This window comes from Stenotrophomonas sp. GD03654 (assembly GCF_029845105.1).
Classification (GTDB): Bacteria; Pseudomonadota; Gammaproteobacteria; order Xanthomonadales; family Xanthomonadaceae; genus Stenotrophomonas; species Stenotrophomonas africana.
In genome coordinates, this window is the sequence record NZ_JAOCLC010000021.1 from 1 (window position 1) to 57,671 (window position 57,671).

The following is a 57,671-nucleotide window of genomic DNA, read 5'->3' on the forward strand; positions in this document are numbered from 1 at the left end:
GCCGAGGCATGCCTCGGGCCCATGCCGCGGACGGTCCCGCAGCGCCTGCCCCTGCAGCCAGCCCCCAGCAGACAGGAACGCGCCGCTCTTCAATCCACCTACCCCGCTAGAATGTGCGCATGAAAGCCCTGCACTCCCTGTTCCTCGCCGCCGCCCTCGCGCCGGCCCTGCTGACCCTGTCCGCCCCCGCCCATGCCTGGGGTGCGCAAGGCCACCGCCTTGTCGCCGAAGTCGCCGACGCCCGCCTCACCCCCACCGCCCGCGCCGAAGTGGACCGCCTGTTGGCCACCGAACCGGACGCCACCCTGGCCAGCATCGCGCCGTGGGCCGACCAGCTGCGCGCCAAGGACCCGGGCCTGGGCCGTCGCTCGGCCGGCTGGCACTACGTCAACATCGCCGAAGACAACTGCCATTACGAAGCACCGAAGCACTGCAGGAACGGCAACTGCATCGTCGAGGCATTGAAGGCGCAGAGTGCCATCCTCGGCGACCGCAACCTGACCGACGGCGAGCGCTTGCAGGCGCTGAAGTTCGTCGTGCACCTGGTCGGCGACATCCATCAGCCGATGCACGCCGGCTACGCCCACGACAAGGGCGGCAACGATTTCCAGCTGCAGTTCGGCAACCGCGGCACCAACCTGCACTCGCTGTGGGACAGCGGCATGCTCAACACCCGCAAGCTGGACGATGCGGGCTATCTGCCGCTGCTGCAGAGCCAGCGCGCGCCGAAGCTGGCGCGCCAGTCCAACCCGCAGCGCGACCCGCAGACGTGGGCCGAGGCCAGCTGCCGCATCCCCATGCAAGCTGGCGTTTATCCGGCCACGCGTAAAATCGGTGACGAATACACCGAGCGCTACCGGCCGCTGGCCGAAGCGCAGCTGCGACTGGCCGGTGAAAACCTGGCGCAGTTGCTGAACCGCGTGCTCGGCGCGCGCTGAGGAGAGCTCCGATGTCGGTCCAGGTGCAGTCGTTCTTCCACCGTGACAGCAACACCTTCAGCTACCTGGTCAGCGACCCGGCCAGTAGCGAGGCAGCGCTGATCGACCCGGTCCTGGACTACGACCCGGATACCGACGCCAGCAGTGAAGCGCCGCTGCATGGCGCGTTGCAGGCCATCGAGCAACAAGGCCTGCAGTTGCGCTGGCTGCTGGAAACCCATGCCCACGCTGACCATGTGTCGGCCGGGCGCCGCCTGAAGCGTCGCTTCCCGCAGGCCACGCTGGCCATCGGCGAAGGCATCCGCGCGGTACAGGCAACGTTTGCACCACGCTATGGCCTGCAGCTTCCTGCCGCAGATGAAATCTTCGATCACCTGTTCAGCGACGGCGAAACCTTCGCTCTGGGCGAACTACGCTGTCAGGTGATCGCCGTACCCGGCCATACCAGCGACAGCATTGCCTATCTGATCGACGATGCGTTGTTCACCGGTGACTCGCTGTTCATGCCCGACGGTGGCACTGCCCGCTGCGATTTCCCGGGCGGCGATGCCGCGCAGCTGTACCGCTCGATCCAGCGCCTGCTGGCCCTGCCCGATGCAACGCGCGTGTTTGTCTGCCACGACTATGGCCCGGGTGGCCGCGGCTTCGCCAACGAAACCACCGTCGGCGAACAGCGCGCGCACAACATCCACGTGCACGACGGTGTGGCCGAGGCGGAATTCGTCAGCGTGCGACAGGCCCGCGATGCCACGCTGGAAGAACCGAAACTGATGCAGCCGGCGGTGAAGGCCAACATCCAGGGCGGGGCCTGAGGCGCCGCGCGGTACCCGCCGGGCAAGGCCCGGCGCTACCGTTCCGTCGGGAATCAGCCCTGTTCACTTCCCCTGCGTGCGCACCACATGCTGGCCCTTCACGACCTCGAAGGTGAAAGCGTACTGCAGGGTGACAGCCACCGGTTCGACCCGCTCGGCACTGCGGCAGTCGCCGCGATCAGCCGGCACCTTGCCCGGTGCGAAGTGGCAGACCGCGGCAGACGAGTACTTCCACATGGCAACCGCCTCCTGCGCTGCCTGCAGCAAGGGCGCATTCTCCGGTGCCTCACCCGCACTGCATTCGCTGCGGTCGGTCAGCGGGATGCTGCGCTCAACGCTGCCCTGCGCATCCACCACCACCTGCAGGCAGACCGTAGTCGGCGGCAGCGAGGTGCGTGGATCACGCTCGCCCACTACCGGATCCGGTGCCGTATGCAGCTGCGGCATGCGGTAGCCTTCGCTGGCGGCCAGCGTGTAGCGCTGGATCTGGCCGGTCCCTCCCCCCGCATCGGGCCGCAGGCGCTGGTGACCGACATTTTCGCTGCGGGTATCGACCGTGGTCAGGCGATCCTGGGTTGCACACCCCACCAGCAGCGCCGCCATCATCAACAGCGGCGCGGACTTCACTTCGCGTCCTCGGTGTCATCCATGGCGAAGGTGATCGGAATCTTCACCGCCCCTGCAACCGGCTGGCCATGCTTCACCGCCGGCCGATAGGTCCAGCTGCGTGCGGCGGCGATCGACACCGCATCGAACACGCCCGGGTTGGTGGCACTGAGCACCTGGACATCAGTGGGATGCCCTTGGGCGTCCACTTCCACGCGCAGGTTCACTACGCCCACCTGGCGCTGCTCGACCGCGGACTTCGGGTAGGACGGTGGCGGCATCTTGTCGACCTGGATCTCCCGATCCATGACGGGCCCTGCCGGGCCTCCCGCCGTACCGCCCTGGCTGGCCCACGCCACCGCTCCCATTCCCAGACACAACCCGACCACCAGTACCTGCCCCGACACCCACGGCAATGCCTTCCGCTTGGACTGCTTCAACATGGCGATACGCTCCTTCAACACGGGTTGGCCGCGCCAATGGCAGACCGCGGGCGCAACCGGGTGGACCAGCTGCGCCTTCAGCAGCGTGCTGGCGTAGAGGCCGCGCAGCGCAGGCTGCGGGGCCATGGTGCGGGCATCACAGGCCAGCTCCTGATCGCGCAGGAAGCGGCGTGCAGCCCACGGCACCAGCGGGTGGAACCAGAACGCCGCGCGCATCAGCAGCAGCGCGCCGTTGGCCCAGTGATCGCCGTTGCGACGGTGGTTGCGCTCATGCTGCAGGATCAGGCCCTGCTCCTGTGCACTGAACTGCTGATCGAATTCCGGGCCGACCACGATGCGCGGCCGCCACAGGCCCACCAGCGCGGGCAGGCCTGGATCGCCGCTGGCCTGCCAGCTTCCATCGGTGCGCAGCTTCAGTGGCCCCATGCGCCGTTCGAAACGACGCTGCGCGCGCAAGTCGCGCAGCAGGCAGATACCCGCGCCCAGTGCCCACAGCGTGAACAACAGCCCGGCCCATGAAAGCCAATGCCCGGCCACGCTATCAAGGGCACCGGGCATCACTTTCAGCGGCAGCGTGGGCACCTGCTGCAACAGCGCAGCCTGCGGCAATGGCAGCAGCAAGGCCACCAGCAGCATCGGCAACAACCACCAGCTGCGATAGGCCAGTCCCGCGCCGCCCAATCGCACCAGCAATGGCCGCATCACCGCCAGCAGGACCACGCCCACCGCCAGCCACAGGCTGGCCCGCCACAGTCCGTCGAGCAGCTCAGTCATGGTCCAGCTCCTGGATGAGCTTCTTCAGTTCGGCGATGTCCTGCGCGCTCAACTGGCCACGTTCGCTGAAGTGCGCGACCAGCGGCGCCACGCGCCCTTCAAAGACTCGCCCGATGAAATCCTGGCTCTGCGCCTCCACCCAGGCCTGGCGCTGCAGCAGCGGCCGGTACAGGTAGCGCCGTCCATCACGTTCGGCGGCGATCGCGCCCTTGGTCAGCAGGCGGTTGAGCAAGGTCTTGATGGTCGGCTCGGCCCAGTCGCGGTGGGCCAGCGCGGCGACCACTTCGTCGGCGCTACGCGGTGCCTGCTGCCACAGCACCTCCATCACAACGGCTTCGGCTTCGCTGATCGGGGTCATGGTTTACATCCGTAATCGACGATTCGATTACGCGCGTAATCGAATCGCCTGTCAAGCCTCTCGACTCCAGGTTCATCGAATCTGCGCCAGCATCGGTTCCTCCCGCCCCAGGCCCCGGATGAAAGCGCTGCGCAAGAAGGATTTCCCGGTCGAGCAGGCCCGCCGCTTCCTCGAACCCGGCCCGATCGTGCTGGTTAGCACGGCTTGGGGCGGCCAGCGCAACCTGATGACGATGGGCTGGCATATGGTGATGGGCTTCTCGCCTTCGCTGGTCGCCACCTACCTGTGGAACGAAAACCACAGCCATGCGCTGGCCCGTGGCAGCGGCGAGTGCGTGATCAACGTGCCCGGCGTGGAGCTGCTCGATACCGTGGTGGACATCGGCAACTGCAGCGGCCGCGAGGTCGACAAGTTCGCCCGTTTCGGTCTCGACGCATTGCCCGCGCGCGAGGTCGGCGCGCCGCTGGTCGGCCAATGTCATTCGTGCTTCGAATGCCGCTTGTACGACGACAGCCAGGTGGCGTCGAGCAACCTGTTCATCTGGGAAATCGTGCGCGCCCACGTCGCGCCCCGGCCAAAGCTGCCGCGCACGGTGCATTACCGGGGCGATGGGCAGTTCATGGTGTCAGGCGCGGAAGTCTCGCGTCGACGGCGGTTCAAGCCCGACATGCTGTAATGCCAGCACTCCCCCACACGCAGGACCGCCGCGCATGACCGAACACCTCACCGACCTGGACGCCGCTGTCGACTGGTTGTTTGCGCGCGTGGACGGGCCGCTGCGGATCGGGGCACCGCTGGCACTGGGCAAGCCACACCGGCTGCTCAATGCCCTCTACGCACGCGTCGAGCACGACCATTCGCGGCCGCTGCAGCTGTATACCGCGCTGTCGCTGAATCCGCCGAAGGCGCGGGGCAACGGCCTGGAAGCGCGCTTCCTGGCGCCGTTCGCGCAGCGCCATTTCGGCGACGACTTCCCGCGCCTGGCTTATGCCGATGCGATCGCGCGCGACGCGTTGCCGGCACATGTGCAGGTGGAAGAGTTCTACATGCAATCCGGCGCCCTGCTCGGGTCGCGGCAGGCGCAATCCAGCTATACCAGCCTGAACTACACCCACGCCGCCGATGCGGTGGCGCAGCGCGCGCCGCAGGTGATCGTGCAGAAGGTGGCGATGCGGCCCGATGACCGCCGGCTCTCGTTGTCTTGCAACAACGACATCACCCAGGACACGCTGGATGCGATGACCGCGCGCGGGCTGCCGCGCCCGTTGCTGATCGCCGAGATCGACCCGCAGCTGCCCTATCTGGGCGGCTCGGCGACGGTCGATGTGTCGTTCTTCGATCTGGTGATCACCCCGCCACCGCCGTACCCGGCGTTGTTCGGCCTGCCGCGGCAACCAGTTGGCGATGCTGACTACGCCATTGGCCTGTACGCCAGCACGCTGGTGCGCGATGGCGGCACCCTGCAGATTGGCATCGGCACGCTGGCCGATGCGCTCAGCCATGCGCTGGTGCTGCGCCACACCGACAACGCCCGCTACCGCCGCGTACTGCACGCGCTGGACCCGCAGCTGGCCAGCCACCCGCTGGTGCAGGAAATCGGCGGACTGGATCCGTTCGAGGTGGGCCTGTACGGCTGCAGCGAGATGCTCAACGAGGGCTTCCGCCGGCTGGTGCAGACCGGGGTGATCAAGCGCAAGGTGCACGACGACCTGGCGCTGATGCAGCGCATTGAAAATGGCAGCACGCTGTCCATCGATCACGCCACCCTGGCCGCCGAGGGCGAGTACCTGCATGGCGCGTTCTACCTGGGCTCGCCGGAATTCTACGAGTGGCTGCGCACATTGCCGGAAGACGAGTGCCGCGCGATCGGCATGCGCCGGATCAGCGAGATCAACCAGCTGTACGGCGGCAACGAAACGTTGGAACGCCTGCAGCGCCGGCACGCGCGCTTCTTCAACTCCTGCATGATGGCCACCGCGCTGGGTGCGGCGGTGTCGGATGCGCTGGACGACGGACGCGTAGTGTCCGGCGTAGGCGGCCAGTACAACTTCGTGGCGATGGCACATGCGCTGCCGGAAGCGCGCAGCGTGCTGATGTTCCGCGCCGCGCGCGATGACAAGGGCCAGCGCGAATCCAACGTTCGCTGGAACTACGGGCATACCACCATCCCGCGCCACCTGCGCGACATCTACCTCAACGAATACGGCATCGCCGATCTGCGTGGGCTGACCGACGAGGACTGCGTGCATGCGATGACCGCGATCACCGAAGCCCCGTTCCAGGGCGGCCTGCTGCAGCAGGCACATGCCTCGCGCAAGCTGCTGGCCGCCGCGCAACCAGATCCGGAACAGCAGCAGCGCAACACGCCGCAGGCATTGGCCGCCGCACTGGCACCCTTCCGCGCCGATGGCAGCCTGCCCGACTATCCGCTGGGCAGCGACTTCAACGAGATCGAGCAGGTGCTGGTGAAGGCGCTGGGTTGGCTGAAGGCCAACACGCAGACCCGCGCCGACAAGCTGCGCACCGTCTGGGCAGCGCTGCGCCAACCCGCTGGCGACGGCGATGCGGTGTACCTGCAGCGCATGGGCCTGCAGGCCCCGAAGGATTTCGCCGAACGCCTGGACGCGCGCCTCCTGCGGCTGGCACTGGCGCGCACCGCCTGAGAAAAGGGGACGGAGGGGATTAAGTCGTATGTGCACATACGACTTAATCCCCTCCGTCCCCTTTTTCCTGCGGCAAAGAAAAGGCCGGCGTGCGCCGGCCTTTCCTTCATCACGCTGCGATGCTGCTTACAGCGACTTGGCGGCTTCCACCACGTGGGCGGCGGTGATGCCGAAGTGCTTGTACAGCTGGTCGGCCGGAGCCGAGGCACCGAAGGTGTCGATACCGATCACGGCACCGTCCAGGCCGACGAACTGGCGCCAGAAACCGGTGACGCCGGCTTCCACGGCCACGCGCTTGCGCACGGCATTCGGCAGCACCGATTCACGGTAGGCCGCATCCTGGCGCAGGAACACGTCGGTGGACGGCATCGAGACCACGCGGGTCTTGAGGCCGGCCGCGTCCAGCTGGGCCTTGGCTTCGGTGGCCAGCGAGACTTCCGAACCGGTGGCGATCAGGATCACGTCCGGGGTGCCGGCCGCATCGGCCAGCACGTAGCCACCGCGCTCGATCTGGGCGATCTGCTCGGCGTTGCGTGGCTGGTGCGGCAGGTTCTGGCGGCTGAACACCAGGCAGCTCGGGCCATCCTGGCGGGTGATCGCGGCCTTCCAGCTCACCGCCGACTCGACCGCATCGCACGGACGCCACACGTCGTTGTTCGGGATGTAGCGCAGCGAGGCCAGGTGCTCCACCGGCTGGTGGGTCGGGCCGTCTTCGCCCAGGCCGATCGAGTCGTGGGTGTAGACGTGGATGGCGTGGGCCGGGATCAGCGCGCTCATGCGCACGCCGTTGCGGGCGTAGTCGCTGAACACCAGGAAGGTGGCGTCGAACGGAATGAAGCCACCGTGCAGGGCCAGGCCATTGGCAATGGCGGTCATGCCGAACTCGCGCACGCCGTAGTACACGTAGTTGGCGTTGGCGTCGTCGCTGGCAACCGATTTGCTGCCCTTCCACAGGGTCAGGTTGGAGTGCGCCAGGTCGGCCGAGCCGCCGACGATTTCCGGCAGCAGCGGGGCGAAGGCTTCAATGGCCAGCTGCGAGGCCTTGCGCGACGCGATCGTCGGGCCTTCAGCGGCCACCTGGGCGATGTAGGCATCGGCCTTGGCAACGAAGTCGGCCGGCAGCTCGCCGTGCGAGCGACGGGTCAGTTCAGCGGCTTCGCCCGGGTACTGGCTGGCGTACTTGTCGAACAGCTGTTCCCACTCGGCCTGGCGCAGGGTGCCGGCGCCATTGGCGCGCCAGCCGTCGTAGATCGCCTGCGGGATCTCGAACGGACCGTACTCCCAGCCCAGCTGCTTGCGGGTGGCTTCCAGCTCGTCCTTGCCCAGCGGGGCGCCGTGGCTGGATTCCTTACCCGCCTTGTTCGGCGAACCAAAACCAATGGTGGTGCGGCAGCAGATCAGGGTCGGCTTGTCGCTCTGCGACAGCGCGGCCTCGATGCCGGCCTTGATGCTCTCCGGGTCGTGGCCATCAACATCGCGCACCACGTTCCAGCCATAGGCCTCGAAACGCTCCGGGGTGTTGTCGGTGAACCAGCCCTCGACGTTGCCGTCGATGGAGATGTGGTTGTTGTCCCAGAAGCAGACCAGCTTGTGCAGGCCCCAGGTGCCAGCCAGCGACGCCGCTTCATGCGACACGCCTTCCATCAGGCAGCCATCGCCCATGAACACCCAGGTGCGGTGGTCGACCACTTCCAGCTCCGGGCGGTTGAAGCGCTGAGCCAGCAGCTTCTCGGCCAGGGCGAAGCCCACGGCGTTGGCAAAACCCTGGCCCAGCGGGCCGGTGGTGGTTTCCACGCCCGGGGTCTCGTGGCGTTCCGGGTGACCGGCGGTGTGGCTGCCCAGCTGGCGGAACAGCTTCAGCTGCTCGATCGGCAGGTCGTAACCGCTCAGGTGCAGCAGCGCGTACTGCAGCATCGAACCGTGGCCGTTGGACAGCACGAAACGGTCGCGGTTGAACCAGTGCGGATTGCTCGGGTTATGGCGGAGGTAGTCGTTCCAGAGGACTTCGGCGATGTCGGCCATGCCCATGGGCATGCCGGGGTGGCCGGACTTTGCGGTTTCAACCGCATCGGCGGCAAGGAAGCGGATGGCGTTGGCCAACTGGCGACGGGTAGGCTGCGTCATGGTTCTGTCGGAATCGGGAGGCGGCCGCGGACGTGCGGGCGGCCTATTGTCCCATAGTCGTCGGGCCGGGGGTCGGTTCACCGTGCCCGGTCGTGGCGGCCGCTGGCCGACACTTCATGATCTCCGCCGGATTCCGCATGTGAAAAGGGGTCGAATCCCTTTCTTTGCGGAAAGGAATCCGACCCCGATCAGGTCGCCAGCAGTGGCTCCGGACTCAGTCCTGCTGCGGGCCCAGCGCCGGGCCATCGTGGCCTTCGCCCTTGGCCACCAGCGTGGTCAGGGCCAGGTCGCCAGTCACGTTCAGCGCGGTACGGCACATGTCCAGGAAGTGGTTCACGCCCAGGATCAGGCCGATACCGAGCGGATTCACGCCCACCATCGCGCAGATCATCGCCACCACCGGCAGCGAGCCCGACGGCACGCCGGCAGTGCCGATGCCACCGAGGATGCAGACCGCCATCACCATGATCTGCTGGCCGATGCTCAGGTCCACGCCGAAGAACTGGGCCAGGAAGATCACCGTCACGCCCTCGAACAGCGCGGTGCCGTTCTGGTTGGCGGTGGCGCCCACGGTCAGCACGAAGCGCGACACGCGCTGCGGCAGGCCCATCTGGTCGGCCACGCGCAGCGCGGTCGGCAGGGTGGCGTTGCTGGAGGCCGTGGAGAACGCCATCACCGTCGCCTCCTGGGTATCGCGGAAGAACGACAGCGGCGAGCGACCGGACAGCCATACGGCCGTACCGTAGGTCACCACCATGTGCAGGCCGAGGGCCAGCACCACCACGCCCACGTAGGCGCCCAGGCGGATGATCAGCTCGAAGCCGAACAGCGCGGCCAGGTTGAACATGAAGCAGGCCACCGCATACGGGGCCAGGCGGATGACCAGGTTGATCAGGGTCATCGAGATTTCGAACACGCCTTCGATGGCGCGGCGCAGCGGGGCGACCTTCTCGTTGTCGGTTAGCACCATGCCGATGCCGAACATCAGCGCGAAGAACATCAGCGACAGGATCGCACCGTTGTCAGACGCAGCCTGCAGCACGTTGCTCGGCACGATCGACAGCAGCATGTCCATGCCCTTCGGCGTGCCATGGATGCCAGCAACGATTTCCTTGCTGCGCTCGGCGTTCTCCGACAACATCATCGCGGCGACCTGCGGGTCGACGCCGGCACCCGGCTTGAGCAGGTTGACCAGCACCAGGCCGATGCCCACGGCAATGCCGGACAGCAACACGGTGTAGGCCAGCGTTTTCCAGCCGATGCGGCCGAGGGCGCGGATGTCGCCCATCTCCGACACACCCATGATCAGCGCCGAGAAGATCAGCGGCACGATCAGCATGAAGATCAGGTTGAGGAACAGGCCCGATGCCGGGGTAGTGACGTAGTCCATTACCCACTTGGCACCGGCCTGCAGACCATCGACGCTGCCGCCCAGGGCGTGCACGATCAGTCCCAGGACCAGGCCGATCGCAAAGCCGATGCCCATCTTCCAATGCAGGGGCAACTTCTTCTTGTCGGCAGCAGCTGCTGTCATACGCGGGTTTCCTCGAAAAATGAATGCACTCTAACAAAGCGCGCAAGCGGCGCCGGTTCAGGTTCGCCGTGGCGGATACAGCGGCGCCAGCCCAGTGTCGACGGCACCCGCGGCCGTCGACCAGTGCGGTCCGTCACGGAAGACTTCGCGCAGGCGCGCACGCAGCGGCGCCAGATCACCCTGTCCGCCCCAGCGCGCCTGCTGCAGGTCCTGCAGTACCTGGCGCTGGGCTGCATCCTCAAGCCGCGCGATGACCTGTTCGATGTGTGCAACGCCGGCCATCGCACACAGCTGTGCTTCAACCTGGTCGAACCCCTCGCCATCGAGCGCGCGGCGCAGTTCGGCCAGGCCGGCACGTCCGCTCGCCACAGTCGGCACAGAGGGCTTGCCAGCGACAGGCGTCACTGCACGCGGGCGCCGGCCTCGCTGCCAGCCCCACAACAGGGTCAACAGCCACAGCAGCGCCAGACCGATGGCCGCCGCCATCCACGGCCACGGACGCTCGGCCAGGCCGCTGGCGCGCGGATCGGTGGCCGCGATACGGCTGTCCTGGCCATCGGTGCCCGGCAATGCGGCGTCGGTGTCGATCGGCGGCAACGTTGCCGGTGAGGCAGTGCCCGTGCCGGTGCCGGCCGCAACCGTCAGTGTCAGGTCCGGCAGCTTCGCCTCCTGCGCCTTGCCGTTGCGCACGTCCCACCAGGGCAGGCGCGGCCCTGGCACCGCCAGCGCGCCCGGCTGGCGCGGCACGATCGAATAACGGCGGGTGATCTTCAGCCGCGGCGTGCTGCCGTTGAAGGTCTCTTCGTACTGCGCGGGTTCGGCAAACACCTGCGCATTGGCGCCGACATCCGGCACCGGCAGGTCGGTGAACTGCGCGCGGGTCGCGCCTTCAGCAATCGCCTCGACCACCACGTTGGCCGCTTCGCCGGTACGGGCACTGGTCGGCGCACTGGTGTAGCGCAGCTGGAGACTCTGCAGTGGCAGCCATGGCTGCGGCGCCTGTGCCGGCTGTGCCTGCACCTGCAACGTGCGGTCAGCGCCGGTGGCATTCATGCGCCCGTCGCCACCACCGAAGAAGTCATCGAAGAAGCCGCCCGCGCTGCGCCCGCTGAAACGGGCACCGGCGAGGCGCAACGCGCCGCTGCGCTCCGGGATCAGCAGGAAGCGCCGCTCGACCACGTTGTAGCGGCGGCCATTGACCTGTCGCACATCGGTGCGATCATCGCCCACCCGCTGCAATGACGCGCCTGCCGGGGTATCCAGCACCAGTTCGCCGGAGGCCAGCTGCGAAGCGAAATACAGCCGCACCACCACGCCTACGCTCTGCTGCACATACGGTGTCTGGTCATCGACAACGGTTTCGATGAACGCCACCGCATTGCTGTCAGGGCCGGCCACGGCAGCGGCATCCACCTGCAGGGTCAGCGGCGCGGTACGTACGCTGCCCACCTGCAGGCCCGGCACCACCAGTGCACCGCTGCGCCGTGGCGTCAGCGCCACGCCGTACAGGTTGCGCTGCTGCATGCTGCCGTTGCTCCACTCCACCTGGCGGCTGCTGGTCTGCCCGCTGAGGTCGAAGTCGGTACGCAATGGCGTGAAGTCCGGCGCGCCCTGGTCGCTCTCGACATTGAGCGTGACCGTGTCGCCCATCGCGATGCGGTCGCGGTCCAGCCACGCGCGCGGCTGCGCCCAGGCCAGCAGCGGCAGCCACAGCAGCAGTGCCGCCAGTACCTGCAGTGGCCAGCGCCCGTGCATGTTGATCGCCCGCGTCATCGCCCTTCCCTCTTCCTGCGTTCGTTTTCCAGCTGGAACTTGGCCCGCAGCAGTGCCCCCGGGTCATCCGGTACGCGCCGCATCCAGGCCTCCACCGCTTGTTGCTCCTCGCGTTGGCGCGGGGTGCTGCCGTCACTGCCTGGCACGGGCTTGCCATCCTGTTCGCCCTTGCCCTCACGTGCCTGCTGCATTGCCTGCTGCATGCGCTGGCGCTGCTGCTCATCCGCCTGGGCCTGCGCCTTGGCATCCTCCACCTGCGGCGGCGCCTGTTGGCCATCGCGGCCACGCTCGCCGGGCTGCGGGCTCGACGGGTTCCTGTCGTCACCGGGCTTGGGCTGGCCCTGCTGGCCCGGCTGCGGCTGGCCCTGGCCGGGATTCTGCTGGCCCTGCTGCGGCTGCTGGCCCTGGCCGTTCTGCGGTTGCTTCTGCTGCCCGTTCTGCGGCGGTTTCTGCTGATCCTGGCCTTTGCCACCCGATTGCTTGCGCTTGCGTGCGGCATCGACCACGGCACGGTTGGCGACCGCATCGGCCATGCCGGGATGCAGCGCCAACGCGCGGTCGTAGGCGGCAATGGCTTCGTCGTAGTTGCCCTGGCGCGCCAGCGTATTGGCCAGGTTGTACCAGCCGGCATCGCTGTCGATGCCTTCGAATTGCTTGCGTGCGTTGGCAAAGTCGCCACTGCGGTAAGCCTGTACGCCTTCCGCCAAGCGCTGGTGCTGCAGTTGATCAGCACGCTTCCACAGCGTGCCCTGCACGGGCTGCGAAGCGGCCGCTGGAGGTGCCTGTGCCTGCACATTCCCCATCCACGGCAGCAGGCCCACTGCCAGCACGGCCGCCAGCACCGCGCGGCGACGGAAGGCGAGCAGCGCCAGCAGCATCACCGGTGGCACCAGCCAGAACCCTTCATCACGCCATTGCTTGCCCTCGCCCGGCCGCTGCGCCGCGGCACCTTCGCGTGCATCAAGTACACCGAGCGCGTGCAGGTCACTGTCATCGGCGGCGATGCGGGCATAGCGGCCACCGCCTGCGGTGGCCACTGCACGCAGGCTGCCTTCGTCCAGCGCAGCCTGGCGGATCTGCCCACTGCCGTCCCGGTACGCCGCACCAGCGGGCGTCCCCAGGCCCAGTACCGACACCTGCAGGCCGAGGCTGCGCGCCTGCGCTGCGGCCAGTGCCGCTTCATCATCCGCCTGATCGCTGACCAGCAGGATCTGCCCCCGCAATGCCCCGATCTGGCGCATCAACCGCGTCGCCCAGTCGATGCCGCGGTCGGCACGTTGGCCATCACGTGGCATCACATCGGGCGACAACGCGTCCAGATACAGCGCAACGTTGCTGCCGTCGTCGGTCAGCGGCGCCACGGTGTAGGCATCTTCGGCATAGACCACCAGGCCCACCTGGCCGCCCTGGCGTGCGCGCAGCAGCTCGCCCACCTTCGCCCGCGCCTGCAGCAGGCGCGAGGGCGGCAGATCGGTAGCGGTAATCCGGCTGGACAGATCCAGCACCACCAGCAGCGGTGCGCTGGCCTGGAACATCGGCTGCGCCTGCTGCCGCCAGCTCGGTCCGGCCATGGCCAGCGAGGCCAGCGTCCAGCCCAGCAGCACGGCCCAGGGCAGGCGTGCACGCCGGCGCTTGCCCGCAGCCAGCAGATGAGGCAACAGGTGGGCATCGACCGCTGTTCGCCACACATCGCTGCGCCGCTGCCGGTACAACGCCAGCGCGAGGATCAGCGGCAATGCCAGCAAGGCCCACAGCCATTCCGGGCGCAGGAAGTGCAGCGCATTCCAGTCGGGAAGATGGGAAGCCAACGCGATCATCGGCGACGCTCCGGCCACACCCATGCCAATGCGCCCAGCAACAACGCCAGACCCACCGGCCAGGCATAGCGCTCTTCGCGCGGGCGCAGGCTCGGGCCCTTCGCTGCGATCGGTTCCAGCCGATCCAGTTCGGCATAGATGCCGGCCAGCTGCGCGGTGTCGCGGGCGCGGAAGAACTGGCCGCCGGTCATGCTCGCGATCTTCTTCAACGTAGCCTCGTCGACCGGATCCTGGTCGGCGGATACGGGAATGCCGAACAGGCGCATGCTGCCATCACCACCAAATGCCACGGTATGGATACGCACACCTTCGGCGCGGGCCACTTCCGCCGCGCGCAGCGGTTCCAGCACGCCGGCGTTGCTGACGCCGTCGGTCAGCAGGATCAGCACGCGCTGTCCCTCGGGTTGGCTGCGCAGGCGTTTCACTGCCAGGCCGATGGCATCACCGATGGCCGTCTCGCGGCCGGCCAGGCCGACCACGCTGTCGCGCAGCTGGTCACGCACGCTGGCCAGGTCGGCAGTAAGCGGTGTAAGCGTGTAGGCGCGGTCGCCGAAGATCAGCAGGCCGATGCGATCACCGGCACGACGATCAAGGAAATCGGCCAGCACGGCCTTGGCTGCGGTCAGGCGATCCACCGCCTGCCCACCCAGCACCATGTCGCCCTCGCCCATGCTGCCGGACACGTCCATCGCCAGCATCATCTGCCGGCCCTGCTGCGGTGGCGTGATCGCTTCGCCCAGCTGTTGCGGGCGAGCCAGTGCGACGCACAGCGCGCACCAGCCCAGCCACAACAGCAGCGTACGCAGCCACGAAACATCAACGCGGCCGCCTCCGGCCAGCGCTTCCAGTTCCGTCGCCGCATAGGGCACGCGCAGCGCAGCGCCGGGATCGGCACGACGCTTCCACCAGCGCATCAGCAACGGCAACGGCAGCGCCAGCAGGGCCAGCGGCCACGCCAGCTGCAGGTCCGGCCATGGCCAGTAACTTGCCAGCAGGTTCATCGGCGCCGCTCCAGCAGCATGGCCAGATAGCGCTCGCGCGCCCAACTGCGCAGCGCCGCCACATCGCTGGCGTCCACCCGTGGGCGATAGGCGCCTTCCGCCAGCAGACTGCGACGTGCCGCGGGCAGCGTGCCTTTCGGATCCACACGCTGCCACCACGCATCATCGCGAAGGGATTCACTGCCGGGCTGTGCCTGGCGCGCGGCGCGACGCAGCAGTCCGGCGATTGCCGCCAGTTCTGCAGCAGCATCGGCGGTGGTCGCCAGCTCCTGGTCGAACAGCTGCAACCAGCGCTGGCGGCGTCGGCGACGCTGCCACCACAGCAAGGCCAACGCCACCAGCAACAGCAGCACCCCACCGCCGATCATCAGATAGCCTGGCGCCGGTGGCCACCACGATGGGGCCGGCGGCAGCTGCACATCGCGCAGCGGCAGGTTGGCGCTCATGCCGGCACCTCGGTGGGGGAGGGTGCCAGCCAGGCATCGCTGGGCGCATCGGTGGACAGCACCTGCACATCAACACGGCGCGCGCCAAGCTGGCGTCGCAGTTCCTGCAGCGGTTCGACGAAGTGGGCCTGCCAATGGCCCTGCACCTCGCTGCGTCGCAGGTCGAGGCCGATGCGCTGCTGCGCGGTCTGGAACTGCAGCGCGGCCGAGGGCGGCTGCATCTCCAACGGATCGACCAGCAGCACCAGGCTGAGGTCATGGTGCTGGGCCAGCGCGCTCCAGCGCGCCGGTGGAATACGGATGGCCTGCTGCGGATCGGCCAGCACCAGCATGCGCGCGCCCGGGCGCAGCACGCGGGCCGCATGGTCCAGCGCGCGCTCCAGGCCAAGGTCATCGGCCGGTGGCTGCGCGTACCAGCGGGTGAGCGCATCCAGCACGCGCAGCACGCCACGGGGGCCTCCTGCCGGTGCAATCGGTGGTTCACGGTCGCTGCCACGCAGGGCTCCGATGCGATCACCACGACGCTGCGCCGACCACGCGGCAACGGCGCCCGCACGTGCAGCCTGCACCGACTTGAAGCGCACGCGGGTGCCGAAGTACAGGGCCGGCGACGTATCGGCCACGATCAGGCTGACCCGCTCGCGCTCGGCCTGGAACAGTTTGGTGTGGGCACGGCCGGTACGCGCGGTCACCCGCCAGTCGATATGGCGTGCATCGTCACCGGCCACGTACTCGCGCGACTCGGCGTATTCCATGCCGCGGCCGCGCAGCGGGGAAGGTGCCTGGCCCGCGTTGCCGGCACGGCCACGGCGTGGCGGCGGCGGTCGCTGTGCAAGGCGGCGCAGCGCCACCAGCTCGGCCAGCTGTGGGCGCAGCCCGTCACCGTCGCTGACGGAAGAGACGTCGTGCAGGGATGGATCGGTCATGCGCAGGCTCAGGGTGCCGGCACCCGGGCCAGCAGCTCCTGCACCAGGCGTTCGCCATCCCAGCCTTCAGCGGTAGCTTCGTAGCTGGGCAGCACGCGATGGCGCAGCACGTCGGCGGCAACCGCTCGCACATCATCGGGGGTGACGAAATCGCGGCCAGCCAGCCAGGCACGCGCACGCGCACAGCGTTCCAGCGCGATGGAACCACGTGGGCTTGCCCCCCAGGCAATGCGACGGCCAAGGCCAGCGTCATAACGCGACGGCTCACGCGAGGCCAGCACCAGCTCGATCAGGTAGCGTTCCAGCGCTGGCGCCATGTGCAGGTCCAGCACTTCGCGGCGGGCATCGAACACATCCTGCATCGGCAGCTTCTCCGGTGCCGGTGCCGCCTCGCCCAGCGCGCCGCGGGCACGCTCGCGGGCCAGGCGCAGGATCTCCGATTCGGCGGCCTGATCGGGGTAGCTGATGCGCACGTGCATCAGGAAGCGGTCCAGCTGTGCTTCCGGCAGCGGGAAGGTGCCTTCCTGCTCGATCGGGTTCTGCGTGGCCATCACCAGGAACAGCGGCGGCAGCGCGTAGGTGTGGCGGCCAACGGTGACCTGGCGCTCGCCCATCGCTTCCAGCAGTGCCGACTGCACCTTGGCCGGCGCGCGGTTGATTTCATCGGCCAGCAGGATCGGGTGGAAGATCGGGCCAGGTACGAATTCGAAGCGGCCTTCCTGCGGGCGCCAGATCTCGGTACCGGTCAGATCGGCCGGCAGCAGGTCCGGGGTGAACTGCACGCGGGCGAAGTCAGCTTCCAGGCGCGAGGCCAGCGCACGGATCGCCGTGGTCTTGGCCAGGCCCGGAGCGCCTTCCACCAGCAGGTGACCATCGGCCAGCAGCGCGATCAGCAGGCGTTCGACCAGTGCCGCCTGGCCGACGATCTCGGCCGACAGGGCGTCCCGCAGCTGGGTGAAGGCGCCATGCAGGCGGGAGGCGGCCGGCGCGGGCGGCGGCGTGGCGGATTCGGGCATCGGCGGTGGCAGGTTCATGGGGGCCTTTGACCGGCGCGGGACGGCACGGGTTCCCGACATCATCGCAGGGTGCTCTGCGATTGGCATCAAGAACGGCTGAACGGCCCATCCACGCATGGCGGGGATCTACTTGTGGAAACGAGGAAGGGCCGCGCATGGCGGCCCTTCTTCGTTTCGCCGGTGGCGCGGGCTCAGTTCTGCTTGGCCACGCGCAGCACCTTCGGGGTGACGAACACCAGCAGCTCGGCCTTGTCCTTGTTGCGGCCACGCTTCTTGAACAGATTGCCCAGGAACGGCACGTCGCCCAGGAACGGTACCTTGCTGATGCTGCTGCGGTCGGTGAACTCGTACACACCACCGATGACCACGGTCTGCCCGTCCTCGACCAGCACCGCAGTATTGACCTCGCGGCGGTTGATCGACGGCACCGTGCCGTAGCCCTGCAGTTCGATCAGGCGGTCGACTTCGTCCTTCTTCACCTGCATGTTGAGGAACACGCGGTTGTCGTTGGTGATGGTGGGGGTCACCCGCAGCTCCAGCACCACTTCCTTGAACTGCACGTTCGGGGTGGAACCGGCGCCACCGGCAGCACCGGCGCCGCTGATGGTGACGTAACCGATTTCCTTGCCCTGCTTGATCATCGCCTCGCGCTGGTTGGTGGTAACCACGCGCGGGTTGGAGATCACTTCACCACGTGACTCTTCCTGCATGGCCGACAGCTCCACGTCCAGCAGGTAGCCTGCGTTGAGGATCGACAGCGCCAGCGAGCCCGGGTTGTTGGCCGCGGCCACCGGCAGGTTCCAGTTCAGCCCGCGCTTGATGGTCGGGCCACTGGGAATCGGCGCCGGGCCGACGCTGCCACCGGCCTGCCACTCACGGACTGCCTTGGCGTTGGCCTGCGCGGTATCCACCTGCGACTTGCGGGTTTCGGCATTGGCATCCAGGCTGCCGCTGAAGTACACGTTGTCGCGGCTGCCGCTGATACCGAACTTCGCACCCAGCTCGCGGGCGAAGGTGTCGGTGGCGATGACGATGCGGCTTTCGATCAGCACCTGGTCCACAGGGCGGTCGATCACCCCGATCAGCTCACGCATGCGCGCGATCTTCTTCGGGATGTCGCTGATCATCAGCGTGTTGGTGCGCTCGTCGGCGACGATGCGGCCGCGCGAGGACAGGAAACCACTGTCCTCCTGCGACGAACCGCCACCACCACCATTGCCGCCACCACCGCCGCCACCGATGCCCTTGGCCTCGGTCAGCGCTTTGAAGATCTGGGTGGCGCTGTGGTAGTTGATCTGGACGTAATCGGTGACCAGGTCTTCGCGGTTTTCGATGGCGATGCGCGCGTCTTCCTTCTCCTGCTCGAACTTGGCCAGTTCGGCCTGCGGCGCCACCCAGATCACGCTGCCGTCGCGGCGCTTGTCCAGGCCCTTGGCACGCAGCACGATGTCCAGCGCCTGGTCCCACGGCACGTTGACCAGACGCAGGGTCACATTGCCCTGTACCGAATCGGACGCCACCACGTTGAGATTGGATTCCTCGGCGATCAACTGCAGCACCGTGCGCACCGGCACGTCCTGGAAGTTGAAGGTCACCGGCTTACCGGTGAAACCGCGCTGGCCGACAGCCTTGGCAGCCTGGGTGACGCTGCCGGCAGTGACGGCACCGACAGCGGCCGGAGCCTGCCGCGGGCTGATCTCCACCACGTACTCGTTGCCGCTCTGGTAAGCCAGCGACTCCACTGCGCCACCGGTGCTGAGCACCAGCTGGGTACCGGCACCGGACGGCTTGGCGTCGATGCGCTGCACCGGCGTGGCGAAGTCGGTGACGTTCATCGGCTTCTGCAGGTTGGCCGGCAGTCGGGCGTTGCCGACGTCGACCACCACGCTGTTGCCCTGCGTGCGCAGGTCCGGGACCGCGCCCTGGCCGTCGAACTGGACGATCAGGCGCCCGGCGCCGTCATCGCCACGCTTGAAATCAATCTTGGCCACCGACAGGCCCGCCGGCGCTGTCGCCGGGGCCACGGTGGCGCCCACCGGCTTTTCCGCCGGTGCGGCGGCCAGCGCCGGAGCGCAGGCCAGCATCAGCGCGACTCCCAACGCGCTGACACGGTTCAAGGTAGAGCGCCGGATGGGACGCAGCCCCTTGGCTTGGTGAAAGGTCATCGTGCTATCCCCAGTAAACGATCATTGATCTTCAAGCGAGAGCGTTGCCGGCCGTTCCAGCCAGCCGCCCGCGCCATCCGGCACCAGTTCGATCAGCTCCACGCGGTCTTCGAAGACCGCCGTGACCCGCCCGTCGCTCTGCCCGAGGTAACCGCCCGGGCGCACCCGGTAGGTCACCTTGTCCGGCCCCATCACCAGCGCGACGGTGCCTGCACCGGTGCCGATGGTACCGACCATGTCCAGTGCATCCAGCGGGAAGCCTTCCAACGGCTCCTTGCGCCGGTTCGGATCCGGACGCAATCCGCCATTCCCCTGCTGCGGATTGGTCCAGGCATCGGTGAACGGATCGCGCATGCCCTGCGCGGAGTATTCGAAGGTCTCGAACTGCTGCATCACCGGCAGCGGCTCCAGTGGCTGTGCCGGTCGCGCACGCTCACCCTCCACCCACTTTTCAAGATTCGGCGCATCACCCGGCGTGCTGGTCACGCCGCGGCCGCATGCGGCCAGCAGCAGCACGGCGGCCACCATTCCACAACGTGCGAAGAAGGAACGGATCACTTCTTGTCCTCCTTGCCGGCTTCAGCCTTCTGCTGTTCCTGCACCTCGGTCTCGTCCAGGTAGCGATAGGTCTTGACCGTGCCGGACAGTTCCAGCGCGCCACTGCGGACGTTGCCGCTGGTCTTGTCCTTGGGCTTGAGGTTGATGTCGTGCATGGTCAGGATCACCACCCGCGGCAGCGAGGCCACGCCGCTGACGAACGCACCGAACTGGTGGTAGCTGCCCACCATCCGCAGCTTGATCGGCTTCTCGGCGTAGAACTCCTTGACCTGCTCCTGCTCCGGCTCGAACAGCTCGTTGGTCAGGCCGCTGGACAGCGCGGTCTGCGAGATGTCGATGATCAGGTCGGGCATTTCGGTCTTGCTGGGCAGCTGCCGCAACATCTGCTGCAGCACCTGCTCCATCTGCGCCAGCTGCTGCTTCAGCGGCGCCAGGTTCACCGCGCGCTCCTGCTGCTTGGTGAACTCCGAACGCAGCTCGGTTTCCTTCGATTCCAGGCCGGCCAGTTCCTCACGCTTGCCGCTGATCAGCAGCATCCACGCAACGAACATGATCACCACCGCCAGCAGCGAGCAGAAGACGATCTTGGCCTTCTGCGGCCAGTTGCCGATGTCGTTGAAATCCAGGTTCTTGAGATCGATCTTCTGGCTCATGCGCGGTCCCCCTGCAGCGGGGCATGGAAGGCCTGCGGCGGCTGCGCCAGGCGGCTGCCCTCAGGCTTCGGGGCGGGCTGGGCAGCCGGTGCGGCCGGTTGGTTCGGCTTGGCCGGTGCGCTGGCCGGGGCAGCAGCAGGTGCCGCCGGCGCCGGTGCACCCGGGCTCGCTGCCGGGCCTGCCGCCGGAGCCGCAGGGGTGGCCGCATCCGGGCCTGCGGCAAGCGGTGCCACTGGCGCCGGCGCTGCCGTTGCCACCGAGCCGTCTGCGTTCAGACCGGGCGTCGCCGCCACTTCTTCGCTCTGCGCCGGCAGCTTCACCTTGACCACGAACACATAAGGCAGCGCCTTGATGTCCGCAACAGGGCCGGTCTTGCCGTCCTTGTCCTTTTCGGGGTCACGCGCTTCGATGATCGACAGTTCCGGGTTGGTCATCCAGCCGGAGGTCTCCAGGTTGCGCATGTACGCCGAAACACGGGCGTTGGACTGGGTGCGGCCTTCCAGGGTCAGCACGTCGCCTTCCTGCTTCAGCGCGGTCAGCACCAGGCCATCGGGAATCGTGCGCACCAGCGCATCGAACAGGTGCACCATCTGCGAGCGCTTGGCCTGCAGTTCCTCGATCACTTTCTTGCGGGCCAGCAGGCGCTCCTTCTGCGCGTCAAGGCGGTCGATCTCCTTGTTCTGTTCCTTGACCTTCTCGATCTCGGCTTCCAGATAGGCATTGCGGTCCATCTGGCCGCTCACCTGGCGGTCGTAATAGAACCAGATCAGCAGCGACAGCAGCAGGCCACCGATCGCGGCCATGCCCAGCATTGCGTAGAACTCGCGCTGGCGTTGCTTGCGCCGTTCGGCGCGCCAGGGCAATAGATTGATGCGTGCCATCAGTCGAAGCTCCTCAGCGCCAGACCGGTGGCGATCATCAGCGCGGGGGCATCCTGGGCGAGCGCATGCGCGTTCACCTTCGGCCCCAGGGTCATCTGCGCCAGCGGGTTGGCGACCACGGTCGGCACGCCCAGCTGTTCCTCGACCATCTCCGGCAGCCCGCCCAGCACAGCGCAGCCGCCGGCCAGTACGATGTGGTCAACGCGGTTGAACTCACTGCCTGCATAGAAGAACTGCAGCAGGCGGCTGATCTGCTGGACCGTGGCTTCCTTGAACGGTTCCAGCACTTCCATCTCGTAGCTTTCCGGCAGCCCGCCCTGGCGCTTGGCCAGGCCGGCTTCCTCGTAGCTCAGGCCGTAGCGGCGCATGATCTCGTCGGTCAGCTGCTTGCCACCGAACACCTGTTCGCGGCTGTACAGGCTGCGGCCACCACGCAGGACATTGAGGGTGGTCATGGTGGCGCCGATATCGACCAGCGCGACCACGCCCTCAATGGACACCGGCAGCTCGCTGGCGACCAGGGCGTAGGCGTTCTCGACCGCGAAGGCCTCCACATCCATCACCTTGGCCTGCAGGCCACCCAGTTCCAGGGCCGACTGGCGCAGTTCCACGTTCTCCGAACGCGACGCGGCCAGCAGCACCTGGACCATCTCCGGGTTGTTCGGGATCGCCCCGATCACCTCGAAGTCCAGGTTCACTTCCTCGATCGGGTACGGAATGTAGTTGACCGCTTCCAGCTCGATCTGGGCTTCCATGTCGTTTTCGTCGAGCTCGGCCGGCATCGGGATCACCTTGGTGATCACCGCCGAACCGGCGACGGCAGCAGCAGCCAGCTTGGCCTTGCTCCCCGAGCGGTTCATCGCCCGGCGGATGGCCTCACCCACGGCCTCCACTTCCACGATGTTCTTCTCCACCACCGCATTCGGCGGAAGAGGTTCCACAGCGTAATGTTCCACACGAAAACGGTTGCCACTGCGGGACAGCTGCAAAAGCTTTACCGCAGTCGAACTGATGTCGACGCCTACAAGCGGCGACTGACTTTTTGGGATGAGCCCCACGGTTTCTCCCCTGCCGACGGGCACTTGGACGCAAGACCTGCGCCCGAGCATTAATAACGTATTCTTAGCAAATGGCAACGGCCCTGCTGTGAAGTCCCTCACGGATTCACCATGCAGCCCCTGACTGTTCCCCTTGCGCTCCCCGGCGACGACCCCAGCCGCCACCTTGCGTAATCTATACTCTGCGACCACGAAATTCGCAATCGGAATCTGAACCCGATGACTCGACTCCGCCGCTGGCTGCGCTGGATCTTCCTGATTGTCCTGGTCCTGGCGCTGATCGGCGCGGCCGCCGTAGGCGGTCTGTACTATGCCGTTTCCTCCAAGCTTCCCGACGTGCAGACCCTGCGCGACGTGGAAATGCAGGAGCCGATGTACGTCTACGCTGCCGACGGCAAGCTGATGGCGGTGTTCGGCGAGACCCGGCGCACCCCGATCACCATGAAGGATGTGCCCGAGCGCCTGAAGCAGGCGTTCCTGGCCACCGAGGATGCCCGCTTCTACGAGCATGGCGGCGTCGACTACATGGGCATCGGCCGTGCCGTATGGCTGCTGGCCACCACCAGCGACAAGCGCGTACCCGGTGGCTCCACCATCACCCAGCAGGTCGCCCGCCAGTTCTTCCTCAGCTCCGAGTACAGCTACACCCGCAAGCTGGCCGAGATCCTGCTGGCACGGAAGATCGAGTCGGAGCTGAGCAAGGACGAGATCTTCGAGCTGTACCTGAACAAGAGCTTCTTCGGCAACCGCGCCTACGGTGTGGCCGCCGCCGCCGAGTTCTACTACGGCAAGAAGCTCAACGAGCTGGACCTGGATGAAATGGCCTCGCTGGCCGGCATCCCCAAGTTCCCGTCTTCGGGCAACCCGATCTCCAACCCGGAACGTGCCCGCCAGCGCCGCGACAACTACGTGCTGCAGCGCATGGCCGACCTGAAGTTCGTCAGCCAGGCCGAGGCCGATGCGGCGAAGGCCGTGCCGATGCACGCCACCGCGCATGAGCCGCCGGTCCAGGTCGATGCCCCGTACGTGGCCGAGCTGGTGCGCCAGGAAATGATCGCCCGCTTCGGCGGCGATGTGGTCAACAAGGGTTACCACGTCACCACCACGATCGACTCCACCCTGCAGACCGCCGCCAACCAGTCGGTGCGCGACGGCCTGCTGCTGTACGACCACCGCCACGGCTGGCACGGCGTGGAGAAGCAGGTAGCGGTCGGTGCCGGTGAAGACGCCGCTGCCCTGGCCGAGCACCTGCGCGGCATGTTCGGCCAGGCCGGCCTGCTGCCGGCCATCGTCGCCAGCACCGGCGCCGATGGCAGCGCCACCGTGGTGCTGGCCAACCGCAGCGAGATCGTGCTGCCGGCCGGCGCTGCCAAGTGGACCAACAAGACCCCGGGCAAGCTGGTGCAGCGCGGCGACATCGTGCGCGTGCGGGCCGGTGCCAAGGAAGGTGAGTGGCTGCTGGACCAGATCCCGCGCGGCCAGTCCGCGCTGGTCTCGCTGGATGCCCACAATGGCGCACTGAAAGCGCTGGTCGGTGGCTTCAGCTTCTCCGGCAACAAGTTCAACCGCGCCACCCAGGCCCGTCGCCAGCCGGGTTCGAGCTTCAAGCCGTTCGTCTACGCGGCCGCCTTCGACAAGGGCTACAACCCGGCCTCGATCGTGCTCGACGCCCCGGTCGTGTTCCGCGACCGCCGCGGCAAGACCTGGGCCCCGCAGAACGACGGCGGCGGCTTCCGCGGCCCGATGCGCCTGCGTGAAGCGCTGGTGCAGTCGCGCAACCTGGTCTCGGTGCGCCTGCTCGATGGCATGGGCGTGGACTACGCGCGCAAGTACATCAGCGAGTTTGGTTTCGCCGAATCCGAACTGCCGCCGAACCTGTCGATGTCGTTGGGTACCGCTTCGCTTACCCCACTGTCGGTGGCCCGTGGCTACGCCGTGTTCGCCAATGGCGGCTCGCGCGTGGACACCTGGCTGATCGACCAGGTCAATGACCGCGACGGCAACCTGGTATTCAAGGAAAACCCGGCACTGGCCTGCCGCGACTGCGCAGGCAGCAGCGACCAGCCGGTCAACCAGGTGGTGGACGGCTTCAACTTCGGCGCCCCGGCCCCGAAGGTGGACCCGGCCGCTGCGGCCAAGACCGAAGCCAAGACCGAAACCCCGGCCGCGCCGGTCAACCCCGATGCCCGCACCGCCCCGCGCGCGATCGACGCCCGCACCGCCTACCAGCTGGTGTCGATGATGCGCGACGTGGTCCAGCGCGGTACCGGCGTGCAGGCCAAGGTGCTCGGCCGCGAGGACGTGGGCGGCAAGACCGGCTCCACCAACGACCACCGCGACGCCTGGTTCTCCGGCTTCGGTGGCCCGTACGTGACCACCGTGTGGGTGGGCCGCGACGACTTCCGCTCGCTGGGCTACCGCGAATACGGTGGCAAGGCCGCCCTGCCGATCTGGATCGACTACATGCGCACCGCGCTGAAGGACACCCCGATCGCGCAGAACGAGCCGCCCAGCGGCATGGTGCAGGCCACCCTCAATGGCGCCACCGAGTGGGTGAAGGTGGAAGACATGGACCGCCTGACCGACTACGACCTGAACCTCAATACGCCGCAGGCCGACGCCGCCGCGTTCGATATCTTCTAAGAGGCAGGTGGGGGGGGGTGTCAACCTTGGTTGGCGCCGCCTTTGTAGAGCCGAGCCATGCTCGGCTCCGGGCGCCCGCGGTAGAGCAGCCGAGCATGGGCTCGGCTCTACAGGATCAACGGCACCCGTTTGCCGTGGTGGGTGCCAACCGCTGGTTGGCATCTCCGCGCCATACCCACGCAGATGTCACATCCGTGCGCTAGTCTGTAGCCAGGTCGCAACAGGGAGTCATCGCATGCATCGCGCCCGTCAGCATGCTGCCAGCCAGACCCGCGAGCGTCGTCACCGTCTCGCCCACGAAGCCGCGCGCCTGATGGCCGAAGGCGGCATCCGCGACTACCACCAGGCCAAGTTGAAGGCCGCCACCCGGCTCGGCATCCACGACGATGCCTCCCTGCCCCGCAACACCGAGATCGAAGACGCCCTGCGCGAGTACCAGCGGTTGTTCTCCGGGCCCCAGCATGGCAACGAACTGCAGCGCCGCCGCGAAGCCGCAATGCGCGCCCTGGAGTTCCTGCACGGCTTCGCCCCGCGCCTGGTCGGCCCGGTACTGGATGGCACCGCCGACGCCAACAGCCCCGTGCAGCTGCACCTGCACAGTGACGACCCGGAAGCCGTGCATCGCTTCCTGGACGAACATGGCATCCCCGCCGAATCACGGACACGTCGTCTGCGCATGGACCGCGAACGCTGCCTCGACGTGCCGGTGTGGGTGTTCAGTGCCGAAGAGCTGACCTTCGACCTGGCCGTGCTGCCCTACGACGCCCTGCGCCAAGCGCCGCTGTCACCGGTGGACGAGAAGCCGATGCGGCGCGCGTCCGTGGCGCAGCTGCGGCAGGTGCTGGCCGAGGCGGAGATCACCGCGTATATCGGCGGGTGACGGTAGCGCCAGTCTTGGTGGGTGCGGACTGTTGGTCCGCACTGCATTTCAGACTTCCGGATACCTGACCGAAGAGCAGCCGAGCGTGGGCTCGGCTCTACAGGGAGCGTGGCATCCGCGGGCGCCACCTAGCATGGCAGTGCTCTACAGTGGCATGCCATTACCGGTCGTCGGCTCCGGGCCAATCAACCACTCCGGCAACCACGGTGCGGGTGCGCGCTTGGGGTACTCCGCCATCATCCGCGCGTGCATGGTCTGCAGATCGTTCAACAGCCATACCTGGTGAAAGATGTCACTGAACGAATCCGACCAGCCGCTCTTCACCCGTTGGCGATCGACGCTCGTGAGACCGGGCACCAGATCACGCGGGCCATCCAGAATGGGTTGCAACGCCCTGTTGATGCCCGCGTTCTCCGTCGCGGCCTCACGCAGCTGGCTGATGTGCGCCTGCACCCGTGTGCATTGATACGGCACGCAGCCCGCGGTCGCCTCGATGTAGTCGGCGATATCCGCCAGCAGGTTCGCCTTCAGCCGCCATGCCACCTCGCCATCCAGCACTTGCCGCACCCGCATCGTACGCACCGTGCTGGCCCGGATCTCCTCCGGCGTGGAGAACGGCTTGCCGGGGGGAGTACCACCATGGCGCACCAGAACAATCCTGTGGATCGCCTCGTTGGTGATGCCCTCCACCCGTAGCGCAGCTACCTGCGGATGCATGCGCGGAAGCGGCACATTGGTGAACCGCCAGTAGTACCAGAGCAACGCCACTACCCCCAGGAAGCACAGCACGCTGGCAAGCATCCAGACGTCCAGATGCCGGGTGTGGTAGTAAAACCGTGCCCGCCAAACGTAGAACGTGCGGTAGCTGATGAATCGACTCACCCATCGGTACATTGCCATCTCCTCGGCAAGGACCCCGGCGCGGCGGGGCTCGTTACGCGCACCACGCCGGGGCGCCATGGCTTACCAGCCGATGCCCACACCCACGCCCATGCTGCGTTCACCGCTGTTGGTGAAGGCACCATTGAGGCTGAAGGTGGCTGAGCCCTTGTCGTTGAGTACGCGCTGGTAACCCACCGCCATGGCCGACTCGCCCTCGGCGTAGCCCACACCCGCGCCAAGGCGGTTATAGGTGGCCAGGCCAGCGGTGTTCATGGCCATGGCCGTCTGCGCGCTGCTCATCGCCGCCATGCGGTTGAAGCGCTTGTCCATCTTGTCCAGGCGGCGCTCGAAGTTGCTGATCGCACCGTCGGTGTACTCGTTGGCACGGGCCAGCATCTTTTCCAGCTCGGCGGTATCAACCTGCGGCGTGGGCGCGGGCGAATCGTCCTTCTTCGACTTTGGCTGCGGTGCAGGCGAAGCGCCCTCGCCCGCCGAAGCGACCTGCGGCGAACCGCTGGCTTCCCGGCTTGGCATGATCTCTTCGGTCGGTGCCGCCGACGCCGTGGCCATTGCACGCGCCTGCGGCTGGCCGTCCACGCGCTGCTCCAGGCCATCGATGCGACCGTTGAGCTGCTGCTGCACGGCATGCAACTGGCCACCGTTGACCGCCTCGCGGCTGCCGGCGGCGATCAAGCCGTTGGCGACGTTGGAGATGACCATGCCGTTGGCGCCCGCCAGGGTGAGCTGGGCGGTGCCGTCGCTGCGGATGGACGGAGATTCCTGGAACACCGAGCGGAGCTGGGTTTCCACGCGATCGACGCGGGAGCCGGTGGTGACTACGGCCGAGTCGAGCGTGGCGAGGGCTTCGTTGATGGTGTTCTGGTGCTGGCCCTGGACGTTGAAGCCGGGAGTGGTGACGTTGCCATTGGCGTCTATGTTGCCGCCGAGGGTAGCGAGGGCACTGCTGAGCTGACCAATGGTGGCTGCATTGTGGCTCGCGATGCCGTTGGCGATGTTGGTCAGGCGACGCTGATGGCCGGATGAACCGAATGAAGCGGTATTCGCCTCAGTGGCAATGGAGTAGGCGCCAACGGCGACTGACATGAGCGCGCCGGTTCTGACCTCTGCGCCGGCTCCCAAGGCAACACCATTCGATCCGTAAACGTGGGAACTGACTCCGAGTGAGAAGCCCTGCACCGCCCCCTCATCTACGTACGCCGCGCGTCCCAAGGCTACCGAGTTCTTCCCTCCCGCCGTTGCCCAAGCACCTACAGCGACGCCGCCTTCTGAACGCAGTGACGCTTTTGCATTCTTGCCAACAGCCAGCCCAGCCGGGCCCGCTTCAGCTGAATACTGTCCCTCCTCGGGCATCCAGCCAAATGCAATGTTGCCGCTTCTGTCTTCGATAGAGTTCAGTCTCAGGTTTGTTGCATACAGCTGGCTCCCGCGCACCACATCCGAACTATCAGCGGAGAGGTGCGCATCGGCAACACCAGTGAGGCGTGCGCCGCCGAAGTCGATGAGGTTTCCATCTCTGGCCTCACTCAGCAGACTATTCTGATCCGAGCTCCAGTCGCGCTGCATTGCATCCAAGTCGCGTCTATTACGCTCAATCTTCTGCTCAGTGGCATGCAGCTGACTCCCAGTCACCGCATCACGGCTACCCGCGGCAATATGCCCATCGGCAAGATTCGACAGAACCATGCCATGCGCGCCAGCCAGGTTCAGTTGGCCGATTCCATCTGCGCTGGTTGACGGCGACTGTTGGAATGTCGCGCGCAGCTGGCCTTCGACGCCATCTACTCGGCTATCGGACCTGAGCACCGCGCCATCGAGCACAGCCAAGGCGTCACCCACGCTGTTCTGCGTACCACCCTGTACATTGTAGACAGGAGCAATGACATCGCCTCCTGAGCCAAAGCCGGCGCCTCCCCCAAGCATTGCCAGTGCGTCACTGACCTGACCAATCGTCGATGCATCACCTTCATTCACACCCCGAGCGACATTCACAACCCGACGCTTCAAAGCACCTTGTCCAACTGAGACCGTCATCGCCTCAGTTGCAATGGAGCCGGCGCCCACGGCGACACTGTTAGAAGCAGCTTCGGAAACAGAGCTTCCGGCACCTATTGCAACGCCCTTCTCCGACTCAACGGATGCCCTAACTCCTAGCGCGAAGCCATCCTCAGCCTTTCCCGCGACACTTGAAGCCCTACCCAAGGAAACTGAGTTCTTTCCCGCTGCCATCGCGAAACTACCAACCGCCACCGCTCCTTCAGCCTCGGCTCTCGCCGAATCCCCGACCGCGACCGCGATCAATCCCGCAGCCGCGCTATCGGCCGGTCCACCGCCGCCTACAGCAACGAACTTTCCGGCGCCTTCAAGTGCCGAGATCTTCTCGTTGGCCGCAAACAACTGCCCACCATTCACCGCATCGGTACTGGCCGCAGAGCTGACATCCCCCGCCGCCACTCCCGATACGCGCGCACCTTCCATGTCCACAAGCAGGCGATCGGCACTGAACTTCACCACTCCATCCAGATCCGGATCGAAGTTGTCCACGTCCGTACGAAGCTGATCGATGGCGGCGCGGTTGGCCGCGACGCGCTGGTCCTGTGCCGCGAGAGCCTGGGTATGCGTTGCCAGCTGCTGGCCGTGCAGCACCAGTGACTGGCCCTGCGTGGAAACAGACTGGTTGGTGGCATGAAGCTGCTGTCCGGTCACGACATCGGTACTGGTGCCGCTCAGCACGCCGTTGGCAACGTTGTTGACGCGCCGCTTCGCGCCGTCCTTGTTGGCCACATCCACCACGGTGCCAGTGTTGTCTGCGCCCAGGCGCACATTGCCCGTGGCCGATACCTGGCTGACCAGACCACTCAACGCCGTGGCCCTGCCCAGCGCGTTGTCCGCGGCGGTCCTGGCGCCGGTTGCGGCCGTCTGCGCGGCATTGGCCGCATTCTGTGCAGTCGTCACATTGGCATTGGTAGCGTTGAGCTGCTTGCCGGTCACGGCCTCGGTGCTGGACGTACTGAGCGCACCGTCAGCCAGATTGACCAGCTTGCGCTTGATGGCGCTGTTGCCAACGGAAATCTGATTGGCAGCGCTGGTCTGCGAACCATTGCCCAACGCCACCGAACCATTGTGCTGAGCCAGGGAGCGATCACCAATGGCCACGGCACTTTCGGCCGACGATCTGGCCAGATTGCCCATCGCAGTCGAGAAGGGAGCGCTTGCTTGGGTACCACGCCCCAGTGCAGTGGACTGACCAGCACTGGCGTTGCTCTGGTACCCGACAGCGGTGGCATGCACCGCATTGCCCTTTGCCCCATTGCCAATGGCAATGCCGCGGTCGCCCTCTGCTTGGGATTCAAGGCCTACCGCAACAGCACCGTTGCCGCTGCGTGACATTGCTCCCACCGACACACCCGCATTGGCGTTGGCAACACGGTTCCCGTCCTTGTCCACGCCAGACCTTGCGTCATCACCCAGCGCGACGCTCTTGCCGTTGTAGCTCTTGGCGTTGCGCCCCACTGCAGTGCTGATGCCATAAGCATTGGACTCTGCAAGAGCACCGCCACCCAACGCCAGCGCTTCTGCATTGAGTCGCCGGTTGACTGCATCAACACCGGCCTTTGCCTCAGTCGCCGTTGCCGCCGCGGTCGCCACCGATGCATTGGTCGTATGCAACTGGTTGCCGGTGATCGCGTCGGTACTGCCCGCCGCAATCACGCCATCGGCAAGGTATTGGATCCTGCGCTTGTTGCTGCTGTTACCCACCGACACCGTATTGGCGCTGGAGGTCACCGAGTTGGCGCCCAGTGCAACCGAATTTCCGTGCGTGACCGTTGCCCCGCGACCAAGCGCGGTCGTACCGCTGCTGCTTGTCTTGGCCTGATAGCCGATGGCAACGCCGTCATGCGTGGAACTGGCGCCCCCGCCCAAGGCGACGGCACCCGTCCAGCCGCTGGTGCCCGCGGAGGCGCCTGCACCGATGGCGATGCGGGAGATACCCGGGCCGGACGCTGTGCGTGCGCCCCCGCCCAACGCGATGGTATCGTCGCCATCAGCTGTTGAGCCAACGCCCATCGCTAGCGCACGGCTACCCACTGCCTGGGCAGCGTTGGCATTGGTCGCCGCAGTCCCCGTCGCCAGCAACTTCTGACTCTGGCTCACGCTGGACAGCGCCTGCTGCGTAGCGTGCAGCTGCCTGCCGGTCACAACCTCGCTGCTGTTTGCGTCGACTGCACCGTCGGCAACGTATACGATTTTGCGCCGCATGCCGCCGTTACCGACCGACACCTGATTGTCGCCGTAGTCGTTGGAATCCGCGCCCAGCACGACGGAGTTGCGCCCGGCTGCGAGCGCGCCACTCCCCAGCACGACCGCGTTATGCGCATATGACTTCGCATCATTGCCCACCGCGACGCTACCGAGCTCCCAGGCAACCGCCTTGTGCCCCAGCGCGGTCGCGTATTGCCCGTTGGCATTGGCCTGGTAACCGAGTGCCGCGCCGTAGCTGTTGGAGAATGCCCATACACCGACCGCGACCGCCCTGTCACGGGCACCGGCGTACGAACCGAGCTGGACGAAATCGCTGTAGGCCAGCGGAAGCGCGTTCGCGCGGGAGAACGCTCGCCCGCTGGGAGCGGTCACGGCATCCTCGTGCACAAGCATGGCGCTTGTGTTGAACGGGCCAAAGCCAGCGTACAGGGCATCTTCCGTCCACTCATCAGCGCCTGTTTCGAGATGGCCCGCAGTGGCTGCCATGACCGATGCCGGCAGCATGGCCAGCATCAGCGCCAGTCCGGGACCACGCGATGTGTGCCTGCGCGTGCCACGCGCTGCCGCCAGTTCGCTTGCAACCACCCAGCATTGGCGGGCGGCGGACCAGAGTCGTCGATAGATCTTGTTCATGGGATTCTCCTTAACAAACGGAACAGAAGGAACCGCTGTGGCACCAAGCCACAGCGGCGAGATGCACTCAGAGCGCGACGTTGTGCACGTGCTCGCGATAGCCATCGCGGGTCAGCCGATAGCGCAGCTGCAGCGTGTGGCCCGGCTGCAGGGGAAATGGCAGTTCCAGCGCGCTGCCGGGGTACAGGCTGCGCGAGACGTCATGCGCGGTGCAGCGCGCGCCATCGCAGTCAGCGATACTGGTGATGCCCACACGTACCGTGCCGGTGTTGCGCAGCTGGTTTCCCTCCACCTGCACGTCCATCGTCGATTGCGCGGGCAGTACATTGACCAGCGCGCCCCATACCAGGCTGACGCCGACATTGGCCTGGGCCTTCTCACCCTCGCCTGCCGGGTCCGCACGTTCGGGGCCGCGCACGCCCTCGAAGTACACGCGGTATGCCGTTTCCTTTTCGACTGGCTGCAGCGGAATCACACGGATCAGCCGGTTGCCGCCACCGGCGAGGGCGAACTTTCCCGGCGTGATGGCGATGGCGGCCTCATTCGGCTCCACCTCGACCTCCTGTTCACCTGCCCCCGCCGGGTCGACGATGCGCTTGATCGATGCCTGCACGTACTGCGGCTGGGTGGACTGCGAGTAGATACGTATCTGCGCGCCTTTCTTCGCGTCCACCGACGTACGCATGGGATGCACGGTGAGATTGGCGTGGGCAGGCAACGCCATCAGCAGCGACAGCGGCAGCAGGCAGCGGACTAGGGTTTTCATCGGGTACTCCATGGGGGATTCAGGGCGTGACGGTGGGAACACGCAGTTCCACCTTGAGATCGCCGCTGTAGTAGCCGGGGCGCTTGGTGCTGACCGGCACGCGCGGTGTTTCCAGCGTCAATGGCGTAGGCACGCAGAACACCGGCTGCGTCATGCCGGGCAGCAGCACCAGCCGCAGCCGTGCGGTATCGATGCCATGCAGCAGCTGCTCCACACCATTGCGCATCGGCAGGCTGCTGCCGTTGTGATCCAGCGTGACGGTGTAGTCCACGCGCTGGGTGGCATCACTGCCGCCATCGACGTGCCATACCGAATAGCCCGAGGGCCCGGGAGGTTGCGCGCCGCTGTCACGCACGGTGACGCCCAGGTAAGCACTCTGCGAGCCCAGCCCGTCGTACAGGCACATGTCGAGCTGGGTACGGCCGCCGATGGTCTGCGCGATCGGGTCGTACTGCAGGTTCAGGCCGACGTGCGGGGTGACTTGATCGAAAAGCGGGAAGTAGATGGAGACCGCGTTCTTGTCTGTTACCGCAAGCGCAAGATCAAACGTATACGTTGCGATATTCAAATGAGATGGTGTATGCAGTGAAAGAGCCAGCTGAGCCGTCCAGTTCCCTGCAACCAACCTCTCAAGCTGCTTTCCTTGCAGCTCCATTGACACAGCCGTTCCCACTGGTTTCCCGAAGCAGGGCGTGAAACTCGATGACCAAATCAAGCGAATTAAACTATCCCAGTAATCAAGGCTACAGGCTGTTGTTGCTTCGCCTCGACGCAGCTCTGCTACCACATCAAGATCTTCTGTCATTCCACTTCGTCGTTCGGTAAATCGAAGCGGAATAACACTCTTGATGCTTGTCGCATTCTCAAGCGTGTCATTGACCGGACATTTCCCCTGTGCCGAGTCACTGCTTGATCTGCAGGTCAGATACAACCTTCCGTAGTCAAGCGTCCCAAGCAGTTCATAGCCCAGCACAGTCCTCGGCGCCCACAACTCGATATCTCCTGGCATCGCAGAGCGATCCCAACTCATCACGATGTCCCGGTGCTCGCTCGACGGATGCGTCTCCGGCGGCTGTTGCGCCATCGCCCTCGGCACCAACACCACCAGCCCACACAACACCGCCATCACCCACCACAACCGACGGCTCACTTCGCACCCCCCGCTGCTGCGGTCTGTGGCGTGGCGGCGATCAGCGCCTGCTCCTGCAGCAACCGCACCACCCGTGCCTGGTGGCGGATGTCGGCCGGCAGCTGGGCCACGGCCAGCGGCTCGCACTGCACGGCGCCTACCAGCATCACCACGCTGCGGCGCTCGCGCACCTGCAGCGGGCAGTGCAGCAACCGGTCGTCCTGCAGCAGGTACAGGGTCTTCTCGCGTCGTGGGAAGTCGGCCACGAAACCTCCATTGCTGCCGGTGCCGGGCACCGGCGCGTTGAGAATGCGGGCACCGCGCAGCGGTGCGCCGGCGATGTCCTGGGCGTTGCCGATGAAGGTGTAGGTCACTTCAATCGGCACCGGCATGCGCACCAGCCGGCCCGGTGACAGAAACAACGGACGCGCGCCGCCCACACCGCTCACGCGCACGGCGGCGATACTGTCCAGGGCGCTGGCGTCCTGCACTTCAGCGCGGTGCGACTGGTAGGCGGATATCGGCAGCAGCCGGCGCTCGCCCAGCTTCAGTCGCTGCCGGCGCAGCCCGCCCACCTGCAGCTCGGCGGCAACGCCGGTCAGGTCCAGGTCGTCGGTGTCATCCACCTGCACCGCCAGCCCCGCGTCGGCGCCAACGCCAGCGCCCCAGTACACACCGCGCTTGCCGATGGCCAGGCCGGAACTGTGCGTGGCGCTGTACGCCACTTCGTTGCCACCCTGGTGCTGGTAGCGCGACACCGTGGCACCGGTCTGGCCGATGCGGTTCTGCAGCTGGGTACTCAGCGTGGCGCTGTAGCGCTCGTTGTTGTTGCCGCGCAGTTCGCCCGATACCTCGCGGTACTGATCCTCGTATTCCTGGCGCAGCGTCTGCCCGGCGCTGTAGTTGATGTCCGGCCGCGCATGCTGTGGTTGCCGCACGTCCACGCCATAGCGTCGCTGCGAACTGCCGCGGTCATCGTGCTGCAGGCGGTTGAGGCTGAAATTGAGGTAGATGCCGCGGTCACGTCCATCGCGCAGTCCACCGCCGCTGGTCTGCTGCCACACGCCGATGCGGCTGGAGACACTGAACTCGCCCCAGCGCTGGCTGCGGCTGTAGCTGGCCTGCCAGGTGCGGCTGAGCTGCGGTATGCGCGTGGGCTGTGGCATCCACGGCGGCAGCAGCGGGTCAAGTCCGGCCAGCGGATCATCATCCAGCCCCGGCCGCACGGTGCCTGCACGCCAGGTCTGGCGGCGCGTATAGGCCACGTAGGCGTTGCCGCCGGCCACCGGCAGCGCCATCGAGGCGCTGAGCGAATCGGCGCAGCCGAGCCGGTCGCGCGCGTCATCCTCGAACTGGCAGGCACGGCCGCGCATGCGCTGGTGGTACACATTCCACGAAGCGCGGCGACGGTAGGAAACCTGATGCTGCTGGCCACGGCTGCCATCGCTGCCGTGCATGCCACTGAAGGTGGCGCGGACTTCCTGGGTGGCAAACACATGGCGCAGGTCCACCCGCAGTTCGCCGTAGCTGAAACCGCCCAGGTCGGCGATGCCAGCGGTCATGGCCACGTTGCGCCCCATCGGCACGCGCAGGCCGCCCATGGCCGCCAGTTCGTCGTCAAAGCGGTCGCTGCGGCGCTCGTTGCGGCGGCCGCCCTGCAGGAACCACTGCACGCTGCTGTCGGTCCAGTCACCGCCCTTGTCGAACGGCGCGTCCTCGTTGCGTACCAGCACGCCGTCTTCGTAGATGTGCAGGCTGACGGTGTAGTTGCCCATGGGGAACCGGCGCGTATCGAGCTGGTTGATGCCTGCCTGCAGGTAGAAGGTCTGCAACAGGCGCTCGCCATCGAACGCATCCACACGCGCATCGCGCGCCAGCAGCACGGTGAGGGGCGTGGCCTGCACGGCGGCGGCGGAGTCCACGTAGGCCTGCGTGGTGCCCAACCGCAGGCCCTGGAAGCGATCCATCGGCAGCATGCTGAAACTGAAGGTGCCGCCCTGCGGGCTGCTCAGGTTGCGGCGGTCCATGCGCCCGGCCTGCAGGTAGTGCTGCTGGCCCAGGTCATGGCGGTAGTAGGCGTTGTCGAGCTGGAAACGGCGGCTGGCAAGGCCGCCGCGGTAGTGCTGCTGGCTGAAGGTCCAGTCGGCGGACAGGTGCCCGCGCTGGAACACGCCCAGTGCGCCCATGCCTTGCGCGGCCAGCGCCTGGTAGCCCCGGCCACCGCTGACATTGAAGGTGTGCTGGTGCAGGAAGGCGTTCTCGGCATTGGCGCTGACCTGGTGGTAGCGCTCGGCGGTCGGCTCGCCGGGGATCCATTGGCGGGCGACAAACAGGCGCACGGCGCCCTCGCCTTCGTCATACAGCGCGCGCACGGCAGTGGGCTCCTGGGGAGGATCGATGTACCCGCAACCGGCACTGGCACCGCCGTAACGGCACGCCAGATGACTGTTGCGCGGCAGCGGCTTCGACAACGCCGGCAGCAGCGCAGCCTGCGCTTCGGCGGACAGCTGCAATGCCTGCAGCGCTTCGGCCGGGGTTTCCAGCTGCACGTGTTCCAGGGTCACGCGCACCGGCACCAGCCCGGTCGAACGACCGAACAGTCGGATCTCCAGTTGTTCGGTCTGGCCTTCGACCAGATCCTCGAAACCGGCGGGAACGCCGCGCGCCGCGACCAGGGGAGTGGCCAGCGACAGGGCGAGCGCGACCGCCAGCCGGGTGACGGCGGGGGCGGGAGCATTCATGGGATTACCGGATGCAGCCGGCCCGGCAAGCGGGCCGGCGCGAGTGCCTTACGGGCTGGTGGTCTTCTGCTGCATGGCGATGGTGACGATGCCTTCGTAGCGGCCACCGCGGGTGATCGGCGCTGGGCTGGTCTGCGCGATACGCAGCGCCATCGGAATCGACGCACCGGGCATGGCGCCATCGAACAGGTCGGATGCGGTGAAATCCTGCGCCGCCACGGTCAGCGCCCTGCCGTTGAGGCTGACGGTCAGCGGCACCGGCGTGCCGCCACCATCGGTGTTGAGCAGCTGCGGGGTGCTGCCAACACGCACTTCGATGTCCTTGCTTTCATCGTTGGAGTAGATACGCACCTGCTGCGACCAGGGCACCAGGCCGCTGACCGGGTTGTGGACCATGTTGACCACCGAATCCAGCGCCGTGCCATCGGCCTTGAGCAGGGCCAGGGTCGGATCGACGTTGGCCCAGACCTTGATGTCGGCGTCGAATGCATTGGCGGACAGCGAAACGGTGGCCAGCGCTGCAGCGAGCGCGGCCTTCTTCAGGATGGAGTTCATGGTGTCTCTCTCGGACGGTGGGATATGAGGCCTCCAGTGCGGAGGCATCACCCGCCTGCGTGGGGGCGGGCGACGGAGAGAATGGTAGGCAGCGCCCTACCCTGCGGCCATTCAAGCTTTCCTAAATAGATGCGTGTTAAGGAGATTCCTTGAAGGCGCTCAATGTTTGAGGGCTATGCAATTGTCCTCACCAGTCCTTTGCAACAACCCTCATTGCACTGACACCAAAATGCATCAGGCCGCCGTTCGGCGGCCTGATGCGATGAACGGTGCGGTGCCTAGAAGAAGATCGCGTACAGGATCAACAGCGGAATCGGCACACCCAGGAACCAGAGCAGAAGCGTTTTCATGGCAGGTCTCCTTGCATCAGATGGGGGTTACAGGTCGCGGCGACGGCCGCCCCAGGTGGCGCTGAGGCTGGCGAAGAACGCGCCGATCAGCAGGGTGATGAACAGCCACAGTGCGGCATAGGCCGTGGCCTTGCGCGCATCGTCGGCAGCTTGCTTGGCGGTGTTCTTGGCCTTTTCCAGCGCAGCACGCATGCGGGTCTGCACGTCGGTCACACGGGCCTGCGCTTCAGCCGGGCTCATGCCCGTCTCGCGCGCGATCAGCTGCGACAGGTACTGGGTATCGGCCGGATCCAGGCCATCGCCCTGCAGACTGTTGACGATGATGCGGTTCACTTCGGCACGGACTTCGCGGCGGTCACCCATCGGGCCATTGCCCGGCATCGGGCGCGGCGGCGGCGGGGCCGTGCGGGCGTCACGTGGGCCGACGCTGGCGACCGGGGAAGGCGTGGCCGGGCCCATGGGCGGCACGCCCGGCGTAGCGTCGGCGGCGCCCGGGGCCGGCGGCGCGCTCGCAGCTGCGGGGTCTGCATGGGTGGCGTTGCGGAACAGCGAGTCCACCCAATAGTTGAGGTCGCCTTCCGGTGCGGCCGCAGCGGCGCTACCGGCACCCGCGGCGGCAACGCCGGCCGTGGATGCAGCGGCGCCTGCAGTGGCGCCGGCAACCTTTGCGCCAGCGCCCAGCACGCCACCGATGGCCGAGGTCAACAGGCCAGCAGTGAGCAGAGTCGCCACAGCCCAGGACACGAAGCCGTGCGCGGTGTCGCGGAAGTAGGTTTCATCGCCGTGCAGCTGCGTCCACTTGGTGCGCAGGCGACCGGCCAGATAACCACCCAGGCCGGAAGCGGCCAGCGCGGTGAAGGTCAGCCAGATGATGCTGGACCAGCCGAAGGTTTCCTTGCTGACGCCTTCGAACGACCACGGTGACACCGAGGACAGACCAAGGCCTACACCCAGGATGAGCAGGATGAGGGACAGTGCAGCGGCGGCAACGGCGCCGGCCAGGATCGCGCCCCAGGACACTGCGCTTTCGCTGGTGGGCGGCACGATGGGTGAGGTAACGACAGCGGCGACGTCGGGACCGAGCGGGCCGCGCTCGGGTGGATCGAATCGGGTACTCATGGGATGGATGCTCCGTATCAGTGCTGCGGGTGCAGCTGGCGTCCTGAGGCTGCGCGAGCGTTTGTGAAGCTGGCGAGACCCTTGAATCACGCGGTCTTGGCGCGGTGAAGAGCGTGCCAACCAAGATTGGCACCTACCAAAAAGCGGGAACGCGGTAGATCCATGCCACGCGTGGATGATTTTTCCCGAGTGTCGAAAGCGTGCCAACCAAGCTTGGCATCCACCAGAGCCGAAGCAAAAAAAAACGCCCCGCGGATGCGGGGCGTTCTCGGCACAACCTACGCGGGCGATCAGCCCTGGTAGTCGCGCACGTCGCTGCCGGTGTAGACCTGGCGCGGACGGCCGATCTTCATTTCCGGGTCGACCTGCTGTTCCAGCCAATGCGACACCCAGCCGGAGGTGCGGCCCAGGGCGAACATGACGGTGAACATCTCGGTCGGGATCTGCAGCGCCTTGTAGATGATGCCGCTGTAGAAATCGACGTTCGGGTACAGCTTGCGGGCGACGAAGTACTCGTCCTGCAGCGCGGCCTGTTCCAGCTTGACGGCCACGTCCAGCAGCGGATCCTGCACGCCCAGCTGCTTGAGCACCTTGCTGGTCATCTCACCGATGACCTTGGCGCGCGGATCGAAGTTCTTGTAGACGCGGTGGCCGAAGCCCATCAGGCGGAAGCCGGAGGTCTTGTCCTTGGCCTTGACCACGGCGGACTCGACGTTGTCGGCGCTGCCGATCTCTTCCAGCATCTTCAGCACGGCTTCGTTGGCGCCGCCGTGGGCCGGACCCCACAGCGCGGTGACGCCAGCGGCGACCGACGCGTACGGGTTGGCACCGGTCGAACCGACCAGGCGCACGGTCGAGGTCGAGGCGTTCTGCTCGTGGTCGGCGTGCAGGATGAACAGCAGGTCCAGCGCCTTGACCACGTCCGGGTTCAGATCGTACTGGCCATCAGCCGACTCGAAGGTCTGCTTCAGGAAGCGGCTGACGTAGTCCAGCGAGGTGTCCGGCTTGTTGGCCGGCAGGCCCTTGCCGTGGCGGTAGATCAGCGCCGACAGGGTCGGCACCTTGGCGATCAGGCGCACGGCGGCCTGGCGGCGCTGCTCGGCGTCGGACAGGTCCAGAGAGGCGTGGTAGATGCCCGACAGCTGCGCGATGGCGGCGGTCAGGATCGCCATCGGATGGGCATCCTTGGCGAAGCTGCCGATCAGGGTGTTGATCGACTCATCGACGTTGGCTTCGGCAGCCAGCTCGTCGGTGAAGGCCTTCAGCTGCTCGGCGCTCGGGCGCTCGCCGTTGATCAGCAGGTAGGCCACTTCGACGTAGCTCGACTTTTCCGACAACTGTTCGATCGGGTAGCCGCGGTACAGCAGCACGCCCTTGTCGCCGTCGATGTAGGTGATGGCGGACTTGCAGCTGGCCGTCGCGGTGAAACCGGAATCGTAGGTGAAGTACCCCGTTTCCTTGGTCAGCTTCGCGATGTCGACGCAGTCGTTGCCAAGGGTGGGTTTGATGACGGGCAGAACGACCGACTTATCGCCGGCGTTGAGCGTGACCTGATCAAGATCGGACACTGTGTGCGCTCCTTCATGGGAAGGCGCCTGCCCAAGCGCATTGGTCAGGCACGTGAATGACGTCCTCGGCCTGTGCCGGGGATCACGCCATTATCGCACAGCAGCATTTGCCCGGCGCTAGACAGAAGTCGTAGACGACAGGCGGCCAGACGCCGGCCGTTGAGCGGCCCGGATCGGCAAAAGCGTTGTCACCCGAACGCAGTGTTCCGTCCATCCAAACGCCCGTTGGGTTGGCGTTGGGGAAAAACAAACGGCCGCGCAGAGCGCGGCCGTCGGTTCGAAGCTGGATCGACAGATCAGCGCGCGTAGCGCTTCTGGAACTTGTCGATACGGCCCGAGGTGTCGATGACCTTGTGCTTGCCCGTATAGAACGGGTGCGAAGCCGAGGAAATTTCAACCTTGACCAGCGGGTATTCGTTGCCGTCTTCCCACTGGATGGTTTCCTTCGTCGCCATGGTCGAGCGGGTCAGGATCTTGAAATCGGAGGTGACGTCATGGAAGACGACGTCGCGGTAGTTCGGATGGATATCGGCCTTCATGGGCTCACACCGTAAATGGGCTGGTGGTCAAGAGCGGCATTATAAGCACCGGTTGCCGCCCGGGGCAACCGGTGCCGGTCAATCGACGTCAGTCCGCACCCAGGGCCTGGCGCACCAGGGCCTCGAAACGCTGCTGGTCGTAGGCCATCAGCAGATCGCAGTTGTCCGGCTGGCCGGTCTGGCGGTTCCAGTCGACGATGGTGGCGCCGCGGCTGAACGTACCGTTCAGCTCCACATTCAGCGGCCGCGACTCGACCTGCAGCTGCCCTTCCGGGTTCAGCGCCCAGGCCATGGCCACCGCATCGGCGGTGTACCAGCGACCGCCCTTGCTGTCTTCGGACAGGCCACGGGTCTTGCGCGAGATCAGCTCGTAGAAGCGGGCACGGTCGGAATCGGCCTGCAGCCACTTCTCCGCCTGCTCAAGCGGCAGACCGTGGGCCACAGTGGCCTCCCAGTCCGAAACCAGCAGGTGCTTGAACGAGGTGAACACCACGTGCGCCGCTTCCGGGTCGAACGCAATGTTGAATTCGGCCGCCGGAGTGATGTTGCCGTGGCAGGTGACCGCGCCGCCCATCACCACGATGCGCTTGATGCGCTCGGGAAGGGTCGGGTCCAGCTTCAGTGCCAGGGCCAGGTTGGTCAACGGGCCAAGCATCACCAGCATCAGTTCGCCGGCGTGCTCGTGCGACAGGCGCAGGATGGCCAGCGCAGCGTGCTCGGCCTCGGCCTGGCGGCTCGGCGGCGGCAGGTCCACGTCGCCGTAGCCATCACGGCCATGCACGTGGGCAGCGTCAACGGAGGGGTGCAGCAGCGGATCCGGGCTACCGGCAAACACCGGTACGTCGGCGCGGCCGACGATGTCGCAGAGCTTGAGGGCGTTGCGTACGGTGTACTGCAGGCCGACATTGCCGGCGGCGATGGTCAGGGCGACCACGTCATGCCGTTCATCGGCAAAGGCCATCAGCAGGGCCAGGGCGTCGTCCACACCGGGGTCGGTGTCGATCAACAGGGGGATCTTGTGGGTCATCGTTGCCGTCTTCAGATCGGCAACGAAGTGTGGACCGGGATGATGACCGTTGCAAGTACGGGGGTCGGCAGGGCTGCGCCCTGCACCCGCAGAGGCCGGAGCAACGGCAACGGCAACGTCAAAAGCTGGTTTTCTGGGGGATGGCGGGGTGGATCCGGTTGCGGGGGACGCCGTAAACCCCGCTCCGCGGTCCGGCCCAGCCGCTGGCGGCTGTGCGTTCGGGCGCTTGCGAAGCAATGCTTCGCAAGCAAAGCGCCCTCACCCTTGGGGGCTTGGCCGCGGCATCCATGCCGCGGACACCCCCGCAACCGGCCCCACCCCGCCTTCGACAGTTTTTCGCGGCTGTTGGTGGGTGTCGACCTTGGTCGACACATCCATGCAATGCGTGGATGAACATGGAAACGATCGAAAGCGATGTCTGTAGAGTCGAGCCATGCTCGACTTCTGCGCGCAGCGCGAACGGCAGCCGAGCATGGGCTCGGCTCTACAGGGATCAGGCCGAGGCGTAACGCACGGCGGTGCCGATCCAGCGCTGCACCACACGATCGGCCAGCGCGGGCTGCTGCGCCAGCAGGCGCTCAGCCAGCTCATGCACGCCCGGCAGCAGACCGGCATCGCGCGCGAGATCAGCAATGCGGAAACCGGCCAGGCCGGTCTGCCGGGTACCCAGCAGTTCGCCGGGACCGCGCAGCTCCAGATCCTTTTCGGCGATGACGAAACCATCGTTGGTTTCGCGCATGGTCTGCAGGCGCTCGCGTGCCATCTGCGAGAGCGGCGCCTGGTACAGCAGCACGCAGCGCGACACCGCCGAACCACGCCCCACGCGACCGCGCAGCTGGTGCAGCTGGGCCAGACCCAGACGCTCGGCATTTTCGATCACCATCAGTGAGGCGTTGGGCACGTCCACGCCGACTTCGATCACGGTGGTCGCCACCAGCAGGTCGATGTCGCCGGCCTTGAACGCCACCATCGTCGCCAGCTTTTCAGCGGCCTTCAGGCGGCCATGCACCAGCCCCACGCGCACGCCCGGCAGCAGCGCCTGCAGCGATTCGTAGGTCGCCTGCGCGGGCGTGGCATCCAGTTCTTCGCTTTCCTCGATGAGCGTGCACACCCAGTAGACCTGACGCCCTTCCTGGCAGGCCAGTGCGATGCGCTCGATCAATTCCGGGCGACGGTCATTGTTGAGTGCGACGGTCTGCACCGGCGTGCGGCCCGGCGGCAGTTCGTCGATGGCCGACACATCCAGGTCGGCGTACTCGGACATTGCCAGCGTGCGCGGAATCGGTGTGGCGGTCATCACCAGCTGGTGCGGCACGCTGTTGCCGCCTGCGCCCTTGTCGCGCAGCGCCAACCGCTGGTGCACGCCGAAGCGGTGCTGCTCGTCGACAATGGCCAGGGCCAGGTCCTGGAACACCACCGCCTCCTGCATCAGTGCGTGGGTACCGACCACCACCTGTGCTTCGCCGTTGGCGACCTGCTCCATCACCCTGGCGCGCGCCTTGCCGGTGACCTTGCCGGCCAGCCACGCGATACGCACGCCGAGCGGCTCCAGCCACCCGCGCAGGTTGTTGAGGTGCTGTTCGGCCAGCAGCTCGGTGGGGGCAGCCAACGCGACCTGCTTGCCCTGCTCCACCGCCAGCATCGCGGCCAGCGCGGCGACCACGGTCTTGCCGGAACCGACGTCGCCCTGCACCAGCCGCAACATCGGGCTGGGCCGCGACAGGTCTTCGCGGATCTGCTTGAACACGCGCGCCTGCGCGCCGGTCAGCGCGAACGGCAGCTGATTCAGCAGCGCCTTGGCCAGCTTGCCGGGACCGGCCAGCGGCGGTGCGTGGTGCGCCTGGAGGGCAATGCGCTGGCGGCGCAGGCTGAGGTGGTGGGCCAGCAGCTCTTCCATTGCCAGGCGACGCTGCGCTGGATGAGTGCCGGCGGCCAACGCGGCCAGGTCGGCATCCGGTGGCGGCCGGTGTACGGTCAGCAGCGCGCTGCGCAGTGACGGCAGGCCAAGGCCGTCGAGCCAGCCGCTGGGCAGCAGTTCCAGCGCGCTTTCCTCGGGCAGGCGGTCCAGCGCCTGGCCGATCAGCTTGCGCATGGTCATCGGGCCGACGCCTTCGACGGTGGGATACACCGGGTCGAGGCGGTCACCGAGTTCGGGATCGTCGTTGCGGCCCAGTACCTGGTAGCTGGGGTGGACGATTTCCAGGCCGAGCTGGCCCGGTTTGGGCGTGCCGAAGCAGCGCAGCCGGTTGCCGACCGCGAACTGGCCGACCTGCTGCTGGCGGAAGTGGAAGAAGCGCAGCACCAGGGTGCCCCGCCCTTCGTCTTCCACAGCCACTTTCAGCATCGGCCGGTAACGCATGCCGCGCTCGACCGCGACCACCCGCCCTTCCACCTGTGCCGGCACGCCGTTGCGCAGGTCTTCGATGCGGGTCAGCCGGGTCCGGTCTTCATAACGCAGCGGCAGGTGAAGCCAGAGATCCTGCAGGGTGGCCAGGCCACGCGCCTGCAGTTTGGCGGCCACGGCCGGACCCACGCCCGCGAGCATCGCCAGGGATGCTTCGCCGGACGGTGACAGGACCGGGGTGACCGCCGCCTTGCGTGCCACGTGGCGGTCAGTCGATGACCATCACCGCGTCGACCTCGAAGTTGGCGCCCTTCGGCAGGCCGGAGACTTCGATGGTGGAACGGGCCGGGTACGGGGCCTGGAAGTAGTCCTGCATGACCGCATTGACCTTGGCGAACTCGCCCAGATCGGTCAGGTACAGGCCGAGGCGCACGACCTTGTCCAGCGAGCCGCCAGCGGCTTCAGCCACAGCCTTGAGGTTGTCAAAGGCGCGGCGGGCCTGCGCTTCGACGTCACCGGCGCCGACGATGTCGCCGGTGGCCGGGTCGAGCGGGATCTGGCCGGAGAAGTACACGGTGTTGCCGGCGCGCACGGCCTGCGAGTACGGGCCGATGGCGGCGGGAGCCTTTTCGGTGTTGATGATCTGGCGGGACATGGGTCGCTCCGGTGCTTGGGGGAAAACAGAGCGGTGATTGTAGCAACCCGGTAGTGCCGGCCGCTGGCCGGCAAGTGCGCGATGCAACCGAGGATCCACACGGTTGCCGGCCAGCGGCCGGCACTACCGGGGTCGCGTTATTGCCGGCGCACCGCTTGCACGACCGACAGGCGGCGCAGGCGGCGCATCACCTCGGCCAAGTGGTTGCGGTCGCGCACCTGGATGTTGAACGCCAGCACGGCGGCGTTGAAGTCGCGGTCCAGGTAGTCCACGCGCTCGATGTTGGAATGGCTCTGCGCAATGGCGGCGGCCAGCTGCGCCAGCACGCCGGTGCCGTTCTCCACTTCCACCACCAGCGAGGTGTCGTAGTCGCCGGAGACGGTGGTATCCCAGCCGATCGGCACCCAGCGCTCGGGTGACTTGCGCAGCTCGGCCAGGTTCGGGCAGTCCATGCGGTGCACCACGATGCCCTTGCCGGCGGTGTGGTAGCCCATGATCTCGTCGCCGGGAATCGGCTGGCAGCAGCCGGCGAAGGTGACCACGCCGCGCTCGCTGCCGTTGATCAGGATCTTTTCCTGCGAATGGTGGCGCGAATGCGGGCCGCCACGCAGTTCGGCGTAGGCCATCAGTGCCTGCGCGGCCTGGGTCGGCATCCAGTTGCCCAGCGCGACCTCGGCCAGCAGGGCCTCCAGGCGCGGGAAACGATGCTCGGTGAGGAACGCATCCAGGCGCCCCTTCGGCAGCCGCTCCAGCGACGAATCCATCGCTTCCAGCGCACGGTCGAGCATGCGGTGGCCCAGCTGCACGGCATCTTCGTGCTCCAGCTGCTTGAGCTGGTGGCGGATGGCGGTGCGCGCCTTGCTGGTGACCACGAATTCCAGCCACTGCGGTTTCGGCGTGGCCGAGCGTGCGGTGATGATCTCCACCGACTGCCCCGACACCAGCTTGGTGCGCAGTGGCACCAGTTTCTTGTCCACGCGCGAGGCCACCGCCATGTTGCCGACATCGGTATGCACGGCGTAGGCGAAATCGAGCGCTGTGGAATTGCGCGGCAGGGCCAGGATCTTGCCCTTCGGCGTGAACAGATAGACCTCGTCCGGGAACAGGTCGACCTTGACGTTGTCGAGGAACTCCAGCGACGAACCGGCAGCGCGCTGCGAGTCGATCAGTTCGACGATCCAGGCGTGGGCGCGGCTCTGCGCGCTGTTGGGCGAATCGCCACCAAACTTGTAGGTCCAGTGCGCGGCCACGCCGCGTTCGGCGATCAGGTCCATTTCCTCGGTGCGGATCTGCACCTCGATCGGCGAGCCGTAGGGCCCGAACAGCACGGTGTGCAGCGACTGGTAACCGTTGGCCTTGGGAATGGCGATGAAATCGCGGAAGCGGCCATCCAGGGGTTTGAACGTGGCGTGCACCGAACCCAGCGCGTGATAACAGCTGGGCACGCTGCGCACGACCAGGCGGAAGCCGAACACGTCCATCACCTGGTCGAAGGATTTGTTCTCGTCGCGCATCTTGTTGTAGATGCTCCACGGGGTCTTGATGCGGCTGACCAGGCGGTGCTCGATGCCCTCTTTCGCCAGCCGCTGCGACAGCTGCACTTCCACCTGCGCCATCGCTTCGCGGCGCACCACCGGCTGGCTGCGGATGTGTTTTTCGATGATGGCGTGGCGCCACGGGTACAGCGCCTTGAAGCCCAGGTTCTGCAGCTCGCTCTTGACCAGGCTCATGCCCAGGCGCTGGGCGATGGGCGCGTAGATCTCCAGCGTCTCGCGGGCGATGCGGCCGCGCGCTTCGCGGCTCTGCGCGCCCAGCGTGCGCATGTTGTGCAGGCGGTCAGCCAGCTTGATCATGATCACGCGCAGGTCGCGCGACATCGCCAGCAGCATCTTGCGGAAGCTCTCGGCGGCCGCTTCCTGGCGGTCGCGGAACTTCAGCTTGTCCAGCTTGGTCACGCCGTCGACCAGTTCGGCCACGGCTTCGCCGAACTCGGCGGCCAGCGCCTCACGGGTCAGCGGGGTGTCTTCGATGGTGTCGTGCAGGATCGCGGCGATCAGCGCTTCCACGTCCAGGCCCAGCTCAGCCAGCACCTGGGCCACGGCCACCGGATGGGTGATATAGGGCTCGCCCGACTTGCGCGTCTGCCCGGCGTGCGCGGCGGCTCCGACTTCCCAGGCGCGGCGCAACAGCGGCAGCTGTTCCGGCGGCAGGTAATGGGCGGCGCGTTCAAGCTGGAGGACGTAGTCGGGTACGGCGGCAGCGGGGGCTGCGGCGACCTTGGCAGTGGGGCCTGGGTTCATGCCCGAAGCCTATTCCAGCGCGACGTTTACGGCAAATCCTGAATGCGAAACAGCCCGCACGGGGCGGGCTGTTCGGCACATCCAACGATTACGTTGATCGATGCGATCAATCGTCGTTCTTGGACATGTCTTCGTCGGCGACCACTTCCGCGGCAGCCCACTCCAGCGCTTCACGCTCGGCGCGCTCACGCTCGGCCTTCTCGACTTCGTCGATCAGCGCGTTGTCGATCTTGCGGGCGGCGATTTCGCGCAGCGCCAGCACGGTCGGCTTGTCCTCGGTCTCGCTGTTGTCCAGCGTGGCCTGCACGCCGTTGGCGAGCTGGCGGGCACGCTTGGAAGCCATCATGACCAGTTCGAAACGGTTGTTAACGACTTCCAGGCAATCTTCTACGGTGATGCGGGCCATACGGGCTCCCGGCGACCGGTCGGCCGCTCAGTCGAATGAGGGAAAGGGGACGGAGTGTACTGGCAGGGGCTGGACAAAATCAAGCCAACCCCCACCCGATTCTTTTGGAATCAGTCAGTTGCGCCCGGATCGGGGGTCAACAGGGCCTGGATCAGGCCGGCGTGGCGGACCTTCTGGGCCTCCCGGCGCAGGCGGCTGGCGGTGAAGATGGCGCACAGCTCGTCCACGGCGGTGTCGAACACCTCGTTGACGATGACGTAGTCGAACTCGTTGAAGTGCAGCATCTCGTCACGGGCCGCGCCCAGGCGCTGGGCGATGACTGCCTCGCTGTCCTGGCCGCGCTTGCGCATGCGGTCCTGCAGGGCCTGCTTGGACGGCGGCAGGATGAACACGGTGACCGTGCCCGGCACCAGCTGGCGCACCTGCTGCGCGCCCTGCCAGTCGATTTCCAGCAGCACGTCCTGCCCGGCGGCCAGCTGCGGTTCCACAGACTGGCGGGCGGTGCCCTTCCAGTCGCCGTGCACCCAGGCATGCTCGAAGAAGTCGCCTGCGGCGATCATTTCCTCGAACTTCTCGGCGCTGACGAAATGGTAGTGCTGGCCGTTCACTTCACCGGGGCGCATCGCGCGCGAGGTGAAGGAGATCGACAGGGCGATCTGCGGGTCACGCGCCAGGGTGGCATTGACGATGCTGCTCTTGCCGGCGCCGGACGGGGCGGCAACGATGTACAGCGTGCCGCGCGCAACGGCGTCCGACGGCTTCGACGGGGCGCTCATGCGGGGGATCCAACGGGTTGATTTCGCAAAATTTTTCCTCGATGTTCCAGCTCCGGCGCGGAGGATCGCGCCAGGACGGCGGGGGCTGCGCGGAACATCCTGGAACCAGGCCCGGCAGACGCTTCCCCGGGGTGCGGGCACGCAACTTTACCAGAGCGGCCCCGTTACGCGCCCGCCCGGCAGGCGCCGCGCCTTGTGCCACATGGGCGTGCGGGGGCCTGTGCTATAACCGGGCCGTACCCAACGACAGCCCGGAGGCCAGCGCCTCCCCGCCATCCCAGGAGAACGGCATGCCATCGATGAGCCGCCGCCAGTTCCTGAAAGTGACCGGGACAACCCTGGTCGGCTCCAGTCTGGCATTGATGGGCTTCGCGCCCGGCATCGCGCTCGCGGAGGTCAGGCAGTACAAGCTGACCCGTGCGACCGAGACCCGCAACACCTGTACCTACTGTTCGGTGGCCTGCGGCATCCTGATGTACAGCCTCGGCGATGGCGCCAAGAACGCCGAGCCGAGCATCTTCCATATCGAGGGCGACCCGGACCATCCGGTGAACCGCGGCACGCTGTGCCCGAAGGGCGCCGGCCTGGCCGACATCATCCACAGCAAGTCGCGCCTGCTCTACCCCGAGTACCGCGCGCCGGGCTCGAACGAGTGGAAGCGGCTGAGCTGGGACGATGCGCTGGACCGCATCGCGCGGCTGATGAAGGAAGACCGCGATGCCAACTTCGTGCAGAAGAACGAAGCCGGGCAGACGGTCAACCGCTGGCTGACCACCGGCATGCTGGCGGCCTCGGCCACCAGCAATGAAACCGCGGTGCTGACCCACAAGGTCGTCCGCTCCCTCGGCATGCTGGCATTCGACAACCAGGCACGTGTCTGACACGGCCCGACGGTGGCAGGTCTTGCCCCGACGCTAGGCCGTGGTGCGATGACGAATCACTGGGTCGACATCAAGAATGCCGACCTGATCCTGATCATGGGTGGCAATGCCGCCGAGGCGCACCCGTGCGGGTTCAAATGGGTGACCGAGGCCAAGGCACACAACAAGGCCCGGCTGATCGTGGTCGATCCGCGTTTCAACCGCTCGGCTGCGGTGGCCGACGTGTACGCGCCGATCCGCACCGGCACCGACATCGTGTTCCTGGGCGGGCTGATCAACTACCTGTTGACCGAGGACCGCATCCAGCACGAGTACGTGCTGAACTACACCGACATGTCGTTCCTGGTGAAGGACGAGTTCGCCTTCAAGGACGGCCTGTATTCGGGCTACAACGAAGAGAAGCGCAGCTACGACCGCTCCAGCTGGGACTACGCCTACGGTGACGATGGCTTCGTGCGCAGCGACCCGACGCTGAAGGACCCGCGCTGCGTCTACAACCTGCTCAAGCAGCACTACGCGCGCTACACCGTGGAGATGGTCGAACGCATCTGCGGCACGCCGGCCGACAGCATCCGCCAGATCTGGGACATGATCGCGTCCACCGCCGGCAAGGACAAGGCGATGACCATCCTGTACGCGCTGGGCTGGACGCAGCACTCGATCGGCGCGCAGAACGTGCGTGCCGGGACCATGGTGCAGCTGCTGCTGGGCAACATCGGCGTGGCCGGTGGTGGCATGAACGCCTTGCGCGGGCATTCCAACATCCAGGGCCTGACCGACATCGGCCTGATGTCCGACCTGTTGCCCGGCTACCTGACGCTGCCGAAGCAGGACGAGCAGGACTACGAGGCCTACATCGCCAAGCGCACGCAGAAGCCGTTGCGCGCCAACCAGATGTCGTTCTGGCAGAACTACCCGAAGTTCCACGTCAGCCTGATGAAGTCGTGGTGGGGCGATGCCGCCACCGCCGACAACAACTGGTGCTTCGACCACCTGCCCAAGCTCGACAAGCCGTACGACATGCTGCAGGCGTACGAGCTGATGAATGAAGGCAAGATCCATGGCTACATCTGCCAGGGCTTCAATCCGCTGGCCTCGGCGCCGAACAAGGGCAAGCTGATCAGCGCGTTCTCCAAGCTGAAGTTCATGGTCAGCATGGACCCGCTGGAAACCGAGACCATCGCCTTCTGGCAGAACCACGGTGCGTTGAACGATGTCGACCCGAGCACGATCCAGACCGAGGTGTTCCGCCTGCCGACCACGTCATTCGCCGAGGAAAATGGCGCCGTGGTGAACTCCTCGCGCTGGCTGCAGTGGCACTGGAAGGGTGCCAATCCGCCGGGCGAAGCGCGCAGCGACATCGAGATCATGTCCGAGCTGTTCCATCGCATCAAAGCGATGTACGAGAAGGACGGCGGTGCGTGGTGGGAGCCGGTGCGCGACCTGGCGTGGAAGTATTCCAATCCGGAGCTGCCGACGCCGGAAGAACTGGCGATGGAATACAACGGCAAGGCGCTGGCCGACGTGTTCGATCCGAAGGACCCGACCAAGCTGGTGCGCAAGGCCGGCGAGCAGCTGGCCGCATTCGGCGACCTGCGCGACGACGGCAGCACCGCCTCCGGCTGCTGGATCTATATCGGCGCCTGGGGCCCGACCGGCAACATGATGGCGCGGCGCGACAACAGCGACCCCACCGGCATCGGCAACACGCTGGGCTGGGCCTGGGCGTGGCCGGCCAACCGCCGGGTGATGTACAACCGCGCCTCGTGCGACCTGGCCGGCCAGCCGTTCGATCCCCGCCGCACGCTGCTGGCCTGGAACGGCAAGAACTGGGGCAGCGTGGACGTGCCGGACTTCAAGGCCGACGAAGATCCCGCCGGCGGCATGGGACCGTTCATCATGAACCCGGAGGGCATCGCCCGCTTCTTCGCCAAGGCCGGCATGGCCGAAGGCCCGTTCCCGGAACACTACGAGCCCTTCGATACCCCGCTGCGCAGCAATCCGCTCAGCCCCGGCCAGGCACTGACGCTGAACAATCCGGCAGCACGCGTGTTCGCCAGCGACCGTGCACAGATCGGTTCGCCGGACGAGTTCCCGCATGTGGCCACCACCTACCGCCTGACCGAGCATTTCCACTTCTGGACCAAGCACGGCAAGTTGAATGCCATCATCCAGCCCGAGCAGTTCGTCGAGATCGGCGCGGCCTTGGCCGACGAGCTGGGCATCAACAACGGCAGCCGCGTGCGCGTCAGTTCCAAGCGCGGCCACATCGAAGCGGTGGCCATGGTGACCAAGCGCATCAAGGCCCTGCAGATCGATGGCCGGACCGTGCACCAGGTGGGCGTGCCGATCCACTGGGGTTTCCTCGGTGCGGCCAAGCCCGGATACATCGCCAATACGCTGACCAACGCCATCGGTGACGGCAACTCGCAGACGCCCGAATCGAAGTGCATCCTGGTCAAGGTCGAGAAGGTGTAGGAGACACGCCATGTCACTGCAATCCCTGGACATCATTCGCCGCTCGGCCACCACCACGCCCTCGCCGGAGGCGCGTGGTGCGCACACCGGCCAGGTCGCCAAGCTGATCGATGTGAGCAAGTGCATCGGCTGCAAGGCCTGCCAGGTCGCCTGCATGGAATGGAACGACCTGCGCGACGAAGTGGGCAGCTGCGTTGGCAGCTATGACAACCCGCCCGACCTGAGCGACCAGTCGTGGACGGTGATGAAGTTCCGTGAGTACGAGGACGAGAAGGGCAAGCTGGAATGGCTGATCCGCAAGGAAGGGTGCATGCACTGCAGCGATCCGGGCTGCCTGAAGGCCTGTCCGTCGCCCGGCGCAATCATCCAGTACGCCAACGGCATCGTCGACTTCCAGGAAGAGAACTGCATCGGCTGCGGCTACTGCGTGACCGGTTGCCCGTTCGACGTGCCGCGCATTTCCAAGAAGGACCACAAGGCCTACAAGTGCACGCTGTGCTCGGACCGGGTGGCGGTGGGCCAGGAACCGGCCTGCGTGAAGACCTGCCCGACCGGTGCGATCACCTTCGGCAGCAAGCAGGCGATGACCGAGCACGCGGCCGGACGCGTGGACGACCTGAAATCGCGCGGCTACGAGAACGCCGGCCTGTACGACCCGCAGGGCGTGGGTGGCACCCACGTGATGTACGTGCTGCAGCATGTGGACAAGCCTGAGCTGTACGCCGACCTGCCCAAGGACCCGCGCATCAGCCCGATGGTGGAAGTCTGGAAGGGCGTGGCCAAGCCGCTGGGCGTGCTGGCGATCGCCGCCACCGCCTTCGCTGGGTTCCTGCATTACATCGGCATCGGCCGCAACACGGTCAATGACGAGGAAGAAGAGGAAGCCGAACACGAGGCGAAGAAGATCGAAGAGGAGCAGCGGCCATGAAGTACGCCCCGCACCCGCGCCAGATCATCCGCTACCGTGCGCCGACCCGCATCAACCACTGGATCGTGGCGATCTGCTTCGTGCTGACCGCCTTGTCCGGGTTGGCCCTGTTCCACCCTGCCCTGTTTCCGCTGACCCAGCTGTTCGGCGGTGGACCGTGGACGCGCATCCTGCATCCGTTCATCGGCTTGGCCATGGTGGTGGGCTTTGCACTGCTGGCGTTCCGCATGTGGCGCGACAATCTGCCGACCGCTGACGATCGCGCGTGGATGCGCGGCATGCGCGATGTGCTGCGCAACGAGGATGAGAAGCTGCCGCCGGTGGGCCGTTTCAATGCGGGCCAGAAGCTGCTGTTCTGGGCCATCATCGGCTGCCTGTCGGCGCTGCTGCTGACCGGCTTCGTGATCTGGCGGCAGTATTTCAGCCACTTCTTCCCGATCGGGGTGATCCGCTTCTCGGTACTTGCCCATGCGCTGTTCGGCTGGGTGCTGATCTGCGCGATCGTGGTGCACATCTACGCAGCGCTCTGGATCAATGGCTCGGTGCGGGCGATGACCCAGGGCAAGGTGACCTATGGGTGGGCGTACAAACATCACCGGCAATGGTTCCGGGACATCCTGCGCGGACGGCGGGAAGAGGGGTAGCGGCAGGGCCTGCGGCCCTGCACCCGCAGAGGCAACGTCAACGTCAAAAGCTGGCTTCCTGAGGGGTGGCCGGGTGGGTCCGGTTGCGGGGGACGCCGTAAACCCGTCCTTGGGGGCTTGGCCGCCGCATCCATGCCGCGGACACCCCCGCAACCGGACCCACCCCGCCTTCGACAGTTTCCCGCTGCTGTCGGAATGGCATGAGCTGCTCTTGGCGGGTGTCGACCTTGGTCGACACAATGAACATGGCAACGACCGAAACCGAATTTTGTAGAGTCGAGCCATGCTCGACTGCTTTGCTCGACTGCGTTGTTTGAACACGCTGGACGCCAGCGCCGACAACGGCGAGGATGGAGCCTGGTTCTTCTGGCCGGCCCTGCATGGCGCAACGCATCCTTGAACCCGGTGAGATCGAGACGCTCGCCTCGCGCGATGTCCCGCGCATCATCCTGCCCGATGTCACGTCCCTGTTTGCTGAGCGCGCGACGCGCCTGCGCAGCCTGGCTGCGCGCAGTGCCATCGGCGGCTACCTGCAGCTGCTGGCGGCGCTGGCCGATGCACAGCAGGCGCTGCTGGACGAGCTGACACCGCAGCAACGCGAGGCGCTGCAGTCGCACGCACGTGCGCAGCAGTCGAGTGCGGCGGCCGGTGCCGGCATGCCGTTGCGGCCGGCCAACACGCTTCAACTGGATGGACGCTGGCGCGACTGGCTGCGCACGCTGTGCCAGCACTGTGCCGACGAGGCCGGGCTTCCGGTGGAAACCCGCCAGGAGCTGCAGCGCGTCGCCGCGGCCGACGATGCCTGGCTGGATGCGCAGGCGCATGCCGTGCTGGAGCGCGATGACGCGCCGTCGGTAGATGCGGTCGCTGCGCTGCTGGTCATGAATGCACTGCAGGCTTATTGGGCGGTGCTGGCGGACAGCTTCCGCCCCACCGACCTGAAACCGTTGGCCGATGCACCCGGCCTGTGCCCGTTGTGCGGCTCGCTACCGGTGGTCAGCGTAGTGCAGGCACGCCCACCCTATGCGTCTTACCGTTACCTGTCGTGCTCGCTGTGCGCCTGCCAGTGGCACTACGTGCGCGTGCAGTGCAGCCAGTGTGGTGCCGCCGGCAAGGACATCGCCTATCGCGCCCTGGCCGATGTGGACGGCGACAGCGGCGAGGCGGTGCGCGAGAGCGCGGTGCGTGCCGAGACCTGCGACCACTGCCACAGCTACCGCAAGATCCTGTATCTGGAGAAAGACCCGTCACTGGAGCCGGTTGCCGATGACCTCGGCACGCTGGCGCTGGATCTGCTGCTGGCCGAGGAAGGCTATGCGCGCGCCAGCCAGAGTCCGCTGTTGTGGCAATCCGACGGCGATTGAGGCGATGAGCGCCACGCCCCCCACCCCGGCATCGGTTTCCGCCCTGCCCTCGCTGGACCGGGTGCTGCGCCTGCCTGCACTGGCGCCACTGATCGAAGGCCACGGTCGAAGCCGCATCACCCAGCTGCTGCGTTCGCACCTGCAGGTGCTGCGTGAGCGTATCAGCGCCGGCCAGTTGTCGACCGCGCAGCTGCAGGAAGCGGTTGAGGGCCCAGCGCTGGCCGCAGCGGTCGAGGCCGCACTCGCAGCCGATGCACGGTTGGACCTGCAGCCGATGTTCAACCTGACCGGCACCGTGCTGCACACCAATCTCGGCCGCGCATTGCTTCCCGATGCCGCCGTACACGCAGTCACTCGCGCGATGACCGCGCCGGTGGACCTGGAGTTCGACGTCGTCCGTGGCCGTCGCGGCGACCGCGATGCACGGGTACAGGCATTGATCTGCGAACTGACCGGCGCTGAAGCCGCCACCGTGGTGAACAACAATGCGGCGGCGGTCCTGCTGCTGCTCAACAGCCTGGCCAACCGCCGCGACGTGGTGGTGTCTCGCGGCGAGCTGGTGGAGATCGGTGGCGCCTTCCGCATTCCCGACGTGATGCGCAGTGCCGGCGCGCGGCTGCTGGAAGTCGGCACCACCAACCGTACCCATCCGGCCGACTTCGCCAACGCCATCGGCGCACGCACCGCATTGCTGATGGAGGTGCACGCCAGCAACTACGCGATCACCGGTTTCACCGCCAAGGTCGACACCGCGGCGATGGCCGCGATCGCGCACGCGCATGGCCTGCCGCTGATGGTGGACCTGGGCAGTGGCAGCCTGTGCGATCTGGCCACGTTCGGTCTGCCGCACGAACCCACCGTGCAGGAAACGCTGGCGGCCGGCGCCGATCTGGTTTCGTTCAGCGGCGACAAGCTGCTGGGGGGTCCGCAGGCCGGCATCATCGCCGGCCGCGCCGACCTGATCGCGCGGATCAACCGCAACCCGCTCAAGCGCGCACTGCGCATGGACAAGATGGGACTGGCTGCGCTGGAAGCGGTGCTGGCCCTGTACCGCGAACCGGAGCTGCTGACACAGAGGCTGCCCACCCTGCGCACCCTGTCGCGCACGCAGGATGACGTTGCTGCGCAGGCCCATCGCCTGCTGCAGCCGATGCAGTCCGTGCTGGCAGACGACTACACCCTTGAAGAGGCCTCAATGCACAGCCAGGTCGGCAGCGGCGCGCAGCCACAGGCACAGCTGGCCAGCGCCGGACTGCGCATCACCAGCGCACGCCGTGGCGGGCTGGATCGCCTGGCCAAGCGCTTGCGCCAACTACCGCGCCCGGTGCTGGGCCGCATCGCCGATGACGCGTTGTGGCTGGACCTGCGCTGCCTGGAACCCGGGGACGAAGCGGTGTTCCTGGCCCAATGGAGCATGCTGCAGGCATGATCGTCGGCACCGCCGGGCATATCGACCATGGCAAAACAAGCCTGGTACGCGCACTGACCGGCATCGAAACCGATCGCCTGCAGGAAGAGCGTACGCGCGGCATATCGATCGAACTGGGCTACGCCTATGTCCCGGTGGAAAGCACGGACGTCGAAGGCCCGGCCGCGACGCTGGGTTTCGTCGACGTGCCGGGCCATGAGCGCTTCGTGCACACGATGGTGGCCGGTGCCACGGGTATCGATGTCGCCCTGCTGGTGATCGCTGCCGACGACGGCGTGATGCCACAGACCCGCGAGCATCTGGCGATCCTGCAACTGCTGGGCGTGAACCGGGGGGCTGTGGCGCTGACCAAGATCGACCGTGTGGATGCGGCGCGCATCGCCCGGGTCGAGATCGAGATCGCTGCGCTGCTGGCCGCGACACCACTGCAGGATTCCCCTCTGTTCGCCTGCAACAGCACCGCACCCGACGATGCCGGCATCAGCGCACTGCGTACCCAGCTGCACGCGTGGGCAGCGGACGACGCCAGTACGCGCCAGGCCGAACTGCGCAGCGAACTGTTCCGCATGCCGGTGGACCGCGTGTTCTCGCTGGCCGGCCACGGCACGCTGGTGACCGGCGCAGTGCATGGCGGCGTCGCCATGGTGGGCGACCACCTGCAGCTGATGCCCGCCGCCACCGACGTACGCGTGCGCAGCATCCACGCACAGAACCAGGCCAGCGACCACGCGATGGCCGGGCAGCGCTGCGCGCTGAACCTGGCGGCCATCGCCCGTGATGACATCCACCGTGGCGACTGGATCGCCGACCCGCGCGCCCTGCTGGCGACCACCCGAGTCGATGTGCGCCTGCGTCTTTCCGCGTTGTCCGCACCGTTGCGCGACTGGGCGCCGCTGCATATCCACTGGGGCACGATGCACCGGCAGGCCCATGTGGTGCTGCTGGAGGACGACGATCACGGCAATGGGCAGTTGGTGCAACTGGTGTTCGATGCACCCGTCTGTGCGATGTGTGGCGATCGCTTCATTGCCCGCGATTCAGCTGCGGCCCATACGCTGGGTGGTGGCGTCGTGCTCGACCCGGATCCGCCGCAGCGGCGCCGGCGCAGCCCCGCACGGCTCGCCTGGCTGGGAGCACTGGAGCAGCTGGCCGCAGGTGCGGGAATCGGCCCGCTGTTGCAGCAGGCGCCCTTCGGCATACCCATGGCCGCGCTGCAACGGTACTGCCGGCGCGCGGCCGACCGGATCGATCTTCCTGCGGACACGCGACGCATCGCCACCCGCGAAGACACGGTGATCATCCTTGCCTCGCATTGGCAGGCATTGCGCGAGCAGGTGATCACCTCACTGCGTGGATGGCATGAGCGACGCCCGGACGAGCCGGGTGTCGACAGCGGGCGCCTGCAGCGCAGCACCCTTCCTGCATTGGCAGCAGGACTGTGGAACGCCCTGCTGCAGGACCTGCTTGAAGACAGCCTCGTGCAGCGCGCGGGTGCGTGGTGGCGCCTGCCCGGCCACGACCATGCGCCACCGGAACGCGAACGCTTGCTGCTGGACCGCGTGCTACCTCAGTTGCACGCCGGCGGCTTCGATCCACCGTGGGTGCGTACCCTGGCCGCCGACTTCGGACTGGCCGAAGACGAGGTCCGCGCCGTCCTGCGCCACGCCGCCGCACGTGGCGAACTGTTTCAAGTGGTGCCGGACCTGTTCTATGCACCCGCGCGCATTGTGGAACTCGCCGCCATCGTCGCGCAGCTGTCACAGGCCAGCGGCACGGTGGATGCGGCCGCCTTCCGCGATGCCATCGG

At 66.6% G+C, this 57,671-nt stretch carries 43 protein-coding genes (1 of these 43 running past the window's edge); 12 read left to right on the forward strand and 31 right to left on the reverse strand.

The genetic code is table 11. The features are described from left to right. Positions 1-119: 119 nt before the first annotated feature. Both N5J73_RS09880 and N5J73_RS09885 read left to right on the forward strand, forming a co-directional pair. A complete protein-coding gene (locus N5J73_RS09880) occupies positions 120-938 on the forward strand; it encodes a S1/P1 nuclease (protein WP_049446329.1) in 819 nt (272 codons plus the stop codon). Between the two features lie 11 nt (positions 939-949). Continuing rightward, the gene (locus tag N5J73_RS09885; RefSeq protein ID WP_049446327.1) at positions 950-1,750 is read left to right on the forward strand and encodes an MBL fold metallo-hydrolase; all 801 of its coding nucleotides are present in this window, start codon (positions 950-952) and stop codon (positions 1,748-1,750) included. A gap of 63 nt (positions 1,751-1,813) precedes the next feature. Here N5J73_RS09885 and N5J73_RS09890 read toward each other — a convergent pair whose 3' ends face one another. The 3 genes from N5J73_RS09890 to N5J73_RS09900 are packed head-to-tail and all read right to left on the reverse strand — an operon-like array spanning position 1,814 to position 3,931. After that, a complete protein-coding gene (locus tag N5J73_RS09890; RefSeq protein ID WP_049446326.1) occupies positions 1,814-2,377 on the reverse strand; it encodes a hypothetical protein in 564 nt (187 codons plus the stop codon). Beyond that, complete coding sequence (locus N5J73_RS09895; RefSeq protein ID WP_049446324.1) at positions 2,374-3,573, reverse strand: TonB family protein; 1,200 nt, start codon at positions 3,571-3,573, stop codon at positions 2,374-2,376. Before N5J73_RS09895 ends, N5J73_RS09890 begins: the two co-directional genes overlap by 4 nt. Next, complete coding sequence (locus tag N5J73_RS09900; RefSeq protein ID WP_012481135.1) at positions 3,566-3,931, reverse strand: BlaI/MecI/CopY family transcriptional regulator; 366 nt, start codon at positions 3,929-3,931, stop codon at positions 3,566-3,568. The genes N5J73_RS09895 and N5J73_RS09900 overlap by 8 nt, the downstream gene beginning before the upstream one ends. A 118-nt stretch (positions 3,932-4,049) precedes the next feature. Here N5J73_RS09900 and N5J73_RS09905 point away from each other — a divergent pair, with 118 nt between their 5' ends. Next, the gene (locus tag N5J73_RS09905; RefSeq protein ID WP_049446322.1) at positions 4,050-4,607 is read left to right on the forward strand and encodes a flavin reductase family protein; all 558 of its coding nucleotides are present in this window, start codon (positions 4,050-4,052) and stop codon (positions 4,605-4,607) included. A 34-nt stretch (positions 4,608-4,641) separates the two neighbouring features. Next, positions 4,642-6,594, forward strand: coding sequence for an acetyl-CoA hydrolase/transferase C-terminal domain-containing protein (locus N5J73_RS09910; protein ID WP_049446321.1), 1,953 nt, complete (start codon positions 4,642-4,644; stop codon positions 6,592-6,594). Between the two features lie 126 nt (positions 6,595-6,720). Here the strand turns inward: N5J73_RS09910 and tkt are convergent, their stop codons facing one another. From tkt to N5J73_RS09975, 13 genes are all read right to left on the reverse strand, one after another. Continuing rightward, on the reverse strand, positions 6,721-8,718 hold the full coding sequence (tkt, locus tag N5J73_RS09915) for a transketolase (protein ID WP_049444586.1): 1,998 nt from the start codon (positions 8,716-8,718) through the stop codon (positions 6,721-6,723). A 214-nt stretch (positions 8,719-8,932) separates the two neighbouring features. Continuing rightward, positions 8,933-10,252 carry a dicarboxylate/amino acid:cation symporter gene (locus N5J73_RS09920; protein ID WP_088480094.1) on the reverse strand — a complete coding sequence of 440 codons (1,320 nt, stop codon included), beginning with the start codon at positions 10,250-10,252 and terminating at the stop codon, positions 8,933-8,935. Positions 10,253-10,309: 57 nt separating this feature from the next. Continuing rightward, the gene (locus N5J73_RS09925) at positions 10,310-12,025 is read right to left on the reverse strand and encodes a BatD family protein (protein ID WP_049444590.1); all 1,716 of its coding nucleotides are present in this window, start codon (positions 12,023-12,025) and stop codon (positions 10,310-10,312) included. Further along, positions 12,022-13,842 carry a tetratricopeptide repeat protein gene (locus tag N5J73_RS09930; RefSeq protein WP_049444592.1) on the reverse strand — a complete coding sequence of 607 codons (1,821 nt, stop codon included), beginning with the start codon at positions 13,840-13,842 and terminating at the stop codon, positions 12,022-12,024. The genes N5J73_RS09925 and N5J73_RS09930 overlap by 4 nt, the downstream gene beginning before the upstream one ends. Beyond that, positions 13,839-14,843, reverse strand: coding sequence for a VWA domain-containing protein (locus N5J73_RS09935; protein ID WP_049444594.1), 1,005 nt, complete (start codon positions 14,841-14,843; stop codon positions 13,839-13,841). The genes N5J73_RS09930 and N5J73_RS09935 overlap by 4 nt, the downstream gene beginning before the upstream one ends. Then, positions 14,840-15,289, reverse strand: coding sequence for a DUF4381 family protein (locus tag N5J73_RS09940; protein WP_049444596.1), 450 nt, complete (start codon positions 15,287-15,289; stop codon positions 14,840-14,842). The genes N5J73_RS09935 and N5J73_RS09940 overlap by 4 nt, the downstream gene beginning before the upstream one ends. Beyond that, complete coding sequence (locus N5J73_RS09945; RefSeq protein ID WP_049444599.1) at positions 15,286-16,215, reverse strand: DUF58 domain-containing protein; 930 nt, start codon at positions 16,213-16,215, stop codon at positions 15,286-15,288. Before N5J73_RS09945 ends, N5J73_RS09940 begins: the two co-directional genes overlap by 4 nt. Before the next feature lie 8 nt (positions 16,216-16,223). Continuing rightward, complete coding sequence (locus N5J73_RS09950) at positions 16,224-17,249, reverse strand: MoxR family ATPase (RefSeq protein ID WP_049444601.1); 1,026 nt, start codon at positions 17,247-17,249, stop codon at positions 16,224-16,226. A gap of 173 nt (positions 17,250-17,422) precedes the next feature. Further along, the gene (locus N5J73_RS09955; RefSeq protein ID WP_049444603.1) at positions 17,423-19,396 is read right to left on the reverse strand and encodes a type IV pilus secretin PilQ family protein; all 1,974 of its coding nucleotides are present in this window, start codon (positions 19,394-19,396) and stop codon (positions 17,423-17,425) included. 21 nt (positions 19,397-19,417) lie between these two features. Further along, positions 19,418-19,954, reverse strand: a complete 537-nt coding sequence (locus tag N5J73_RS09960; RefSeq protein ID WP_226053694.1) for a pilus assembly protein PilP — start codon at positions 19,952-19,954, stop codon at positions 19,418-19,420. Then, positions 19,951-20,607 (reverse strand): type 4a pilus biogenesis protein PilO, encoded by a 657-nt coding sequence (gene pilO / locus N5J73_RS09965; protein WP_049444605.1) that lies wholly within the window; start codon positions 20,605-20,607, stop codon positions 19,951-19,953. The genes N5J73_RS09960 and pilO overlap by 4 nt, the downstream gene beginning before the upstream one ends. Continuing rightward, positions 20,604-21,488, reverse strand: coding sequence for a PilN domain-containing protein (locus N5J73_RS09970; RefSeq protein WP_049444607.1), 885 nt, complete (start codon positions 21,486-21,488; stop codon positions 20,604-20,606). The genes pilO and N5J73_RS09970 overlap by 4 nt, the downstream gene beginning before the upstream one ends. Beyond that, positions 21,488-22,546: a pilus assembly protein PilM gene (locus N5J73_RS09975; RefSeq protein ID WP_010484061.1), complete on the reverse strand. Its 1,059-nt coding sequence runs from the start codon at positions 22,544-22,546 to the stop codon at positions 21,488-21,490. Before N5J73_RS09975 ends, N5J73_RS09970 begins: the two co-directional genes overlap by 1 nt. Before the next feature lie 219 nt (positions 22,547-22,765). Between N5J73_RS09975 and N5J73_RS09980 the strand changes: the two genes are divergently transcribed. Beyond that, positions 22,766-25,189: a penicillin-binding protein 1A gene (locus N5J73_RS09980; RefSeq protein WP_049444609.1), complete on the forward strand. Its 2,424-nt coding sequence runs from the start codon at positions 22,766-22,768 to the stop codon at positions 25,187-25,189. Between the two features lie 235 nt (positions 25,190-25,424). Beyond that, the gene (locus N5J73_RS09985) at positions 25,425-26,069 is read left to right on the forward strand and encodes a hypothetical protein (RefSeq protein ID WP_046984289.1); all 645 of its coding nucleotides are present in this window, start codon (positions 25,425-25,427) and stop codon (positions 26,067-26,069) included. A gap of 144 nt (positions 26,070-26,213) precedes the next feature. Here the strand turns inward: N5J73_RS09985 and N5J73_RS09990 are convergent, their stop codons facing one another. From N5J73_RS09990 to gmk, 15 genes are all read right to left on the reverse strand, one after another. Continuing rightward, positions 26,214-26,963 carry a hypothetical protein gene (locus tag N5J73_RS09990; RefSeq protein WP_049444611.1) on the reverse strand — a complete coding sequence of 250 codons (750 nt, stop codon included), beginning with the start codon at positions 26,961-26,963 and terminating at the stop codon, positions 26,214-26,216. Positions 26,964-27,032: 69 nt separating this feature from the next. Next, positions 27,033-31,865, reverse strand: a complete 4,833-nt coding sequence (locus N5J73_RS09995; protein WP_279940891.1) for an ESPR-type extended signal peptide-containing protein — start codon at positions 31,863-31,865, stop codon at positions 27,033-27,035. Between the two features lie 67 nt (positions 31,866-31,932). Next, positions 31,933-32,631, reverse strand: coding sequence for a pilus assembly protein (locus N5J73_RS10000; protein WP_049444624.1), 699 nt, complete (start codon positions 32,629-32,631; stop codon positions 31,933-31,935). Between the two features lie 19 nt (positions 32,632-32,650). After that, positions 32,651-33,781, reverse strand: coding sequence for a CfaE/CblD family pilus tip adhesin (locus tag N5J73_RS10005; protein ID WP_049444612.1), 1,131 nt, complete (start codon positions 33,779-33,781; stop codon positions 32,651-32,653). Then, on the reverse strand, positions 33,778-36,501 hold the full coding sequence (locus N5J73_RS10010; protein ID WP_279940894.1) for a TcfC E-set like domain-containing protein: 2,724 nt from the start codon (positions 36,499-36,501) through the stop codon (positions 33,778-33,780). The genes N5J73_RS10005 and N5J73_RS10010 overlap by 4 nt, the downstream gene beginning before the upstream one ends. Positions 36,502-36,549: 48 nt before the next feature. Further along, on the reverse strand, positions 36,550-37,056 hold the full coding sequence (locus tag N5J73_RS10015; RefSeq protein WP_046984294.1) for a CS1 type fimbrial major subunit: 507 nt from the start codon (positions 37,054-37,056) through the stop codon (positions 36,550-36,552). Positions 37,057-37,433: 377 nt separating this feature from the next. Beyond that, positions 37,434-38,525: a hypothetical protein gene (locus tag N5J73_RS10020; protein ID WP_049444617.1), complete on the reverse strand. Its 1,092-nt coding sequence runs from the start codon at positions 38,523-38,525 to the stop codon at positions 37,434-37,436. Positions 38,526-38,815: 290 nt separating this feature from the next. Next, the gene (locus N5J73_RS10025; RefSeq protein ID WP_032127838.1) at positions 38,816-40,093 is read right to left on the reverse strand and encodes a citrate synthase; all 1,278 of its coding nucleotides are present in this window, start codon (positions 40,091-40,093) and stop codon (positions 38,816-38,818) included. A 296-nt stretch (positions 40,094-40,389) separates the two neighbouring features. Then, the gene (locus tag N5J73_RS10030) at positions 40,390-40,632 is read right to left on the reverse strand and encodes a type B 50S ribosomal protein L31 (protein WP_005410871.1); all 243 of its coding nucleotides are present in this window, start codon (positions 40,630-40,632) and stop codon (positions 40,390-40,392) included. A gap of 88 nt (positions 40,633-40,720) precedes the next feature. Next, positions 40,721-41,659, reverse strand: a complete 939-nt coding sequence (locus tag N5J73_RS10035) for a nucleoside hydrolase (protein ID WP_049444618.1) — start codon at positions 41,657-41,659, stop codon at positions 40,721-40,723. Positions 41,660-42,152: 493 nt separating this feature from the next. Then, positions 42,153-44,264, reverse strand: coding sequence for an ATP-dependent DNA helicase RecG (recG, locus tag N5J73_RS10040; protein ID WP_049447237.1), 2,112 nt, complete (start codon positions 44,262-44,264; stop codon positions 42,153-42,155). A 7-nt stretch (positions 44,265-44,271) separates the two neighbouring features. Further along, entirely contained in the window at positions 44,272-44,658 is a 387-nt protein-coding gene (locus tag N5J73_RS10045) for a RidA family protein (protein WP_005410875.1), read from the reverse strand. Between the two features lie 137 nt (positions 44,659-44,795). Next, the gene (locus tag N5J73_RS10050; protein ID WP_057499641.1) at positions 44,796-46,958 is read right to left on the reverse strand and encodes a bifunctional (p)ppGpp synthetase/guanosine-3',5'-bis(diphosphate) 3'-pyrophosphohydrolase; all 2,163 of its coding nucleotides are present in this window, start codon (positions 46,956-46,958) and stop codon (positions 44,796-44,798) included. 106 nt (positions 46,959-47,064) lie between these two features. After that, positions 47,065-47,364, reverse strand: a complete 300-nt coding sequence (rpoZ, locus tag N5J73_RS10055) for a DNA-directed RNA polymerase subunit omega (RefSeq protein ID WP_005410877.1) — start codon at positions 47,362-47,364, stop codon at positions 47,065-47,067. A 110-nt stretch (positions 47,365-47,474) separates the two neighbouring features. Continuing rightward, positions 47,475-48,140: a guanylate kinase gene (gmk, locus tag N5J73_RS10060; RefSeq protein WP_014038334.1), complete on the reverse strand. Its 666-nt coding sequence runs from the start codon at positions 48,138-48,140 to the stop codon at positions 47,475-47,477. A 290-nt stretch (positions 48,141-48,430) separates the two neighbouring features. Here gmk and fdnG point away from each other — a divergent pair, with 290 nt between their 5' ends. The 6 genes from fdnG to selB all read left to right on the forward strand — a co-directional run. Beyond that, positions 48,431-51,499: a formate dehydrogenase-N subunit alpha gene (gene fdnG / locus N5J73_RS10065; protein ID WP_164078673.1), complete on the forward strand. Its 3,069-nt coding sequence runs from the start codon at positions 48,431-48,433 to the stop codon at positions 51,497-51,499. Between the two features lie 10 nt (positions 51,500-51,509). Continuing rightward, the gene (fdxH, locus tag N5J73_RS10070) at positions 51,510-52,427 is read left to right on the forward strand and encodes a formate dehydrogenase subunit beta (RefSeq protein ID WP_049448816.1); all 918 of its coding nucleotides are present in this window, start codon (positions 51,510-51,512) and stop codon (positions 52,425-52,427) included. Continuing rightward, complete coding sequence (locus tag N5J73_RS10075; protein ID WP_164078674.1) at positions 52,424-53,071, forward strand: formate dehydrogenase subunit gamma; 648 nt, start codon at positions 52,424-52,426, stop codon at positions 53,069-53,071. The genes fdxH and N5J73_RS10075 overlap by 4 nt, the downstream gene beginning before the upstream one ends. Positions 53,072-53,451: 380 nt before the next feature. After that, positions 53,452-54,435 carry a formate dehydrogenase accessory protein FdhE gene (fdhE, locus tag N5J73_RS10080; protein WP_154349586.1) on the forward strand — a complete coding sequence of 328 codons (984 nt, stop codon included), beginning with the start codon at positions 53,452-53,454 and terminating at the stop codon, positions 54,433-54,435. A gap of 4 nt (positions 54,436-54,439) precedes the next feature. Further along, on the forward strand, positions 54,440-55,864 hold the full coding sequence (gene selA / locus N5J73_RS10085) for an L-seryl-tRNA(Sec) selenium transferase (RefSeq protein ID WP_154349587.1): 1,425 nt from the start codon (positions 54,440-54,442) through the stop codon (positions 55,862-55,864). Then, positions 55,861-57,671: the 5' portion of a selenocysteine-specific translation elongation factor gene (gene selB / locus N5J73_RS10090; RefSeq protein ID WP_154349588.1), read on the forward strand. 121 nt of this gene lie beyond the right edge of the window; only the first 1,811 of its 1,932 coding nucleotides appear in the window; its start codon is at positions 55,861-55,863; its stop codon lies off the right edge, out of view. The genes selA and selB overlap by 4 nt, the downstream gene beginning before the upstream one ends.

What these genes read in the sequence shown, in the direction of transcription:
- N5J73_RS09880 (WP_049446329.1), top strand. Translation starts at nt 120, where the DNA reads ATGAAAGCCCTGCACTCCCTGTTCCTCGCCGCCGCCCTCGCGCCGGCC.
- N5J73_RS09885 (WP_049446327.1), top strand. Translation starts at nt 950, where the DNA reads ATGTCGGTCCAGGTGCAGTCGTTCTTCCACCGTGACAGCAACACCTTC.
- N5J73_RS09895 (WP_049446324.1), bottom strand. Translation starts at nt 3,573, where the DNA reads ATGACTGAGCTGCTCGACGGACTGTGGCGGGCCAGCCTGTGGCTGGCG.
- N5J73_RS09900 (WP_012481135.1), bottom strand. Translation starts at nt 3,931, where the DNA reads ATGACCCCGATCAGCGAAGCCGAAGCCGTTGTGATGGAGGTGCTGTGG.
- N5J73_RS09905 (WP_049446322.1), top strand. Translation starts at nt 4,050, where the DNA reads ATGAAAGCGCTGCGCAAGAAGGATTTCCCGGTCGAGCAGGCCCGCCGC.
- N5J73_RS09910 (WP_049446321.1), top strand. Translation starts at nt 4,642, where the DNA reads ATGACCGAACACCTCACCGACCTGGACGCCGCTGTCGACTGGTTGTTT.
- tkt (WP_049444586.1), bottom strand. Translation starts at nt 8,718, where the DNA reads ATGACGCAGCCTACCCGTCGCCAGTTGGCCAACGCCATCCGCTTCCTT.
- N5J73_RS09920 (WP_088480094.1), bottom strand. Translation starts at nt 10,252, where the DNA reads ATGACAGCAGCTGCTGCCGACAAGAAGAAGTTGCCCCTGCATTGGAAG.
- N5J73_RS09925 (WP_049444590.1), bottom strand. Translation starts at nt 12,025, where the DNA reads ATGACGCGGGCGATCAACATGCACGGGCGCTGGCCACTGCAGGTACTG.
- N5J73_RS09930 (WP_049444592.1), bottom strand. Translation starts at nt 13,842, where the DNA reads ATGATCGCGTTGGCTTCCCATCTTCCCGACTGGAATGCGCTGCACTTC.
- N5J73_RS09935 (WP_049444594.1), bottom strand. Translation starts at nt 14,843, where the DNA reads ATGAACCTGCTGGCAAGTTACTGGCCATGGCCGGACCTGCAGCTGGCG.
- N5J73_RS09940 (WP_049444596.1), bottom strand. Translation starts at nt 15,289, where the DNA reads ATGAGCGCCAACCTGCCGCTGCGCGATGTGCAGCTGCCGCCGGCCCCA.
- N5J73_RS09945 (WP_049444599.1), bottom strand. Translation starts at nt 16,215, where the DNA reads ATGACCGATCCATCCCTGCACGACGTCTCTTCCGTCAGCGACGGTGAC.
- N5J73_RS09950 (WP_049444601.1), bottom strand. Translation starts at nt 17,249, where the DNA reads ATGAACCTGCCACCGCCGATGCCCGAATCCGCCACGCCGCCGCCCGCG.
- N5J73_RS09955 (WP_049444603.1), bottom strand. Translation starts at nt 19,396, where the DNA reads ATGACCTTTCACCAAGCCAAGGGGCTGCGTCCCATCCGGCGCTCTACC.
- pilO (WP_049444605.1), bottom strand. Translation starts at nt 20,607, where the DNA reads ATGAGCCAGAAGATCGATCTCAAGAACCTGGATTTCAACGACATCGGC.
- N5J73_RS09970 (WP_049444607.1), bottom strand. Translation starts at nt 21,488, where the DNA reads ATGGCACGCATCAATCTATTGCCCTGGCGCGCCGAACGGCGCAAGCAA.
- N5J73_RS09980 (WP_049444609.1), top strand. Translation starts at nt 22,766, where the DNA reads ATGACTCGACTCCGCCGCTGGCTGCGCTGGATCTTCCTGATTGTCCTG.
- N5J73_RS09985 (WP_046984289.1), top strand. Translation starts at nt 25,425, where the DNA reads ATGCATCGCGCCCGTCAGCATGCTGCCAGCCAGACCCGCGAGCGTCGT.
- N5J73_RS09990 (WP_049444611.1), bottom strand. Translation starts at nt 26,963, where the DNA reads ATGTACCGATGGGTGAGTCGATTCATCAGCTACCGCACGTTCTACGTT.
- N5J73_RS09995 (WP_279940891.1), bottom strand. Translation starts at nt 31,865, where the DNA reads ATGAACAAGATCTATCGACGACTCTGGTCCGCCGCCCGCCAATGCTGG.
- N5J73_RS10000 (WP_049444624.1), bottom strand. Translation starts at nt 32,631, where the DNA reads ATGAAAACCCTAGTCCGCTGCCTGCTGCCGCTGTCGCTGCTGATGGCG.
- N5J73_RS10010 (WP_279940894.1), bottom strand. Translation starts at nt 36,501, where the DNA reads ATGAATGCTCCCGCCCCCGCCGTCACCCGGCTGGCGGTCGCGCTCGCC.
- N5J73_RS10015 (WP_046984294.1), bottom strand. Translation starts at nt 37,056, where the DNA reads ATGAACTCCATCCTGAAGAAGGCCGCGCTCGCTGCAGCGCTGGCCACC.
- N5J73_RS10020 (WP_049444617.1), bottom strand. Translation starts at nt 38,525, where the DNA reads ATGAGTACCCGATTCGATCCACCCGAGCGCGGCCCGCTCGGTCCCGAC.
- N5J73_RS10030 (WP_005410871.1), bottom strand. Translation starts at nt 40,632, where the DNA reads ATGAAGGCCGATATCCATCCGAACTACCGCGACGTCGTCTTCCATGAC.
- N5J73_RS10035 (WP_049444618.1), bottom strand. Translation starts at nt 41,659, where the DNA reads ATGACCCACAAGATCCCCCTGTTGATCGACACCGACCCCGGTGTGGAC.
- N5J73_RS10045 (WP_005410875.1), bottom strand. Translation starts at nt 44,658, where the DNA reads ATGTCCCGCCAGATCATCAACACCGAAAAGGCTCCCGCCGCCATCGGC.
- N5J73_RS10050 (WP_057499641.1), bottom strand. Translation starts at nt 46,958, where the DNA reads ATGAACCCAGGCCCCACTGCCAAGGTCGCCGCAGCCCCCGCTGCCGCC.
- rpoZ (WP_005410877.1), bottom strand. Translation starts at nt 47,364, where the DNA reads ATGGCCCGCATCACCGTAGAAGATTGCCTGGAAGTCGTTAACAACCGT.
- gmk (WP_014038334.1), bottom strand. Translation starts at nt 48,140, where the DNA reads ATGAGCGCCCCGTCGAAGCCGTCGGACGCCGTTGCGCGCGGCACGCTG.
- fdxH (WP_049448816.1), top strand. Translation starts at nt 51,510, where the DNA reads ATGTCACTGCAATCCCTGGACATCATTCGCCGCTCGGCCACCACCACG.
- N5J73_RS10075 (WP_164078674.1), top strand. Translation starts at nt 52,424, where the DNA reads ATGAAGTACGCCCCGCACCCGCGCCAGATCATCCGCTACCGTGCGCCG.
- fdhE (WP_154349586.1), top strand. Translation starts at nt 53,452, where the DNA reads ATGGCGCAACGCATCCTTGAACCCGGTGAGATCGAGACGCTCGCCTCG.
- selA (WP_154349587.1), top strand. Translation starts at nt 54,440, where the DNA reads ATGAGCGCCACGCCCCCCACCCCGGCATCGGTTTCCGCCCTGCCCTCG.